This window comes from Vibrio sp. Y58_MX_L22 (assembly GCF_024181865.1).
GTDB lineage: Bacteria > Pseudomonadota > Gammaproteobacteria > Enterobacterales > Vibrionaceae > Vibrio > Vibrio alginolyticus.
In genome coordinates this window covers 1-54,451 of the sequence record NZ_JAMZAN010000015.1, presented here as the reverse complement: position 1 = coordinate 54,451, position 54,451 = coordinate 1, and the positions used below count along the sequence as shown (strand labels likewise).

The window sequence follows — 54,451 nt, the reverse complement described above, 5'->3', positions numbered from 1 at the left end:
CTTGGCGACCATAGCGTTTTGGACCCACCTGACTTCCATGCCGAACTCAGAAGTGAAACGAAATAGCGCCGATGGTAGTGTGGGGCTTCCCCATGTGAGAGTAGGACATCGCCAGGCTTTAAACATCGTTATTTGCATAGACAAGTAACAACATCATCAGTGTACTAATCTGTTGATGACAATTTGTGGAGAGATGGCTGAGTGGTTGAAAGCACCGGTCTTGAAAACCGGCATACGTTAATAGCGTATCTAGGGTTCAAATCCCTATCTCTCCGCCACTATTAAGAAGCCTCGCTAGAAATAGCGAGGCTTTTTTCATTTCCGCACATCTTTATTACTCTATCTGTGCTTGCCAAAAATCAATTCCATATGCGATCTACTTTTGGACTAAGTAATATCGGTATCGGTATCGGTATCGGTATTGGTATTGGTTGTGACGTTTTGATTTTTGCTAAGAAGTGCAGTTGCCTCTAAAGCTGTTCATCCTCACACTACATGCTGTCCAGATAAGGTTGTTGGAGATGCTTTGTTAAGGTGTTGAACCATATATTGCCTTATTGTTCTCTTAAAGCACTACCATTGCTTCTCTAGCCCCTTTTACGGGATAGACCGAACAAATAAGCATACTCAAATAGTCACTGTTTCACTGATGTATCTTTTTGTTTTACTCAGTCTAGCGACGCGCGTGCTCTATTGCCTAAATCTAGCTACGTCTTAAAACCATACTTCTACAGGCTAAAGTTACGTATTCCTGCATCTTTTAAAATTGTTTTGGATTCTGCTGGAATGACAGGATCAGAGTGGTCAAAAGAGAAGAGGAAAGTGAAACGATAGTGAGTTGCTAGGAAGTTGAGAACTACTTGGGAGCCAATGAATTGGATAAACATATTGATGACTAAGGACTAAAGGGTTAATAGCAGGCAATAAAAAAGCCGACAGGTAAGCTGTCGGCTTGGTTAGGTCATCTTAAGTTAGTCATTCTGGACGAGCGTGAGAGCTTTACGAGAGACTTCGTGAGCAGCTTTGGTTAGATTTTGCTTCTCTAGTGTGTCTGCTAGGAATGCATAGTCAGAGACGTCAGAGCGAAGCTTTAAGGCGATCTCAAAGTGGTCTTGGGCTTCTTGCCACTTCTCTTGACGGAAATAGAAGTGCGCTAATGCGCTATGGGCAGCGGCGTTATCCGGTTCTTTCTTCACTACTCCCTCTAAGAAGACCACGACAGGGTGGGTATCTGGCAGATTTAGATCTGGCAGTAGTTGATAAAGCTCTGGGGCTGGTTGTTTTTTTAATGCTTCTTTTAGCACGGTAAAGGCTTCTGCATCAGCTTTTCGTGTGATGAGTTCTCGAGCAAAACAGGCAACGAGGTGTGTGTCTTGTTTCACTTTACGTGAGAGGCTATTCCAATGGGAGATTAGCCCTTCGCTACCCTGTTGCTGCGCTACTTCATGGAGTAAGCCGCACTGCGCCTTTTGAATCAGCTCTGCATGTTCTTCGTCCGAGATGAGTTTTGCTTTGGTTAGTTGTGGCAAGAGGTCAATAAGAGGTTGCCACAACTTTAGCTGCATGTACGTTGTTTTCAGCAAGTTCAATACAATAGAGTTACTCGCATACTGACTTTTTAACGATTGCAAGGTATCGAAAGCGGACTCGAACTCGTTGTCGCGGATAAATTGTTTCGCTCGAGTCAGCTCTACTGCGAGATGGGCGTTCTCTTGTTGGCTCGCTAGCTCTAGATAGTGATCTCGTTTTGCTTTATCACCTTGACCTTGTGCGGCTTCAGAGGCAACTAAGTAGCAAAGCAGCGGCATATCGTGATGATTTGCCCAGCGAGTTACTTTTTTCTCAGCACCTTTCCAGTCACCTTCTAGAAGTTTAATAATGCCTTCATTGGTGTATCGGCGGGAATGGCGCATTTTGCGAACACTGAAGTAGTTCCATGTTGTAGAACTAGCATAAACTAACTTCTTAATCAGGTACTCAAGCAGAAAAAGACCTGCGAGTGCTGCGATAACGAAAACCACTAATGTCGTTACGCTCATCTCGATCGTTTTCTCGGCAATGGAGATGAGTACATAGCCTTGCTGACCAGAAAACTGGGTGCCAACAAATAGTCCTGCGCCTAGTACAACAAATAGGAAAATAAGACGAAACATTACTTATCCTCCATGCCTGTCATCGTTGTGACTTCACGACGTAGGCGTTCACGGATGACATCTGATAGTTGAGACTGACTTTGCAGTTTTGTTGGGTATTCCACTTGAATATTTTGCTGACTTAGCAGGTTAACCGTTTTGTTGAACTCTTTAACGGAATTATCGTCTTGGTTGAAGAAAGCTAATGCCCATTTGTCGGCTGTTTTTAGAGATGTGGTGTAAATTTCACCTTGTTCTTGGTACACCGCTTTTATTGCCGTTTCCAATTTGGCTTTGATGTTTTCTTTCAGGTAAAAGTGTTGCTCAGGAGAAAGCAGTGGAATGACGTTACCATCGCGCGTGCGGAAGGTAATGAAGTTTTCTGAAAAGTCCTTCAAAGAGGTCATTAAGTTATCTTGCCAGTTTGCGATATCTTCAGACACTTCAGTGTTTTCTACGGCTTCAGCTTCAGGTAGCAGTGCATTGGCGAGAGGGAGCTTGTCTACTTGCTGTTGCAGGGCAGTTAAGCGTAGTACCAATCCATCACGGTCAATTAGCGGGATAGTGCGAAGTTTGGTGATATCGTTTGCCATTGCTTTACGTAGTTTGACGAGACTAGGGTCATTCAGCGCTGCAATGCGTTGGTCTGCACTTTCCATCAGTTGAGTCGCGCTTTCTACATCGTGCTCTAAGAACAATTTACGGCCGGCTAATTTGACGAGGTAATCGGCTTCCGCCAATAGCCAGTCGTTTGGTCGACGACCTTTCACATCGGCAACGGCGAGCTGTAAGCTTTCAATGCTCTTCTGTTGCTGTCCAAGTACCACTTCCGCTTTGTGTGTCACGGTTGTTGCTTTCTCGATGGTTTCTTCTTGTACCCGGCTGAGCTCTTGCTTCATGGAAGCTTGAGTGCTTTCTAGCTGACTTTTTAGTTGGGCGATCTGCGCTTGGTAATCGGCTTGCTGTTGATGCAGCTTGTACGCGAGGCCACCGCCAAAAATAATCGATAAGATGATAGCGACCGTGCCTAGTTTGACACCGCGTTTACCTTGTTTTTCTTCAAACTCGACTTTGGTTGGCTCTGCTGTTTTTGGGGGCTCGGCCGCTTGTGGTTGCTCTTTTTTAAGGTCCGCATCCTGCTGCGATGTGGTTTTTTCGACTAGCGGTGCCGATGAGGTTTCTTCGGAAAGGTTTTTATCGTTATTTTTTTGGTCGTTATTTTTACTTGTCATGCCTATATCCTGTGTAGCTAGGGCTGGAGAGCCGCCAGTAATTCTTGGTTGGATGCGCTTCCCGTGCATCTCACGCGAGTGAACCCCCTTTGAATTGCGATGTCAGCGATACGCTGACTGGGGATATACAACTCTTGTTGATTAAGCCAAGTCAATTGCTCCGACGTCAATTGGCTGCACAAATAATCCAGTTGTTCACCACTGGTGACAATAATCTGGTTAATTTGTAGGTTTTTCCATAGTGAGATACAGCTTACTGGATCGAATGGGATGAATTCTCTCTTGTAAGTCTCACTATAGTGAACTTTTGCGCCACGCCTCACCAATGCATCTTTGATCAGCTCTCTTCCGCCGTTACCACGAAGGATAAGAACTTGTTGTTGTGCTACATTGTTGAGCTCTGGCAGTCGCAATAAGTGTTCACTATCACTGACTTGGGGATAGTGTACTTTCTGTTGGGTACATTTGCTTAAATAGTGTGCTGTTTTTTGACCAACGGCAAGGTAAATAGCTTGTTTCGGCCATGACATCCCGTTGCTGGCTAAGATTTGCTGTGCACATTGCACTGCATGTCGACTAACAGCGATAACAATTTGAGCTTGATGTAGATGTTTAGAGAGGTGCGTGTCCGTGAGATCGGCGACAATGTCGATCAGAGGATGGTGATATGCGGAAATGCCGTGCCTTTCGAGCAGAGAGCAAAGCGCGTTGCCTTGCTCTCCCGGCCGAGTGACCAACACTGCCATGGTTATTCGTGATCTGCGTACAGCTTAGTTAGGATTTCACGAGCGCCGTTATCTAGCAGTTCATTGGCTAGCTGCACTCCTAATGCTTCGCCATCTTTACGATGGCCACGAATTTCACCACGCACAATTTCGCTGCCATCTGGTTCGCCAACTAATGCGCGTAGCCAAATGTTGTCGCCGTCTAGCAGGGCATAGCTGCCGATAGGTACCTGACAGCCGCCTTCTAGCGTAAGGTTCATTGCGCGCTCACACAAAACGCGGTCAACGGTGTCTTGGTGGTTAAGTGGCTCAAGCAGCTTAAGCAGTCTTTCATCGTCAAGGCGGCACTCAATACCGACAGCACCTTGGCCTACCGCTGGTAGTGATTGCTCTGGTTCGATAAAGCTACGAATGCGCTCTTCAAGCTTCAATCGTTTGAGGCCAGCCGCAGCAAGAATGATTGCATCATACTCACCCGCATCTAACTTACCAAGGCGAGTGCCCACATTACCGCGAAGCTCTTTGATGATGATGTCCGGACGATATTCTTTCAGTTGGCATTGACGGCGCAAACTGCAAGTACCAACCACGGCACCTTGAGGGAGCTCATCAATGTGGCTATAGGTATTAGAGACGAAGGCATCACGAGGATCTTCACGCTCACAAATGGTCACGAGGCCAAGGCCTTCTGGGAAATCGACGGGTACGTCTTTCATTGAGTGAACGGCGAGGTCTGCACGTCCTTCTAGCATCGCGACTTCAAGCTCTTTTACGAACAAGCCTTTGCCGCCAACTTTTGCTAGTGGTGTATCTAAAATCACGTCACCTTTGGTCACCATGGTTACTAACTCGACTTCCAAGCCTGGGTGAGCGGCTTGAAGGGCGTCTTTAACAAAGTAAGCTTGCCATAAAGCAAGAGGGCTTTTTCGAGTTGCAATGCGAATCGGTGTGGATTGTGTCATGATCTTCTCAATGCTGTTTGGATTTGGGTTTATCCTACCATTCTCATCAAGAAATGCTTACTGTTAGTTCGTTATCTCTGAAGGCTATGAATGGAATTACATGACGTTATGAAAATAGTGTGACTGGATTCTCAATTAGACTAAGGACTATTATTAGTAATAGGTAATAAGAGCGACACTACCGCGCGATTAATTTTGTGACTAAAGTATGGTTTTGTATCCAGAGTGATACGCGGGCGTGAAGCTTTACCCGCACCAATAAAAGTGTTAAATTGATCACGTTTTTAAGCCATTTTGGTTTAAAACGTCAGCAGATTTTCGTGATTGTTCAACCAAGGAATTCCCCTTGCAGGCTTACACCCAAAAAATCATCCAGCGACTAGATAATTTGAATCAGCAGCGAGTTGATCGCGCGCTGGCGCTTATGGATTCGCAAAGCCAGCAAGTCTTCCATTTGATTCCTGCCTTGTTGAACTACAACCATCCTGTAATTCCTGGCTATTATGATGCCGATGTCCCGTTTGGTGTACATGGGCTTGAACTAAATAGCATTCAGCAACAATTCATAGATGATATTCAACTTGCCATTGGTCAGCCGCTCAAGACGGTAGAAAAGCCCGCTATATTGGGTTTGTACACCATGGGCAGTACCTCCTCGATTGGTCAAAGTACTTCCAGTGATTTGGATATTTGGGTGTGTATCTCACCAGAGATGGATTGTGACGAACGCGAGTTATTGACCAATAAATGCTTACTCATCACGGATTGGGCACAAAGCAAAGGCGTGGAAGCGAACTTTTTCTTAATGGATAAAGAGCGCTTTAGAAGCAATCATTCTGAGGAGATGACAGGTGATAACTGTGGTTCATCTCAGCACTTACTTTTGCTAGATGAATTCTATCGTAGTGCGGTGCGTATTGCCGGACAGCGTTTGTTATGGCAAATCGTGCCGCCAGAAATGGAAGAGTGTTACGACGAGTACGTTTCTCAACTGTGCAGTGATGGTTACATCGACTGTAGTGAGTGGATCGACTTTGGTAAATTGAACTGCATTCCTGCTGAAGAATACTTCGGCTCGAACTTGTGGCAGTTATACAAAAGCATCGACTCTCCCTACAAATCGGTATTAAAAGCCATCTTGCTAGAAGCTTACTCGTGGGAATACCCGCATACTCAATTGTTAAGTATCGACACTAAGCGTCGCTTCTTTGCCCATGAGCCTGATCTCTATGGCATGGATGCGTACTACTTAATGTTGGAAAAAGTAACCCGTTACTTAGAGCGAATTCAAGACGATACACGTTTGGATTTGGTGCGTCGCTGTTTCTATCTCAAAACCCATGAAAAATTATCTCGTGAGCCGAATGTTGGCTCAGTAGCTTGGCGCCGTGAAGCGCTGAGCGATATGATTGCAAAATGGAATTGGGATGCAAGTGTCGTTGCAGAGCTCGATGACCGCCGTAATTGGAAGGTTGAACAAGTGAAGGTGGTACATCATGCATTACTGGATGCGTTGATGCAAAGCTACCGTAACTTGATTCAATTTGCGCGTCGTAACGACATCACTTCTGCTATCAGTCCGCAAGACATCAGTATTTTGGCCCGTAAACTCTACGCTGCTTTTGAAGTATTGCCGGGCAAAGTAACGTTACTAAACCCACAGATTTCACCTGATCTGCACGAGCCTGACTTGAGCTTTATCGAAGTGAAAAAAGGGGGAGTGAACAAGTCTGGTTGGTACCTCTATAAACAACCGCTTATTGCGCACCGCATTTTGGGGCAACCATATCTAGAGCATCATGAATACTTGAGTAAGTTGGTTGCTTGGGCATTCTTCAATGGCTTGATCACTGAATCGACTCGTTTACATGCCGTGGTACGTGAAGCGCAGCTAGATATTGATAAGTTTTACCAAATGGTGAGTGACTTACGAAATACTTTTGCGTTGCGTAAGCGTCGTCCATCTATGCAGGCGCTAGCGAGTCCTTGTGAAATAAGCCAGCTTGCGATGTTCATCAACTTCGAAAATGATCCGACGTCTGAACTTTCTGGTCGTTCGTTGAAAGTGGATGTTAAGAACACCGATATTTTTAGCTTTGGTCCAGAACATAAAAATTTAGTCGGCAGTGTTGACCTTGTTTACCGTAACTCTTGGCATGAAGTGCGTACGCTGCATTTCAAAGGGGAAACGGCGATGCTGGATGCACTGAAAACCATTTTGGGCAAAATGCACCAAGATGCGTTGCCACCAGAATCAGTGGATGTGTTCTGCTATGCGAAGAACATGCGTGGTGTGATGCGTAATATGGTTTACCAGCTTTTAGCTGAATGTATCGACTTACGCTTGAAACCAGTAGAGCAAGAGAAACGCCGCCGCTTTAAAGCGATGCGTCTTGGTAACCAGACTTATGGGTTGTTCTTTGAACGTCGTGGTGTGTCGGTGCAGAAGCTAGAAAATTCCATCGATTTCTACCGCAGCATTTCTACTAACAAACTCAAAGGCTCGCCGCTGTTAATGCTCGATCGTGAGCAAGAATATCAAATGCCGGAGGCGGTGGATGGGTTTGCCAGTGAAGGTCTGGTGCAGTTCTTCTTTGAAGATAACGAAGATGGCTTCAATATTTATGTGTTGGATGAGTCAAATCAAGTAGAAGTGTATCACCAATTTAGTGGCTCCAAAGATGAAATGATTTCGTCTGTAAACAGCTTCTACACGTCGGTAAAAGACGATAGTCGCGTCGCGTCGAAGTTTATTAACTTTAACCTGCCTCAGTACTATCAAATTATTCACCCTGAAGAGGGGAATGCGTATATCATTCCTTACCGTAATGACGGTTGTTCACCGAGTCGCCCGACCAAAACTGTGAACGCGTAATTAAACCCGTATCAATAAACAAAAAGAGCACTTCGGTGCTCTTTTTGTTTTGGTGACGATTGACCAGAATTATGCCCAATCAATGGCTTCGCCTGCGTGCTTTTCACATTCTTGCTTCACCATTTCAAATAGCTCCATACCCGTTTTTGAGCAGGTCCATTTACCTTCAATAAGTTTGAAGTGGAAACCACCAGATTTGGACGCTAGCCAGATCTCATGCATCGGCTCTTGGCGATTAATGATGATTTGGCTGCGGTCTTCAAATTCCAATGTCATTACGTTGCCAGTGACTTCGTAATCAATGTCTGCGCCTGAATCATCGATGGATTCTTCGATGATTTGCATCTGCGCATCCACCAGTTGATGAAATTCAGTATCGTTCATCCGTCTATCCTATTGCTTTTCCTGAGTGTGGTGCGATTATAGGGGGCATTGATTCAATAATCACGATATGCGAAATGAAAAAATTAGTTACTGTGTTGTTTGTGATGGTTGCCGCGACCTTAGCGGGGTGTGGTCAGTCTGGCTCACTATACATTCCAGATGACACTCAACAGAATGAGCAATCACAATAAATAACCGCACCTTAGGGTGAAATTAGGGTTCAGCAGTCGAATAAAATAAGGGAAGCGAATTTTGGATTACTTCAACTATCAGGATGATGGCCAGCTTTGGGCCGAAGACGTCCCACTTCAAGCTCTTGCAGAGCAATATGGCACTCCTCTTTACGTATATTCTCGAGCCACGCTAGAGCGCCATTGGAAGGCGTTTGATAGTGCTGTGGGTCAGCATCCTCACCTGGTTTGCTACGCGGTGAAAGCCAACTCAAACTTAGGCGTATTGAACACGCTAGCGCGTTTGGGATCGGGTTTTGACATTGTGTCGGGTGGTGAACTTGAGCGTGTGATTGCCGCAGGCGGTGATCCGAAAAAAGTCGTTTTCTCTGGTGTTGGTAAAACACCGGCAGAGATGAAGCGCGCTCTTGAGCTAGGTATCAAATGTTTCAACGTTGAATCTGAGCCAGAGCTAGAACGTTTGAACAAGGTTGCGGGTGAGCTTGGTGTGATTGCGCCAATTTCTCTGCGTATCAATCCAGATGTCGACGCGAAAACACACCCTTACATTTCGACTGGTCTTCGCGACAATAAATTCGGCATTGCGTTTGATCGTGCGCCAGATGTTTATAAATTCGCGCAAAGCCTGCCGAACTTGAATGTGCAAGGCATCGACTGCCACATTGGTTCTCAGCTGACCAATATAGACCCATTTATCGACGCGACAGACCGTTTATTGGCCCTGATTGATGATTTAAAAGCACAAGGCATTAACATTCGTCACCTTGATGTCGGCGGCGGTTTGGGTGTGGTCTATCGTGATGAATTACCACCTCAGCCTTCTGATTACGCCAAAGCGTTACTAGGCCGTCTTGAAAATCACCAAGACTTGGAGCTGATCTTTGAGCCAGGCCGTGCAATTGCTGCGAACGCAGGTATCTTGCTAACGCGTGTTGAGTTTTTAAAACATACTGAGCATAAAAACTTTGCGATTATCGACGCTGCAATGAACGACTTGATGCGTCCTGCGCTATACCAAGCATGGCAAGATATTGTGCCAGTTTCACCGCGAAAGGGTGAAGCTCAGACTTACGACTTGGTTGGTCCTATTTGTGAAACCGGCGACTTCTTGGGTAAAGATCGCGCACTCGTTTTGCAAGAAGGTGATCTACTCGCGGTTCGTTCAGCAGGTGCCTATGGTTTTGTGATGTCTTCGAACTACAATACTCGTACCCGAGCGGCAGAAGTGATGGTGGACGGTAAACAAAGCCACTTAGTTCGCCAGCGTGAGGAGCTGACCAGTTTGTGGCAGCTGGAACAGATTCTACCGGAGTAACACACAACAAATGCATTTCCACTTTTCCAAAATGCACGGTTTGGGCAACGACTTCATGGTCGTCGACTGTATTACCCAGAACGTGTTTTTCTCGCAAGACCTGATCCGCCGCTTGGCGGATCGTCATACTGGCGTTGGTTTTGACCAATTGCTTGTGGTAGAGGCCCCTTACGACCCTGAAACCGACTTCCATTATCGGATTTTTAATGCCGATGGTAGTGAAGTTGAACAGTGTGGTAACGGTGCACGCTGTTTTGCCCGCTTTGTTCGCTTGAAGGGGCTGACCAATAAATACAGCATCAGCGTGAGCACCAAGAAAGGAAAGATGATTCTCAACATCGAAGATGATGGGGAAGTGACGGTCAACATGGGCGTGCCAGAGTTTGAACCGAACAAAATCCCTTTCAAAGCGAAGCAAAAAGAGAAAACTTACATCATGCGAGCAGGCGACAATACCTTGTTTTGTGGTGCTGTGAGCATGGGTAACCCGCACGTAGTGACCGTGGTCGACGATGTGGATACGGCAGAAGTGGAAACTCTCGGTCCGCTGCTTGAGTCGCATGAGCGTTTCCCAGAGCGCGTCAACGCTGGCTTTATGCAGGTGATGAGTCGTGACCATATTCGTCTTCGAGTTTACGAGCGAGGCGCAGGAGAGACACAAGCTTGTGGTAGTGGTGCATGCGCGGCAGTCGCGGTTGGGATTCTGCAGGGCTTGTTGGATGAAAACGTTAAGGTTTCTCTACCTGGTGGTGAATTGCGAATTGCATGGCAAGGTCCTGGCAAGCCGTTGTTTATGACCGGACCTACAACGCATGTATTTGATGGTCAATTGTCTTGCTAGTTGAAGAAAAAGGAAACGGTTTGTCTCAAGTAGAAGCAGATGCCTTAACGGCTGAAGTAGTGGCCGAGTACCTCAAAGATCATCCAGACTTTTTTGTGCAACGTCCGGAGCTTGTGGATCGTTTATCTTTCCCACACTCAGACTTGGGCGCGGTATCTTTGGTGCACATCCAAATGAATCGCCAACGTCAGCGCATTGAAGAGTTAGAGGAAGAGATCACCACACTAATGTCTCTTGCGGCGAACAATGATCGGACCTTTTACGAATTTATGGATTTGCAGGGGCAGATTCTAAAGTGTGGTGACTTTAAACAAGTCATTCATTCTATCGAAGCGAAAGCCAAAGCACTGGGCTTACGTGCGTTTGTTCGATTGTTTAGTCAATGCGACGCATCGATTCAATTGAGTAAGGAAAGTTATCAACGCTTTGCGACCACTCACTTAAATGGCAAAGATGCGTACTTAGGACGTCTTCGCAAAGTAGATCGTGAAGCTTTGTTTGGCAACATGGAAGTGCCGGAAATGGGTTCCTATGTGGTACTGCCGCTCGTGAAACAGCAAACACTGGGCGTGCTTGCTTTTTCTAGTGAAGATGGCGGCCATTTTCAGCCAGATATGGATACCTTGTTTTTGCGTCACCTATCATTAGTAGTGGCACATCTCGCTCAAACACTGGTATGGCAAAGTTACGATGACGACAACTCCCAACACTCCTCTGCCAAATAGTCTGCAAAAGCCTCTTGAGCGCTTCTATGAATTCTTACGAAGCGAAAAGGGGCTTAGCCTACATACTCAGCGCAATTACAAACAGCAGCTAGAAACAATGGCGCAGCACTTAGCTGAAATGGGGCTCAAAGATTGGTCTCAAGTGGATGCTGGTTGGGTGCGCCAATTAGCAGGTAAGGGCATGCGAGAAGGCATGAAAGCCAGCAGTTTGGCAACGCGCCTCTCATCGCTGCGTAGCTTTTTCGATTTCCTTATTCTGCGTGGCGAGATGTCGGCTAACCCAGCCAAAGGGGTTTCAGCACCTCGCAAAAAACGCCCGTTGCCCAAAAACCTCGATGTTGACGAAGTGAGCCAATTACTTGAAGTCAACGAGGACGACCCGCTGGCTGTGCGCGATCGCGCCATGATGGAGCTGATGTATGGCGCCGGCTTACGTTTGGCTGAACTGGTGGGTGTGGATGTACGTGACGTACAACTGCGTAGTGGTGAGCTTCGTGTTATTGGTAAAGGCGATAAAGAACGTAAAGTGCCGTTCTCTGGGATGGCAACCGAGTGGGTCGGGAAGTGGTTACGCGTTCGTGGTGATTTAGCCGCTCCAGGTGAGCCCGCCTTGTTTGTATCTAAGCTTGGAACGCGTATTTCGCATCGTAGCGTGCAAAAGCGCATGGCTGAATGGGGGCAGAAACAGTCTGTCGCAAGCCATATTAGTCCGCATAAATTGCGTCACTCATTTGCGACACATATGCTCGAATCAAGCAATAACTTACGTGCGGTGCAGGAGCTTTTAGGGCACGAGAACATTTCGACGACCCAAATCTACACGCACTTGGATTTCCAACATTTGGCGCAAGCCTACGACCAAGCCCACCCACGCGCACGCAAAAAGAACGGGGAGTGAGCCGAAGTATGAAATTTTATCGCCGTATCGAGCCTATTAAGGCAATGACCTTTGACCTAGATGATACCCTCTATGACAACTATCCTGTGATCGTTCGCATGGAGCGTGAGTTGCTATCTTGGCTCAAGCACCATCATCCAGCGGTTGCTCATATGAACAAAGCGGATTGGTTTGCTCTCAAACAGCGAGTTGTGCAGCAACAACCCGAGCTGAAGAGCGATGTCACTTTATGGCGTTTAGTGCAACTTCAGCAAGCCTTCTCCCAAGTAGGCTACGACGAAGACGCAGCACATGCCGCCGCGAAAGCCGCAGTAGACGTTGCGTTGGACTGGCGTAACCGTTTTGAAGTGCCGCAGCAAAGCCTCGATGTACTGGAGGAACTCGCGCAGCACATCCCGTTGGTAGCAATCACCAACGGTAATGTGGATTTAGACCGCATCGGTCTTACGCCTTATTTCCAACAGGTACTTAAAGCAGGACCAGATGGATTGGCGAAACCCGCAACCGATATGTTTACTAAAGCGAAGCGATTCTTGGATATTCCTGCGGAGAATATTCTGCATGTCGGTGATCATCTAACCACGGATGTGCATGGTGCAAAGTTGGCTGGTTTTGCAGCCTGTTGGTTTAATGATATGAATAAAAATGTCATTAACCATTCAAAAACACGTACTTTACCTGATATTGAAATCAATAGTTTGCAGCCGTTACTCACACTTTTTTAATTGCTTTCGCATTAATCCATTCTAATCTCATTTTGTGTCTAGAAAAGCAGCGCAAAGCCACGTAAATTATTCTCTATTAAATAAAAATAGTAACGCCACACGTCGTGGTGAAGATAGTGTTACGGCAGTGGTAGGTCCATGCGAGCTTTTTCAAAACTGGTTCACGATGTCAGTCAACTGAATGACTTTTTAGTCACTTTTCCGACTTCCTCAGATAAACAATATTTAGTACAAATATTGTCGACGCAATCGCGCGAAATTACGACCACACTTGCAGACGCCGTTTTGTCGTCGCTGCCGAATGCTCATGTTATGGGGCATAGTACGCGTAATGTGATTCTGGAAGGGGAGATATTTACCTCTGGTTGCCTAGTGAGTGTGATTGAATTTGAGCAAACCACCCTGACTTCTGCGGTACAAACATACTCTTACTCCCCTGACATTGATGGCGGGGAGCTCAAGCGCTCTCTTCTAATGCAGCATAATTCACAGGTGATCCTCAGCTTTGCTGTGCAAATTGAACGACGTGACTATCCCTTGTTTCAAACCTTCGCCAGTGAAGAAGTCGTGATTTCTGGAGGGTTGGCGCAGAGTATTGACGATGGCTGCTGGGTGCTATATCAAAACCGAGTTTACGATAACGCTGTGGTTGCCGTAGCTTTGCACAGTGATACTTTGAAGCTATGGACTGATGCGTATTCGGAATGGAACCCGATTGGCATGCCACACAAAGTCACTCATGCAAAAGGAACGCGCTTGTATTGTTTAGGTGAGAAGAAAGCGCTGGAAGTATACAAGCGTTACTTGGCGGATGGCCATGACGTGACGCTGAGTCAACTGCTCAGCTTTCCTTTGTATCGAGAAAGCTTAGGGCGAAAGGAAGTTTGTACGGTAACGGAGCTACACGCTGATGGCAGTATGAGCTTCGACAGGCCCTGGTGTCTTGGTGACGAAGTGCAATTTTGCTATAACCATCCCTCGTTAACGCTCGAGCAAGTGCGGCATGGTGTGGTTGAGTTAGCCATGCACCAACCTGAAGTCGTGATGATTTTTAACTGCGCGTCACGGTTAGACTTTATTGACAGCAGCGACGAAGTCCAAGCCTTCAAAGATATTGCGACGACGTTTGGTAGTTACTGTATGGGGGAACTGCATGGTGGTATTGGTCAGCCCGAAATTCTTCATCACAGCCTGACGTATTTAGCGATGCGAGAGGGAGACGAAGTGCAAACATTGAACTTGCCTAAGTCGCCCGTTAGCTCCTCTATTTCACCGCTGTTTAGCTTGATTCGAAATGCGATCGGCGATCTCAACCATATGAACGCGCATATGGGATATCAACTCGATCGCCAAACGCGCAAGTTACAAGAAAGCTATCGACGCGACAGTCGCACGGGATTACAAAACCGGGTCGCATTGCAAGAGCGGCTGAGTAACATCGATTTGGATGAGCATTTGTTGACTCTAAAGCTACTTAACTTTAGTCATATCAACGAAAAATACGGCTACCGAGTGGGAGATCAATTACTCAAAGATCTCTCAATGCATTTTACGAATCGATTACGAAAGCGTTTCGGCATGCCAACGGCTTTGCAGCTTTATAGTATTGGGGTTGGTGAGTGGGCGTTCATATTTAAAGCTGATCAAAGCAGCGAGACCATCAAACAGCACTTTACGCGTTTTGCTGACGCGGTAGAACAAACTAATTTTGAGCCAATTGGCCTACGTGAAATAGATTATCTTTCTATCTCGCTATGCGGCGGCTTAGTGAGTCGTCGAGACTTTCCATCCGCTTCAGTGGATGAGCTCTTACTCAAAGGCATCGAAGCGAGGCGCTCTGGTGTACGCAGTAATACCCATATCTGTAATGCGAAAGATATTGAAGTCAGTGAGGATGTGCGTAAAGAGCAACTTGGATGGCTAAGTTGCGTCAGTAGAGCCATTCTCAAACAGAATATCATCACTTATAGCCAACCTATTGTGCATGCGGGTAGCCACAAATTGGCAAGCCAAGAATGTTTGGTTCGTATTCTGGAAGCCGATGGAACGGTGATTGCGCCAGGGCGTTTTCTGCCAATTATCTCTGATACGCATCTTTACACTCGACTAAGTCGGCACATGATTCATTCTACGTTGCATTATATGCGAGATAAGCAAGGTGACTTTTCTATAAACTTATCGCCGCAAGATTTGCTCAGTGATAAAACTTTAATGCTTTTAGAGCATGAAATTAGCCAGCTAAATGACCCAAGGCGAATTGGTTTAGAAGTGCTGGAATCTGAGCAGATCAAAGACTACGGCCGAATGATAGAAGTGTGCAGTCATTTTAGAAGCTTAGGGGCGCGTATCATTGTTGATGACTTTGGGTCCGGCTATTCGAATATCGATGAAATCCTAAAGTTGGAGCCAGAAGTCATAAAGCTCGATGGCAGCTTGATTCGTGATATTGATAAAGACTTAAAACAGCGCAAGATCGCTTCCCAGTTGGTGCGTTTGTGCCAGGTGTTTAACGCGGAGACGGTGGCGGAGTTTGTCCACAATCAGGAGGTGTGTACCATTGCACAAGACATGGGGGTGGATTATTTGCAGGGTTACTATCTTGGCGAGCCGACTCGACTGTTTTAATGATGTTTCACGTGAAACTTCTTGTCGTAAAAAACGCAGCGTAGGCTGCGTTTTTTGTTTGGTTCTTCTACTGAGCTTAATAGTTAACGCTTAAGAGCGTGTCCACTCTTTTCAGCTTGGAACAGAGCGAGGTAATGGGCAAAAAAGCGCTGCATTTGTTGTTGGTTGTTTTGTTCTCCAAGTTGCCCGAGCAAATGTGCAGCGACTTCAAACGTACACAAATTACCTTGTTGTTGGTTGCGTCGCAGCTGATATTGTGAGTCCGCCGACGCAGACAATCCCATAGTAGGGATACCTTCTAACCAACGGCTCTTATTGATCATCTTGCGCGCCTCTTGCCAGGTGGCATCTAAAATAATAAACAGCGGAGTTTTGGTTTGTTGCTGGCTTTGGAGTACCACATGTTCGAGTGTGATACTTTCTTCACAGGGGAAGAGCAACACCGGATACCGCGATGGATCAGCTAATAGAGTGAGCAATTCTGCTGGTGGCTGTTTGCGATCCCAGATTACTCGCTCAATGCTGAGTTGGCACTGCTCTAGTAGCTGGCCGGTATTAGTATCACGCTTCAGTTCATTCGGATGCATTAACAGCAGGATGTTGTGCTCACTGTTAAGTTTCGGCATTAGCGAGCACATACAATTGAATTGAAAACCGCAGGTTGGACACGGTTGTGACATTACAGACGAACTCCTTCTCGCACCGGGCTTATCCCATCAGAGAACAGACGCACGCCACTGACTTGGTTCGGCGTTGCCGTTGGCGCCATGCTTGGGTTGAGTGGGTAGCTAACCCCAGTGTATTGCATCACGTGTTGAGCCGCTTTAGCTCCGCCACCGCTGACATTAAAAATCAGATCTCGCCAACCATGAGAGGTTTGTTGGCCGAGCATAATCGGGCTTTGCACTAGTGTAATGCGGCTATTAAATCGCCATTCCTTTTCGTGATGTTCAAATATCAGCAATGTACAGCCTCCGGAACCACACCAATCCAACTGTACCAATAGCTCTTCGTTACCATCGCTGTTGAGGTCGTAAGTTAGCCAACGGTATTGGTTATTGTTGGGGGTGGTTTGATGGATAAAGAAGTAGTTGCGCACCGCGGCATCTACTTTTGAATCAAACTCTGCACTAGAAGGGACGTCAGCACTACCGATGGGGTTGTTGGTGCGTTTTTCGGTTGGTTGCATGATGCCTTCATCACGAACGGTGGCAGGATAAAGGACTAAACCACCATCGGCGATTGGGTATACTAAGTTACCGACTTTTTCTTTGGTCGCTTTGAGCTGATTGCCTTCTCGAGTAAACAGTCGCTCTGACATTAGCCTTTGCTGTTGATGATGCGTCATGACTACTTGAACCTGAGACGGACTTAACTGTTGCCAGTAACCACGCTCGATTAATGGTGCTTGTCCATTGGCGTAACGATATTTTGTTGTGGCGCTGTGGTCTGGGTTTAAGGTCATTTGTACTTCAAAGCCTTGTGATTGGGTTGAGGTCGCGACATAGGTATTAGCCCAGCCAAGCGTTGCATCGACGTTTGCAGCCATACCACAACCTTGATACGTCTCGCCATCATGTTTTAGTGTTGCTTTCCAGCCATACAAAGAATCGCTCATTGTGTCTGAGCAGAGGTTTTCTGTTAAGCGAAGCTCACCACCTTGCAGTTGATAAGTGCGCTGGCGAGGTTGAAGCTGACTGCTGTTAATCGCTAATTTTGTGGTTTGTTTGCCGATTTGCTGGAATGTTAGTCCATTAGCCTCAAAGCTTGCCGACCAAGAAGGCTCATTACCAAACACGCGAGTTGGTTTGTTTGGTTGCTGACAACGGTTTGGGTTTTCCGTTGTGAGGAAGTTCACTTGTTCCACGACAAAGTTAGCATCGAAATCAGCAGAAAACCCATCGATGCCCGGTGGGTTGAGGTGGCCGATAACCTCGCCATACATAGTCTGGTAAGGCTCGTTATTTAACTGAATTGCTCGTTGCATTTGCTGTGGTGATAGTTGCAACCAATATTGCTTGTCGCTGCCACAAGGCATGATGTATTGGCTCTCGTGACCGACGATCACTTTTCCGCGTAGCATAAAAGTTTGAGGTTGAATGGTTTCAGGCTTATCTAAGGTTGCTGGTGGAGAGGTTGGGTCAGCAGCACCAGATTGTGGCGGCTGTGAACTACATGCTTGCAGAACCAGCAGGGTGGCAAGCGCCACTGGGTTTTTCAAAGCCTTCATGTTATATCTTCCTCATTATTGTTACTCAATCGGCATCGGATGGCATTATGGCATATTGGTTATTTAAAACTGAACCAGATACCTTTTCTATTGACACGCTTCGAACCCAAAAGGTTTCATGTTGGGAGGGAGTTCGTAATTATCAGGCGCGCAATATGATGCGTGACCAAGTGAAGCTGGGCGATTTAGTCCTGATTTACCACTCTTCTTGTAAACATGTTGGCGTGGCAGGTATTGCTAAAGTTGTGAGAGAAGCCTATCCCGATCATTTCCAATTCGATCCCGAAAGCGATTATTACGATCCAAAGTCAGACCCAGACAACCCGCGTTGGATTATGGCGGATGTCGAGTTTGTACGTAAAACGGCGCGAGTGATTCCGTTGTCGGTGATGAAAGCGATGCCAGAACTTGAGAACATGCCGTTGGTGAAACGTGGAAATCGCTTGTCGATTATGCCCGTGACAGAAGAAGAATGGGACGCGATTCTTGGCAAAGAGAAGCTGCCAAGTCAGCGATAAAAGAAAGGGCTGCGAATGTGCAGCCCTTCATTATTTGGAGTATTGAAGCTTACAGCAAGTGTTCTTGTAGGTAGTGTGCAACCGCATCTTCCGCATTGCTGCCAATCACTTCATTATTTGGTAGAGCTTTCATCACTTTTTCGTGTGATGTACCCATAACTAGCCCTTTACCTGCCATCGACAGCATTTCTACGTCATTCATGCCATCACCAAATGCTACGCAGTTTTCTGACGTGAGGTCGAGTTTTTTCGCTACCGCTTCAAGAGCATGGCCTTTAGACACGCCAGCGCTCATTACTTCCAAACACCAAGGCGTTGAAAATGCGATGTTCAGCTTATCACCAAACTGCTCACGTAGTTTGTTTTCAAATACGACCAAACGTTCGTGGTCTTCTCCTGGATGAGTAAAGAAAACTTTCGCAATACCGTCAGTTGGAGCTTGGTCTTCATCAAATAAGACGTAAGTGAATTCATCGTGGAAGTCACGTAACGTTTCATCATCCTTGTTCATCAACCAGCTATCATTTTGATACATGTGAATAAGTATTTCTTGATCATGTTTGATCGTGTCGATCACGCCTTGTACCAGTTCCGCAGGGACATTCTCGCTGTACATTAGCTGATCTTCCTGGTCATGCACTCGGGCACCATTCGACGTGATCATATAAGCTGGAATGCCAACTTGGCGACGGATGCTCGCAACGTCTACGTGGTGACGGCCGGTTGCAAAGACAAAGGTATAACCCTTTTCATGCAGCGCTTTTAGCGTCTCTTTTGAGTAAGCACTGAGCTGATGGTTAGGTGCGAGTAACGTGCCATCCAGATCAGAGGCAACGATTTTGGTGATCTCTTTGCAAGGTAGCGATGTGCTCATGAAGTCCTCGTAAACGGTTTGGATAGTGTGGAACAGGTGAATTGCAAACGGAGTACAGCAGACTGACTAGATCGTACTGCTCCGAATGCGGGGGAACTTGGGCTCATAGCACTATGCGGTTAAACACAGTGTCAAAGTAGCCAAGTTCAAGCAGTGTACGCCAAAATGAGGATGAAAAAGAGGGTAAATCGATGTGTAGACATTTCCTCTTTAATCTTAGTCGTGAAATGGTCGCCTAGAGTTCTTATTGTGCTTGTTCGTTTGATGGTGATTTAGGGTCATTCATAAAGCGGAAAATCGCATCGAGCGCTTGATTACGATACTTGTCGGTCTCGAACAAGATTTCATGCTGTGCGCCTTCGATAGAAAGCAGCTCCGCGTGCGGGTTGGTTTTCCGCAATTTATCAATAAAACGCTTTTGCGCGAGGTTGCTAACAATCCGATCGTTTCCGGCTTGGATTAGGATTACTGGTATTTTGACTTGGCGAGTTAATAAAAAGCACTGCTTGGCGGCCATGAGCCCTTGCCAAACCCAGCGAGTGCTTGGCCCACCGACTTGCAGTTCCGGTTTTTCCGTATATAGGTTTCGGAACCATTGGTAGCGGCCGTAACTTTGGCTAAGTGGGTTATCTTCAAAGGGCTTAGGGAAGTAGGCCTGATGTCCTGGTGCGTAGCGTGGCAAAGTCGATACCGCTGACATAATTTGTGTGACCGGAATCGCTATTGGTGAAAGGTACCATGGCAGGTTAATGCCAAACATGGGCGCACTTAGAATCAAACCAGTAAAAGGGTGTTCTGGGTGAGTTTGCAGGTAACGTGTGGCGATCGCGCCGCCCATAGAGTGCGCGATGATGAAGCATTGTTGATATTCGCTAAGGTCGTGTTTTTTTACGACGATGTCCATATCATCAATATAATCAGTAAAGTCATAGACGTGACCCATATCTGAGTCAGATAATAAACGATCTGATAAACCTTGTCCGCGGTGGTCAAAGGAATAGACATCGAAACCTTGGCGGTAGAGATCGTAAAACAGCTCTTGGTATTTCCAGGAAGACTCAATGCGTCCATTTACGATGAGCACTGCTTTTTTATGCTCTGGGTTGGTTAGCTTGCACCAGTAAATGTTCTTTTTCTCAGTCCCTTTAACAAAGCCCTCTTGGCGAGTTTGCCAAAGTGCTGCGATCGGACCACCAATTGCTTGCTCAAATAATGTCTCTTGAGTATAAGTCAAAGGTGAATGGTTAGTCGCCATTAGTTGATTACCTGAAGATACGTTGTTTACGCGATGTATCATCGAAGAATTAGTGAGGAAATGCAATGGATACCCATGTCTGGTTAGCTTATGTAGTAACAGCAATCGTTTTTAGTTTGGCTCCGGGCTCTGGCACGGTGAACTCAATCAGTAATGGTTTGAGTTACGGTACCCGTAAATCACTGGGTGCCATTATTGGCTTACAAATTGGTTTAGTTATCCACATCACGCTGGTGGGGGCGGGTATTGGTGCGCTTGTCGCGCAGTCAGCAACCGCATTTTCTGTCATTAAATGGGTTGGTGCCGCTTATCTGGTTTGGCTGGGGGTTCAGAAATGGCGCGACACATCAAGCTTAGTCGCAGCTGAAAACCACAACGAGATGTCAGGCACGGCGCTGTTGTACAAGGCAGTGTTGATTAACCTCACCAACCCTAAATCGATTGTTTTTCTGGTGGCGTTGTTCCCGCAGTTTATTGACCCGGCAAAAGACCAAATCACGCAACTGTTGGTGCTTGGCGTCACTACGGTCGTGATTGATGCGTGTGTAATGTTGGGTTACACGAGCTTGGCAGCACAAATGGGACGCTTTATTCGCTCCGATAAAATCATGGGAAAAATAAACAAAGTATTCGGTTCAATGTTCATGGGTTGTGGTGCATTATTAGCAGCTGCAAAGTCATAAGCCATTTATAGGTCCTTCTTTAGCATGAATACAACGTATGTCGCTCGCCAGCCGATCTTTAACCGAAAAAGACAGACGCTGGGTTATGAATTGTTGTTTCGAGACGGGGAGAGTAACGCATACCCTTCACATATTGATTCAAATCGAGCGACATACCGACTGATCGTCGAAAACTTCCTATCACTGGGTACTAACCCAGTGATTGCCTCTTCAAGATGCTTTATTAACTTTCCTCATCAAAGCTTGGTGCGACGTTTGCCGCGCAGTTTGCCGAAAAACAAAATTGTCATCGAAGTGTTGGAAACGTGCCAACCTACGGATGAGCTTCTTGATGCGATTCGTGAGTTTTATCGAGAAGGTTACTTGATCGCTTTGGATGACTTCACCCTAACACCAGAATGGCGTCGTTTTTTGCCATATGTGCATATTGTGAAGCTCGACATTATGGCGATGGGGCTCGAAAAGGCCTGTGAACTGGTCAAAACACACCTTGCCAAACGCGTCAAATACCACTTTTTAGCAGAACGTGTTGAAACCGCAGAAGAGTTTGAGCAAGCGAAAGCGGCTGGCTTTAAATTTTTCCAAGGTTATTTTTTTAGCAAGCCACTCGTCTCGCAGACTAAATACGTCAGTCCTGAGCAAGTGTTGGCATTGCAACTGTTTCGTGAAGTTTGTGCTCCTGAGCCTGACTTTACTCGTATCGAGTCCATCATTACGCAAGATGTCGCGTTGTCATATAAATTATTGCGTTTTGTAAATACGCAAGCGCCGAATTTGGCTGTCGAAATCAGCTCTTTTCGTCAGGCATTGATTTATCTTGGCCAGGATAACCTTAAGCAGTTTGTCTCTTTGGTTGTGGCATCGTATATCTCCAGTAACAAGCCTCGAGAGCTGTATCACCTTTCATTGCAACGAGCTCAATTTTGCCAATTGATGTCGCGCTATCAGCCATTCTCTCACCTCAACGAGCAAGGTTTCATGGTTGGTTTGCTGTCGATTCTAGATGCGCTGCTGGATCTTTCGGTGGAATCTTTAGTTAGGCAGTTACCGCTTAGTCATTCAGTACAACAAGCGCTATTACATCGCAAAGGGGTTTATGGTGCACTTATTTCCCTCGAAGAGTGCTACGAGCGTGCCGATTGGTCAGGGGTTGAAAAAATCACGATGCAATTGGGGTTGCCTTTAGAGGAAGTGAAGCTCTCCTTAGGTGAAGCGGCTCGCTGGAGTCAAAGCATCGCGACTGCATAATTTCTTGTCTTATCTTTTATCTCTTTGAATCTCTCTCTTTACAATCAAGCTGTTCGTTAGATGTGAAACTTTTATGACGATGGACGGTTTCCTCTTGACGATATATCTTAATTAAATAAACATATACGCATATCCATATATAGGTATGTTCATTATGCTTCCACATCAGTTTTTTAAGCTGTTATCCGATGAAACACGCGTACGTTGTTTAATGCTCGTGGCCCGTGAAGGTGAAACTTGCGTTGGCGATTTGGCGTTTGCTCTACAAGAGAGCCAGCCGAAAGTTTCTCGTCATCTTGCTCAGTTACGATCCAGTGGCATCTTGGTGGATAAACGCCAAGGGCAATGGGTGTATTACGAGTTATCACAGCAATTACCAGGTTGGATGCGAAAGTTAATTGAAGACTTAGTGGCATCAAACTGTTTGAAGCAGGAATACCAAGACGACATCACACGCTTACACGATAAAAGTCGTGAGGCTTGCTGTTAACAGCGAATAGAGATTCAAGGTAGAAGATTAGAGGGTAAAACTATGACAATTAAAGTAGGAATTAATGGCTTTGGCCGAATTGGTCGCTTAGCGCTGCGAGCGGCATTTGATTGGCCAGAATTGGAGTTTGTGTTAATCAACGATGTCGCAGGTGACGCCGCTACGCTTGGTCACTTATTAGAATTCGATTCAGTGCAAGGTCGTTGGCATCATGGAGTTCAGGTCGAAGGCAGTGAGCTCGTCATCAACGGCAAGCGTGTCGCCACGACTCAACAACGCGATATCGATGCGGTGAACTGGTCTGATTGTGATGTTGTGATTGAAGCGACAGGCGTACATCGCAAAACATCATTCCTGAATAAATACCTAGAGCAAGGCGTGAAACGTGTCGTGGTAAGCGCACCTGTGAAAGAAGAAGGTATCGCGAACATTGTGGTGGGCGTGAACGACCATATTTTCGACCCTGAAAAACATCGTATCGTGACAGCGGCTTCGTGTACGACTAACTGTATCGCACCTGTGGTTAAAGTCATTCATGAGAAATTGGGTATCGAACAATCTTCTTTTACGACCATTCACGACCTGACGAATACGCAAACTATTTTGGATGCGCCACACAAAGATCTACGCCGTGCAAGAGCATGCGGCATGAGCCTTATCCCAACTACGACGGGTAGCGCGAAGGCGATTGTCGAAATTTTCCCAGAATTAAAAGACAAAATTAATGGTCATGCGGTTCGCGTACCTCTAGCAAACGCATCGTTAACAGACATCATTTTTGATGTGAAGCGTGATACCACGGCAGAAGAAGTGAATGCACTGTTAAAAGAAGCATCTGAAGGTGATTTGAAAGGCATCCTTGGCTTCGAAGAGCGTCCTTTAGTTTCTATCGATTATAAAGGCGACCAACGTTCAACCATCGTTGATGCGCAATCAACCATGGTTGTGGGTTCTCGTATGGTTAAGATTTACGCTTGGTACGATAACGAAATGGGTTATGCAACGCGCACAGCAGAGCTGGTTCGTAACGTTGGTTTGGCTTAAAAGGGGGTCACAATGTCTCATCCTACATGGCAATTAGATTTGGACTCCGGTGCTTTAATCTTAACACCGTGCCCAGGAACGAAAGGTGTCGATTTGCATGCGTCGTTAGAACAGTTGAAAGAGCAGGGTGTTCAAGCGGTCGTTACTGCATTAGATGATAGTGAATTAGCTGCGAAGAATGTCTCTGCATTGGGTGAAGCCACTCAGCAACTGGGAATGAAATGGTTCCAGATCGAGATTGAAGACGACTGCGCACCAAATGAAGAGTTTGCGACGAAGTGGCAACAAGCCAGTCCGGAACTGCACGCGATTCTTGCTCAAGGTGGCAAAGTTGCGATGCATTGCATGGGTGGTTCGGGGCGCACAGGTTTGTTCGCTGCTCACCTACTCCTAGAAAAGGAATGGCAGTTAGAAGATATCGTGCGAGAAGTGCAGGCATTGCGCCCTGGTGCATTTACAAAACCTGTGCAAGTTGAGTACATCGAACGCGTGGCTCAAGACGCTTGATCAGCTTAAATAGCTTTTGGTTCATTATGATCCAAAAGCTAAATTCGAGCTTCTTCAGGATACGACTGTTTACAAAAAAAGCCATTAATATTAACTAATGCATTGTTTTTAAGTTGTATTTTGCTTTTTATTGATGTTGGGGCATTTTTTGAAAATCACAGCAACATTGTATTGGTCAATGTTGCTGTACAGGTTAGGAAGTATTTAGAACATGATGATCTAAATGCTTCTATCGCTGTACATATGAGGTCAATATGATTTCTCAATTAAACAAAAGTATTCGTCAGTACATGTTAGTGACGTTTAACTATTGGAACTTTACGGTGACCGATGGCGCACTGCGTATGCTGGTGGTGCTCTATTTTCATGACTTAGGTTATTCCACGTTAGCTATTGCCTCACTGTTCCTTTTCTATGAATTTTTTGGTGTGGTAACAAACCTAGTTGGTGGTTGGCTGGGCGCAAGGTTAGGCCTTAATAAAACCATGAACATTGGTTTAGCGATGCAAGTGTTTGCGTTGTTGATGCTCGCAGTACCAAATGCATGGCTGACCATTCCTTGGGTGATGGCAGCGCAAGCTCTGTCGGGGATTGCCAAAGATCTGAACAAAATGAGTGCTAAGAGCGCGATTAAAACGCTAGTACCAGACGAGCAGCAAGGGGCGCTCTACAAATGGGTAGCGATTTTGACTGGCTCGAAGAATGCACTCAAAGGAGCGGGCTTTTTTGTTGGTGGCTTGCTGCTGTCTTGGGTGGGTTTTCAAAACTCGATGTTTATTATGGCGGGTGTACTTACATTAGTGTTTATTTGCAGCATGATCTGGCTAGAAGCGGACATGGGTAAAGCAAAGAGTAAACCTAAGTTTCGCCAAATATTCTCCAAGTCTGAATCGATAAACATTTTATCCGCAGCTCGCATGTTCTTGTTTGGGGCGCGTGATGTGTGGTTTGTGGTCGCTCTGCCTATTTATCTTGGTAGCGTGTTTGGCTGGGATCACTTGTGGGTTGGTAGCTTTCTCGCAGCGTGGGTTATTGCTTATGGGTTTGTGCAAGGCTTTGCGCCGCGTATTACTGGCAAAGCGCAAGGTCGTGTGCCTGATGGTAGTGCAGCATTGGTGTGGGCAGGAATCCTAGCGTTAATTACGGCTGGTATTGCTTATGGTGTGCAAATCGGTTGGCAGCCTGAATTGGTGATTGTGGTAGGTTTGATGATTTTTGGCGCTGTGTTTGCCATTAACTCTTCGCTGCACTCGTACTTGATAGTGAGCTACGCTAAAGGCGATGGCGTCTCGTTGGATGTCGGTTTTTACTACATGGCCAATGCGATGGGACGTTTGATTGGCACGGTATTATCGGGTTGGATCTACCAAGAGGCTGGTCTTGCGGCGTGCTTATGGGTTTCTTTTGCTTTCTTGGCACTGACGACGCTGATTTCAATTAAGTTGCCAAAAGCTGATGTTGCTACTGCGTAACTACCCCCAGTATCGCTATCTGTAGATGGTATAAATGGCTCCAAATCGGAGCCATTTTTGTTTCTTATGCGCCGTTTGCTGTAATCAGATTGTTTCGGTTTGGCATCGAGAGTGAATACTGATGCTTGGTTTTTGGTTCTCGTTAAGTGATTAGAGTGGTGATGAAATCCCCGTTGTAGGTCATTGTTGAGTTAAAAATAAGCAAAAACAGATTGTTAACTATTTCACTGGTTGAGATTTACCCTATGCTATAAACGATAAGCGACTCAAAGTAGGGAAAGGTATGAGAGAAAGGGTTCTGTTTTTTGATTTATTGCGCTGCTTCGCAGCGGTAGCAGTGATCGCCATTCACGTCTTGGCACCGTATCGAAATGAGTTAGGAGTGATTCCATTTGACCAATGGCTGACAGCGGTAGGCGTGAATAGCGTAACCCGCTGGGCAGTGCCAGTTTTTATTTTGATCACCGGAGCGCTAATGCTCAGTGACACTCGACCATTTGACGGTAAGTATTATATCAAAAGGCGTTTGGGCAAAGTTTTAGTTCCATTTCTTATTTGGTCGATGTTTTATGCATACCTTTCAGGCTGGACTTCTCAAGGCTTTGATTTTGAAACCGTAAAAGAGGTATTAAGCAATAGCCCATTCCACGCAACGTATTACCATCTCGGCTTTTTCTATTACTTTATACCACTGTATTTTGTGATTCCGCTGTTTCAATGGATGGTACGCAACGTGGATGACAACGTCTTGTATACCTATCTCGCATTTTGGCTTTTCACCAGCACTCTGTTCTTGTTCAAGATTGATGGCCCTTGGAGTAATCAGATGTGGCTTTATATGGGTTACCTTCCACTGGGGTATGTTTTATTTCAAAAGGTACCTTTGAATCGCTCTATGGTGACCTTATTTGTTGGGCTAGGACTCGTGGCGTTGGCAGTGACCTTTACGATGGTTGTGACAAATAGCTTAGAGGCGGAGAAGTATACGGTTGGGCGCTGGCTCTCTTATAAAACACTGAATGTGATTCTAGCAGCTTCGATGATTTTTATGATCGGGCGTTACTTTGGTGAAGGCTTATCACCAAAAGTACAAAAAGTGGTAAGTGTGATCAGTCAGCACAGCTTAGGGATTTACTTACTTCATCCTATTTTCTTATGGCCGATGAAAGAGTTCGGTTGGTACACAGGACATCCTGCGTGGGTGATTCCAGTCTGGATCGTTCTAAGTGGAGCTGGAGCCTTGGCGATGAGCTATCTCTTTTCTCGTTCTGCCAAGACTCGTTGGTTACTGCCTTAACGTTTGATAGCGAAGTGAAGGAACTTGTTGCCGCGATAGGTCAGTGTTCCCTTATCTCCAGGATTGAGTGCATGGTAGTAATGCACTCCAATTTGGAATTCACGCTTTGGACCGATAGAACCACGTTGAACGTAAATCCAATACTCTTGATCGTCTTGACCTGGTGGTGCGTTTGGTATGTCTATCGCTTGTTTATCTAAAACCGTTACCTGCGCGCTTTGCTCTGGAGCGTCTTCGCCCACATAGTGCTTACTATAAAAACGGAAAAACACCCACGCGCCCAAGGCAATAAGGGCGAATAGGGCGACAATAAGTGAGATTGGCATATTAACCTCCAATGTTTTATCGGGTCCCATTCTACAGAACTCGCTGACGAAACGATGAGTTGAGGTAACTTATTCATAATCTAATGAAAGGGATATGGAGATTATTCGGCGCACTTCACGATTTATCTTAATGATGCACGATGAAATCGTCGCTTCATCTGCAAGCGAAGTCACTAAAGCTGAACGAAGCGGCTTTCACTTGTTAGGCTATATGAGCTCAAGGGCACAAATTGAAAGTAAAATTGCACTTAACGGCTCGAAAAAGCTCTAAATTTATAGAAGAATAAAAATAATGAACATAGGAAGGGTCTGGTAAGGAGGGTTACGATGTCAGATATTGAAAAAGTAGTCATGCGTACCCGAACGATCGAAAAACTTTTGCGTACTCAGTACCATGCAGAAGGGAAAGGGTTGCACCAACTTATTAATAGTTGTGAAGAACGTTTACCGCATGACGTGATAGCAAAGCTTCGATTCATCGCGACAGTGCGTAATAAAGTGGTGCACGAAGACGATTACAAGCTGGATGATCGTAAAGGCTTTATGGCGGCATGTGATGCTTGTGAAAAAGAGCTGACACCAAGAAGCTCTCGCTTTATTTGGCGTACAGCAATTTTGCTAATGACGTTGATTACGCTGGCCGCTCTTGGTTTCTACTATATGCACTGGGATATTTTGTCTAAGCACATTCAGTAGAGCAATACAGATAAATAAAAAAGGACGCATTTGCGTCCTTTTTTATTTTAAATCATTTGGTTAGTACATCATTGGCAGTGTCATTAAACCCACAACCACTGCAATCATAACCAGCCCTTGTTTTTGAGAAGATGAAATCATAACACTACCCCTTAATCTTTGATGAACTCGATGAATTTAATATAGCACTGTTTTTGGGGTTTGATCAACATATGCTCGTTAATCTTTTCAAAAACCACACTTAACTTGTCTGGTTTTACGTGATTCTGACTAATGAAACTATGTTTTTTGTCCTGTATTTAAAGTGTTCACATTGTTTTTTTTTTATCCTTTCTTGTTTTAAGTATTTGATTTTATAATGTTAAATGGTTTGTGGTGTTGGCTTTGTAATTGTTTTTTGTTTCGAATGGTATGTTGGGTGTTTATTTTGTCTGTATTTCTCAAAAATTGAGAAAATTAAAAAATGTGCTATGAGGTTGCATCGTCAAATCGAAAGCATGGAGTGAGATTTTCTTACCTTATGAGAAAATATGGGCTTCAAAAGTGTTTAGTGATTTTATGGTTTATGAAGTCCGCACTTTTATCTGTTATTGAAATTATGATTTTATTTATCATTGACTTACTTTTCTTGTCTGATGTTTTTTTTACTGAATTAAGGTCAGTTTTCTTAGTTTTTACCCCTAATCATCAGTAGTTCCTCCTCTCTTAGAGCGCTACTAAGACTATTTTCTATTTTGTGTCTGTTATTTATTCTTGTTGCCTGCATTACATACATCCTGGTGGTTTAATCGTCAGTTTGTAAAATGGCGGCTTACCTGGAGCACTTATCTGTTTTTCAGTTAAATAGTTTTAGAAAGCGCTGGTTATTGTGTCGTGTGATTTGATGGGTTCGGCTGATGAGCAAAGCTTGGCCCCAATGTTTAGTGGCATCATTCAGCCTCATCGGCTTTATTATTACGTAGGCTGAGGGTTACAAAATGTTTCGAATCGCTAGCGAGATCCAACTTTCGTAGATTGTGTCTTTACATCAAAACTGGTCTACCTAGACTAGCGGCGAGTTTAAGTAAAAGGTGTATACTGCATGTGGAGTTGGCTGGCGATAGGGCTATCAGGTGTGTATTCCGTGTTGGGAGCAAAGCAAGCTAACCCGACACAATCCCTCGTGTTTAAAATCTTTACTCTGCTACTTCTTCTTGTGTTGGTGTTAACTCAAGGTGCATCCGCAACATATACCTACTGGATTGCGGGTGGGCTTATTGTGTCTATGGTGGCAGATACGCTGCACTCGTTTAAAACTCGTAAGCTAATCTATTTTACGGCTTATCTGGTTGCCCAGGTATGCTACAGCAAGTCATTTTGGGTGCAGCTTAATGGTGAGATTGTCTGGTGGCTGTTGGCCCTGCTGCTTGCAGCGAGTATCGTAGCGTTCTTTTTGTTGCTACCTCAACTCGACTCTCTGGTATTCCCCGTTGTGATCATGGGGATGATGCTGGTTCAACTTGCTTGGGCTGCCGGTGAAGTTTGGTTACAAGTGCCGAGTTACGCCAATGCTATCGGCTTTAGCGGAACCTTAGTTCTGATCTATTCGGCGCTGGCATACGCGATACACGGTTATCGAAAACCGATGAAACACGCCTATTTGTGGGTGAGTGGCAGTTACTTTTTTGCTCATGCCCTCATTGTTGCCTCAATCATTTACTAATTTAAGTCAAAGCAGCTCTTGAGGATTTCAGTAAACTGAACGCATTGTTCTTAATAACTGGAGTCAATAATGAGTGAAATCCATGCTCACGAGCTGCTAAACCTACTTAGAGAAACGCCAATGGATCGCGAAGCCCTCACGCAGCACTTTGGCGCTAGCGTTCGCTTTCACACCTGTAAACTGAATGATCTAGACTTAGATGCATTACTAGCATTTTTGCTCAAGCGTGACAAAATTCGTGAGCTTGAAGGTAAGTTTGTGGTCAATATGGCGCGAGTTTGTAATCACTAAAACGGCGGCTAAGATCGAGGGTGAATATGGTGTTTTCGCCCTCAGTCATATACTCATGTTGTCAGTTTGCTATACACTGGCCGCCATTTTTTAGGTGAGGCCAGAATATGGACATTCTTTCTGCAGCGACCATGCTGTTTCTAATCATGGACCCTCTCGGTAACTTGCCGATTGTGTTGTCTATTCTCAAACATATCGATCCCAAGCGTCGTCGTAAGGTATTGATTCGTGAACTACTGTTTGCCTTACTGATTTTGATGCTGTTTCTGTTTGCAGGACAAAGCATCTTAAGTTTTTTGCATGTCCAGCCAGAAACGCTCAGCATTTCTGGTGGCATTATTCTCTTCATTATTGCGATTAAGATGATTTTCCCGAGTGCTGGCAGCATCACTGGACTGGCAGCAGGCGAGGAGCCCTTTATTGTTCCGATGGCCATTCCTATGATCGCAGGCCCTTCAGTGATTGCAGCCTTGCTTTTACTGTCTTCGCAACATCCAGAGAAAATGTTGGAAATGTCAGCATCAGTCGTAATTGCGTGGGGCGCAACATTTTTTATACTGATGTTTTATGGCTTCTTTAATCGCTTGTTGGGTGAACGTGGCTTGAAGGCGGTAGAACGCTTAATGGGCTTGTTACTGGTGATGATCTCCACTCAAATGTTCTTGGATGGTGTAAAAAGTTACATTGGGTGACGAACGAAACGCAGAAAAAAAGCCGCTCACAAGAGCGGCTTTTTCGTATCTGAGCGATTACATCATGTGTTTACGACGAATATCGAGTAGGGCAAAAATACCAAAAATCAGGATTGAATATTTTTCCCAACTGCTCATTTTTATTTTGTCGCCAAATGCACCAATGAAGATGGCCATTTGTAAACCGTGCATGATGAACAAAAAAGCGGTCATGATGTATAGCGCAATCGCGGCATTGCCGGGAAAGGGCATAAAAATATTTAGGATTAATACTAACCAAACAAAGGCGATAGCCGCTTTGGCCAGCATAATTAGTGCTTTCATTTAAGTATCCTTTTAAATCGAGGCGTTATGCGGAGGTACGTTCGTACAGACGATAGCTCACTTGGCCTGCTGTTTTTTCTCGATGTAATTGCCAGTTTTCTGGTAAGTCGGCAATATTGAGTTCTTTTTCTGTTTCAATATAAATCATCGCATCTTCCGCGAGCCAGCCATTTTGTTCTAGCAGAGCCACGGTCTCATCCAATAGACCTTTGCGAAACGGTGGGTCAATAAACACCACATGGTGAGCAGAACCCGGTTGCTTCAAAAAACTCAGTGCGTCGGTATTTACCACTTGGATGTTGTTCGCGTTAAGAGAGGCAACATTCTTTTGTAACTGTTGGAAAGCTTGTGGGTTTAGCTCAACCATGGTCACTTGCTCTGCTTGGCGCGAAGCTGACTCAAATCCCAAGCCGCCAGAGCCAGCAAACAAGTCGAGACATTTTGCCTGTGGTACATCTTGAGCTAACCAGTTAAACAGCGTTTCTTTGACGCGATCTGTCGTGGGGCGTAAGCCTTCAGCATCGTGTACAGGAAGTTTTCTGCCTCTCCATAAGCCACTAATAATGCGAACAAAGCCCGTTGTTGGCTTTTTTTGTGATGAGTTTTGCTGGCGACGTCTTACCATAGATTTTTTGACCGCTAATAAAGTGATACTATATCTAATCGCCCAAGCAATGAGCTTGGAGCTTGGATACAGCCCAGAATATTCAAGATGACAGAGTGTAACACTAATAAGATTAGAATTACCTAATCGGAAAGTTTTCAGAACTTTGTCATTAGCCTTTTTTAGACAGATAATAATCTTGTCAAAAAAGAGTCATTAATAGATAAAAGAACAATCTAGGATAGCCCCAGATGACGGAAAAAAAGAAGCGCGGATTACTTTCGTGGCTAGGTTTTGGTGACGAAGAACAAAGCCCAAAACCAAAAACTGAAGAAACAGTAAAAGAAGAAGCAGTGGAAGCGCCTTCTGAAGAGCAGCAAACCGAAGCGGTTGCTGAGCAAGCGGAAGCTACGCTAGAACTTGAAGAAGAAGCGAAACAATCAGAGACTGCCCCAGCAGAAGCAGAAGCAGAAGCAGAAGCAGAAGCAGAGGATCCAGAAGTCGTATCGGCCGCGCCTCGTGTTCAAGAACAAGAAAAGCCAACAGAAAGCTTTTTTGCTCGTCTTAAACGCAGCCTAAGCCGAACAAAAGCAAATATTGGTGCTGGCTTCTTCGGTCTGTTCAGCGGTAAGAAAATCGATGAAGACTTATTTGAAGAGCTAGAAGAGCAACTGCTTATTGCTGATGTGGGCATGAATACCACAACAAAAATTATCAACAACCTGACAGAAAAAGCCACACGTGGCGATCTGAAAGACGGCGAAGCCCTTTATGGTTTGTTGAAAGAAGAAATGGCTGAGATTCTTTCTAAAGTCGAACAGCCACTAGAAATCGATAGCAACAAAACGCCTTACGTCATCTTGATGGTGGGTGTAAATGGCGTGGGTAAAACCACGACCATCGGTAAGCTAGCGAAGCAGTTCCAAACTCAAGGCAAAAAAGTGATGCTTGCAGCGGGAGATACTTTCCGTGCCGCAGCGGTTGAGCAGCTACAAGTGTGGGGTGAACGTAATAATGTTCCTGTGATTGCTCAACATACTGGCGCAGACAGTGCCTCTGTTATCTATGATGCGATTGAAGCGGCAAAAGCACGTGGTGTGGATGTGGTGATTGCTGATACAGCAGGTCGTCTACAGAACAAAGCGAACCTAATGGAAGAGCTGCGTAAGATTGTACGTGTGATGAAGAAAATTGATGACTCTGCACCACATGAGATCATGCTAACGCTTGATGCAGGTACAGGACAAAATGCCATTAGCCAAGCGAAACTTTTCAGTGATGTTGCCCCTCTAACCGGGATTACTTTGACTAAGCTGGATGGTACAGCCAAGGGCGGCGTAATTTTCGCTATTGCTGATCAGTTCGGTATTCCAATTCGTTACATTGGTGTGGGTGAAGGTATCGAAGACTTGCGTCCATTTGAAACTCAAGAGTTTATTGACGCACTGTTTAGTCGTGAAGAATAAAAAGAGTTAGAGGAAATCAACGGTGATCAAATTTCAGCAAGTAAGCAAAGCTTACCGAGGTGGTCGACAAGCACTGCAAAAAGTCGATTTTCACCTGAGGCGCGGTGAAATGGCGTTTTTAGGCGGACATTCCGGGGCTGGTAAAAGTACCTTGCTGAAATTGATCTGCGCGATAGAGCGACCAACCGATGGCAAAATCCATTTTAATGGCCACGACATCACGCGTATTCCAAGCAAAGACATCCCTTTTTTGCGCCGCAATATTGGGATTGTTTTTCAAGATCATCGCCTATTGATGGATCGCAGTGTGTACGACAATGTCGCTCTGCCAATGCGTATCGAATCGATTTCTGAAAACGAAATCAAACGCCGTGTTTCTGCGGCGTTAGATAAAACGGGCTTACTCGATAAAGCTCGTTGTCTACCTAGTCAACTTTCTGGTGGTGAACAACAGCGCGTCGGTATTGCCCGTGCTGTGGTTAATCGACCAACGTTGCTGGTGGCTGATGAGCCTACGGGTAACCTTGACCCAGAATTATCCAACCGTGTGTTGCGTCTATTCGAAGAATTTAACCGTGCGGGCGTGACTATCCTACTTGCCACGCACGATGTGGGGTTAGTAAACACTCGCCCACAGTATCGTCATTTTGAATTGAACCAAGGCTTCCTAAGTGAGGTAGAAGACTATGGCAGGTAACAAGCACTCCCAAAAGAAGGGGAAAGGCCGCAGTGCCAAGCGTGCGAATACCGATGGTTTTTTCTCTGTCCATGCAAAACAAGCTAAATCCTCTTTTAGCGCCTTATGGCAACGACCACTAGGCAACATTCTGACCCTAGCGGTCATCTCCATGGCACTTGCCATGCCAGCTTGTTTGTATCTATTGGGGAAAAACGTTGCGGGGGCAGCGGAAGATGTCGCTTCTCCTTCACAAGTTAGTGCTTACTTAGTTGAAGGCATGCCGGATGCACGAGTGATGGTTCTCAAAGATCAAATTGAAACTTGGCCTTTGGTAAAAGAGGTAGAATATATTTCACCGCAACAAGGTCTATCTGATTTAAGCCAATATGCAGGGTTCGACCAAGCTATCAGCCTTTTAAGTGGCTATGCGCTACCTGGTGTGTTGGTGATTACGCCAGATTCGGAGCTAAAAAGTGATATTCAGTCATTAGCCAAAGACGTTCGAGAGCAACAAGATGTGACCGACGTGAGACTTGACGAAGACTGGCTGGCGCGTCTTGATGCCATCAAAACTCTCGCGAGTATTATTGTCATTACCCTGACAGTGCTGATGCTCGGTGCGGTATTTTTAATCGTTGGCAATACATTGCGATTTAATGTGCTGGCGAATAAAGAAGAGATTCAAACCATGAAACTGATCGGTGCGACGGACAGTTTTATTCTGCGCCCTTACTTGTACACAGGTATGTGGTTTGGCGTGTTAGGTGCCACTATTGCGTGGTTGGTAACGGCTTTAGTGACCATTGTCATGAATAGTGCGGTGGAAGACCTTGCTGCGTTGTACGATAGCCAGTTCCGCCTGATTGGTCTAAGTTGGGATGAATCTTTGTTATTAATCATCATTGGGAGTCTTTTGGGATGTATTGCGGCGCGTTTTTCTGCGCAACGACATTTAAAAGAAATTGAACCAGTTTAAGTGATGGCGGTCTTATTACTTGGATTTCATTAGCACTAGCTAATTTTGAACCCTTGCTTAGACCAAATGTTTATGGATAATTGCTTCCCCTTCTTGAAACTTGTTCATTTTGAGTTCAAGATATCGAAGCTAAATTGCAATGTAATGCTCCAGATCAGAGATTGATGAGGAATTGAATGACAAAAGAAGCGTATCCGATGGCTCTAGTCACGCAAGATAGCCTTGATAGCTATATTCGCTCAGTAAACAGCTACCCAATGCTGACTGCAGACGAAGAGCGTGAGCTGGCAGAACGATTACACTATAAAGGTGAGATTGAGGCTGCAAAAGGTCTAATTCTTTCGCACCTACGATTCGTTGTTCACGTTGCTCGTGGTTACTCTGGCTACGGTTTGCCGATGGCGGATCTTGTGCAAGAGGGTAACATCGGTCTAATGAAAGCCGTTAAGCGTTTTAACCCAGAAGTAGGGGTTCGCTTGGTTTCTTTTGCTGTCCACTGGATCAAAGCAGAGATCCACGAATACGTGCTACGTAACTGGCGTATCGTGAAAATTGCGACCACTAAAGCGCAACGTAAATTGTTCTTCAACCTGCGTAAGTCGAAAAAGCGCTTGGGTTGGTTTAACAACGGTGAAGTGGAAACCGTTGCGCGCGAGTTAGGTGTTGAGCCTTCTGAAGTTCGCGAGATGGAATCACGCTTAGCGGCGGTGGATTCAACCTTTGATATGCCAACTGATGAAGACGACAGTTCAAACGCTTACACAGCGCCGATGCTATACCTAGAAGACAAATCGTCTGATGTGGCCGACAACATTGAAGCCGCCAACTGGGAAATGCACACCAACAATCGCTTGGGTCATGCATTAGCGAGTTTGGATGAGCGTAGTCAGCGCATCGTGCGTTCTCGTTGGTTAGATGATGAGAAAGCAACATTGCAAGACTTAGCTGATGAGTTCGGTGTTTCTGCCGAGCGTATTCGCCAGCTAGAAAAAAATGCAATGAAGAAACTAAAATTGGCTGTGGGTGAATTTTAATTTCCACTGCTAATTGAAAGTAAGATTTTCATAGAAAGCCGAGATCATGTGATCTCGGCTTTTTTATTGTCGATCGAAAATCGATAGCGTTTGCGATCCGGATTTTATGTGCTACCTGTGTATAACTCTGTGAAGTAATTATTTATCAACTGTTCGAAACCCGGACAAAATAAGGGATTCAAGCACTTTTCCATCTGGGGATAGTTATAGATATACACACAGTTAGATCAGGATCATCACTACATATTGTGGATCAAAAGATCCAAATACACTTTATCAACGCAATTCACAGCTTTATCCACAAATGGTTGGAATGTGTACACTTTTGAAAACCCTGATTATCCATGTGTCTAAGTTTGCCGTTGGATAGGTTACAATAGCGGCAGTATACCCAAGCAGCTTCAAATATGGATTTTATGCTGTACCACGGGTGCTGATTAGTACGTTAGGTTCGAGGTTGCTTGGGTATATTAATAAGACAATGAGAAAGTAAATGGATCAGTTTAAGCATATCGATGTACAAGGTGCGCAAGCGCTGCTCGAGCAGGGTGATGCGAAGCTTGTAGATATCCGTGACCCTCAATCGTTTGCCGTTGCGCATGCGGAGTCCGCGTATCACTTAACTAACGATACGATCGTTGCGTTTATGGATGAAGTGGAGTTCGAACAACCTATTCTAGTGATGTGTTACCACGGCATTAGTAGCCAAGGTGCGGCGCAATATTTGGTTAACCAAGGCTTTGAACAGGTGTACAGTGTAGATGGTGGCTTTGAAGCCTGGCATCGAGCAGAACTACCGATAGTGAGAAGTTAATGAAGAGATTGGTAACGTTAAATAATCCACGTATGGCGCAAGCCTTTATTGATTATATGGCCTCTCGCCAAATTGACATCGAAATGATGCCAGAAGGGGATGGGCAATTTGCGCTGTGGCTGACTGATAGCCAGCATGAAATAGAAGCGGAAGCCGAACTTAAGCTGTTCCTTGCTAACCCGTCTGATTCAAAATACAGCGCCGCCTCGTGGGACGTTGCCGATACTCGTAAGAGCACATTTCATTATTCCAGCCCGAGTATCATAAGCATGGTCAAAGCGAAAGCTGGCCCCATGACTTTGCTGATCATGACAGTCTGTATCATCATCTACTTGTTACAAATGTTTGGCTTTGGCAATGGCGTGTTTAAGTTGTTGCACTTCCCGGCTTTTGAGGGGCAACAATGGCAAGTGTGGCGATGGCTAAGTCATGCGTTACTGCACTTTTCAGTAACTCACATCGTGTTTAACTTACTATGGTGGTGGCAGTTGGGGGGCGACATCGAACGTCGTCTCGGTTCCGGTAAGCTATTGCAACTCTTTGTGGTGTCGGCAGCGTTTTCAGGGGCAGGCCAGTTCTATGTTGAAGGGGCTAACTTCGGCGGCTTGTCTGGCGTGGTCTATGCACTGCTTGGTTATTTGTGGATACTGGGTTACCGCTTGCCACATTTAGGCCTTACGTTACCCAAGCCAATTATCGTCTTTATGTTGGTATGGTTAGTTCTTGGTTTTGTGCAGCCATTTATGGCGATTGCAAACACCGCTCACTTAGTTGGGCTACTGTCGGGGATGGCGATTGCGCTGTTTGATTCAGGCAAGATGAAATACCAACAGCAAGCCTAAAGCAGATGAAATGAAAAGACCGCTCAAGAGCGGTCTTTTTTTATGTTCAAAACGGATTTGGGTTTATTGATAAAGGTATTTTGTAAACAACAAATCGGCAATGATGGTTTTACCTGTTTCAGGCAAAAGCGTTTCGTTGAGGGTCGTCACTAAGGTTTTGCGCAGATCTTCTCGGCCAGACAGGGACTTAATCGTATCTTCTGTTTGCTTACCCAATAATTCAATCACTGCATCGCGAATCAAAGGTTGGTGATGCTCAACAACTGATAAATCTTGTTGACTCATTACCATGATGTCGATGCGCACTTGCACATAACCTAACTTTTTGCCTTTGGTGTAAAAGTTAGTAGTGAGGTCAGGCTCTAGGGTAAAGTATGCCAACTTAGGTCCAGCTTCTTCCGTTTCAGCCCAACTTGGTGCGGCGAATAGTATGGTTAACGCAAAAATAATTTGGGCTATATAACGTTTGTACATATTTCTAACTTTTCTTTCTCTGGATCGCGATATTCGAATCGCTTCAGTCTTGATACAATGGGCCGTCTATAACAAATAACGGAACTTACGGTTACATACATTACTATGGACGGTAAGTTGTTGCTTTATTGTACGCATAAAGCCTCCAATTGAATACTAGTATGAATCAGCCAACATCACTCTATCTTGCTTCTTTATTGGAAGTAGAGTGGCAAAACCCCGAAGAATTCGAATTTCCAAATGAATTTGCCAAGCACTGGCTTGAAGAGCAAGGGTCTTTGTCACGTCGTTTAAAACAGCACTGCCAAGCGTTAACGGTAGAATTGCTACAAAATCAGATCGTCACTGCGGCGACGTTAAAACAGGACGAAAGCCAGTTATTGTCCGAACAAGATTGCTTACTGAGAGAGGTAATTTTGTGTGGTGACAATGATAACTGGGTTATCGGACGGACATTAATTCCTCGCTCAACCTTAGTTGATCAGCAGTATGATTTGGCTCAACAAGGGGATATCCCACTAGGACTAACTGTGTTTAGCGCAGACAACGTTGAGCGAGACTCTTTGCAAATGGGATGGGTAGCCGTACCAGAAGGACATTTGTTAGCGCGACGCTCAAGGTTGTGGATGAATCACAAACCGATGCTGGTCGCCGAGTTATTCTTATCTAATTCACCAGTTTACGCTAAGGAGACAGTGTAAATGTCCGCAGAAAAAGCCAAAGCATATTGGCAACTGATGCGCATGGATCGCCCGATTGGTTCACTGTTACTGATGTGGCCAACGATTTGGGCGCTAATTATCTCAGCCCAAGGGATGCCGAGTTGGGATGTATTTATCGTGTTTGTATTGGGTGTATTCCTAATGCGTAGCGCGGGGTGCGTGATTAATGATTTTGCTGACCGCAAAGTCGACGGCCATGTAAAACGTACCAAACAACGCCCACTGCCATCAGGGAAAGTGACAGCAAAAGAAGCGATTGGATTATTTTTGGTTTTGGGTATCAGCTCGTTTTTGTTAGTGCTGACCATGAACCCGCTGACGATTCAGCTATCCTTCGCTGGCATTGTGTTGGCGTTCATCTATCCATTTATGAAGCGTTACACTCATATTCCGCAGCTATTTTTAGGCTTGGCTTTTAGCTGGGCGATTCCAATGGCGTGGGCTGCACAAACTGGGGAATTACCATTGATTGTTTGGTTTTTGTTCCTCATTAATGCTTTGTGGACCATTGCGTACGACACTCAATATGCGATGGTAGACCGAGATGATGATCTAAAGATTGGCATTAAATCGACGGCAATTCTGTTTGGTCGTCATGACAAGCTTATTATTGGTGTGTTGCAACTGATTACACTCGCGATGTTGGTTTGGTTAGGGCAGTTCTACCAATTGGGACAAAGTTACTACTGGACCCTTTTGATTGTAGCGTCGTTGTTTGTTTATCAGCAGCACTTAATTCGTCACCGTGAGCGTGAGTTGTGCTTTAAGGCTTTCCTTAACAACAATTATGTTGGCATGGTGATAGCGATAGGGTTACTGGTCGCATTTTGGTAAGCGAAGAAATAGAAAAAGGCATCCGATTGGATGCCTTTTTTCTTATTGGAAGAAGGTAAAACGGTTACGACCGAAGTTGGTGAATACTCTCTTCGATCGTCAGTTTCACTTCTGGATAAAGCAGAGTGAACAGTAGCCGTGCAAATTGCTGCGTTTTCTTCGTGTCACAGTCACCTTCGTTATCGAGGTATTTTTGCTGTTTGAGCGTATTGAACATCGCGGTAAACACACCTTTATCGAAGAATTCTGGCGCATTAATACCGTGCAAACGCCCTAGGCGCTGAGCAATATCTTGGCTCTTCTGCTCTAGGTCCGATTTACCGAGTTCAGGGTAAGCAACAAGCAAGTTCATCGCGATAGAGTAGCGTTGCAGCGTTTCAGTTATCGTTCGACCTAACAGAACCAAAGGCTGGTTGTTCGATTGATTGATTTCCAGCTTATCACCATCAAGACTAATCATTTTCTGATCGGCAAATTCATGCAGTGTTTTAACGACCAATTCATCCAACTCGTCTTCTTGGTAACTTAAGAACAGCTCTTTCTTCAAGAATGGGTAGATTTGCGCGACATTCGCTTGAATCTTGGCTACCGAAAGGTTGCGCTGACGAATGAGCATTTGGGCAATTAATGACGGCAGAGCGAACAAGTGAATGATGTTGTTGCGATAGTAAGTCATCAGGATCGATTGGCTACGGTCCAGCGAAATGATGTCACCCATGCTATCGGTTTCAATCACGAACTTATCAAGCGAAATTGCATGATCGACCAACTCCTCAGCACTTTCGGTAGGGATAGTGGAGGTGCTTGAGTACGGATTATTTTTGAGTAGCTTTAAGTAACACTCGATCTGATTGATCAGCGAGTCACGAGAAAGTGCACGTTGACGAGAAGCAAGCAGTGCGGTTGCACACAAGGTCAACGCGTTTGCTGCCGCCGCATCATTGATGTGCGTCATCATCTTATTAGCAAGGTCGTTGACCACAGGATTCATCCATTGTGGTTTGTTACCACCCATGCTGTCGATGTCTTTCGTCCACTCAGGAGCATGCTCGTTCAAGTATTGGTTGAGCTGAATTGGCTCACCGAAGTTCACATAGCCCAAACCAAAGTTACGCAGTTTACGCAGAGTACGCAGTACAAGCCCTGCGTTTTCTTTCTCTTTGCGTTTGCCACGCAGCTCTTTCGCGTAAGTGCCCACTTCCATTACGTGCTCGTAGCCGATGTAGACCGGCACTAGCGTTACTGGGCGGTTTAAACCACGTAGCATTGCTTGGATGGTCATAGCTAGCATACCCGTTTTCGCTTGCAGTAAGCGACCTGTACGTGAACGACCACCCTCACTGAAGTACTCGACTGAATAGCCTTTGGCAAACAGCTCAGCTAGATACTCACGGAAAATGGTTGAGTACAGTTTGTTGCCTTTAAAACTACGACGAATAAAGAACGCCCCACCACGACGGAAAAGCGGACCGGCCGGGAAGAAGTTCAAGTTAATGCCTGCCGCAATGTGCGGAGGCACCATGCCTTCATGGTATAAAACATAAGACAACAGCAGGTAGTCCATGTGACTACGGTGACACGGAACGTACACAATTTCGTGGCCGTCTTGCGCTAAACGACGCACAGTCGAGGCGTTATTGATGTGCAAACCTTGGTATAGTTTTGTCCATAACCAACTCAGGATGCGGTCGCCGTTTTTCACCAGACTATAGGAGAAGTCGGCAGCGATTTCATCCATGATGTCGTGGGCTTCTTTACGTGCCTTATCAATCGAGATGTTTTTGCTCTTGGCTTCGTCAGCAATCGCCAGTTCAATAGCTGGAGATTTTAGTAAACGAGCAAACAACACTTGGCGTTGTGGCAGGTTTGGGCCTGATGCAGCCAGTTTCTGGCGTGAGAAGTGGATACGCGCCACGCGAGCCAGTTTGTGCGCAATTGCGCTGTCGGTACCGTGAGAGTCTGCCATATAACGCAGAGATACCACGGGACTAAAGCGAACTAAGCAGTCGCGTCCCGCCGCCATTACTGCTTTGGCTTTTTGCGGACCATTCATCGGTTGAAGGTAAGGCTTTTGGTTCTCTTCTTTACCTGGCTTACGACCCCAAAGCACGGTTGCAGGGATCATTTGAACATCCAACTCACTATCCAGCTTGTGCAGTTCCAGTAAGTCAGTGAACAGAGAAACAGAATCGGTTGGGACATCATTATCGTTGTTCATCACAGTTGGACGCGCAGCGATAAAGACGAAACGGTTCAGCGTTTTGCCATTGATTTCCAGCGGGCTGAGCGGGTCGGGTAGACCAAGGCTCATGGCTTGTTTTTGCAGTGTCAGCAAATCCACGTTCGAGCGGAACGGCAGGGCATATACAATCGGTTTAGTTAGGTCGATGTTCAGATCTTCAATCGGGTTCGACGGGATTGTGGTGCCCTTTACCAGTACCGATAAAGGTAGTTTTAGTAATGAACGTGAAAATGATTGTCCAGAAGACATAAAGTTCACAGCCTCAATAGGTATTCAAACAGGCCTAACCTTATTTCAGTTTCCGCTTTGCATGTCTTCTCTATAAAAAGAGATGAGTAGGGCAATAGAAATAAGCCTAGGCGATAAAATTTAAGCGCTGCAAGGATACCAGAAACTGGTCAAACCTTTTAATTTTATTGGCTGTAAATTAGTCGAACCCCTAAGTTATTGCTTTGACTTGATTAACTGAAAAGTCGGTGTTTTAAACGAATAAAGAATGAACTTAATCGGTAAGCTGAAAGCTCTCCACAAATAAATTAAAAAACAACCAATTGGGTTTTCATTTGAGCATTTACTGGATATACTCACAGTTAACTGTATAAAAAGACAGGTGAGACATGAAGCCGTTAACGCCACGCCAACAACAAGTCTTCGATTTGATTAAAAGTAAAATCGATGACACCGGAATGCCACCAACTCGTGCAGAGATTGCGCGTGAGCTTGGCTTCCGCTCTGCGAATGCCGCAGAGGAACACCTAAAAGCGCTTGCTCGTAAGCAAGCAATTGAAATTATTCCAGGCGCTTCTCGTGGGATTCGTATCCTGCTTGAAGACGCAGCCAATGATGAGCAGGGTTTGCCATTGATTGGTCAAGTTGCAGCGGGTGAGCCAATCTTGGCTCAAGAGCACGTAGAGGCGCACTACCAAGTCGATCCTGCGATGTTCAAACCGCAAGCGGATTTCTTACTTCGTGTAAATGGCGAGAGTATGAAAGACATCGGGATTATGGATGGCGATCTGCTCGCGGTGCATAAAACCCAAGACGTGAGAGACGGTCAAGTTGTCGTTGCGCGTGTTGATGATGATGTGACTGTGAAGCGTTTGGAGCGCAAAGGCTCAACCATATTACTGCATGCTGAGAATGAAGAGTTTGCCCCAATCCAAGTGGACTTAACGTCTCAGCACCTTACGATTGAAGGCTTAGCCGTTGGTATTATTCGTAATACCGATTGGATGTAAGTGTATTTAAGCAGCCCAGTTGATCTGGGCTGTTTTGTCTTTTCTCTTCTTTTCTCTTTTTCTACTTCCTCCAAAAGCTTGCTCATCATCTTGACCTTGTTTGTTTTGGCCAATTTATAAGCTTGATAATGTAATTGATATTCATTATCATCTTTATTAATGTCTATGTTTTCTCTCTGGCGCAGGAAATGCCCATGTCTCAGTCTAAACATCAAGTTCCTAACCATCTATTGAAGCCACTGTTATTGCGTAGCCGTGAAAGCATGGTCGACAATGGCTTGGTGTACGATCCGATAGCTGCTAAAGCGTGTTTGAGCTGTAAGATGGCGCCGGATTGTTTAAGTGGTGATATTGCGCAGAAGCAATTGCTGCACGTGACGCTGACTCAGCTTTGTGACCAGCAGGTTAGTCACTTCTTACAGCAGTATCCCGATGCTTGGATAATCAATGTCGGAGCGGGGCTGGATACCCGCTTTTATCGTTTGGATAATGGACGCTGCCATTGGATAGAGCTGGATGTGACGGAAAATTTGGTATGGCGTCAGCGCTTGTTCCACAAAAATGAACGCTATGAACATCGCTGTGGCAGTGTGGATGAAATGTCGTGGCTAGAGACGTTAGCCATTCCAGAGCAAGCACCAGTACTCATTTTATGTGAAATGGCACTGCTCGATTGCACAGAGCGCCAAGTCGCGAAATTTATTCAAACCTTGGGTCGACATTTTGTCTCTGCTGAACTGTGTATGGTGCTGGCAGGAGATTTAACGGAAACCAAGTGGGGGCAAAAGCTTGGCTCTGATCGTTATGCTCATGGCTTTGAAGCGCCTGCAGCACAGATATTGCAATGGTTACCATGGGCACAATGGGTGAAAGCTTTCTCGCCATTCGATAGATTCTGTTCTCGTTGGAAAGCTTGGCAGCGTTGGCTTAATAAGATTCCAATGTTGAAGCATCGCCTCACGCCAGTCCTCGTTCACATCAAGTGGTAATTGGCTAGTCGTTAAGCGCTCAGGTACACTCGTCGATCTTACTGATGAGGTGCCTGTGACAAATTCAATCTTCTCTCCTTTATCTAACCCAAAAGTTCATCGCCAAGTTTTAGCTTTAGCGATACCTATGGTGCTGTCGAATATTACTGTTCCATTGCTCGGTTTGGTCGATGCTGCGGTGATTGGTCATCTAGACCACGCTTGGTATTTGGGTGGTGTTGCGTTGGGCAGCACCATGATCAGCGTGACGTTTTGGCTGCTTGGTTTTTTGCGTATGTCGACTACTGGGTTGGCGGCGCAGTCCTATGGCGGTGAAGACCGAAAGCAACTTGCCTTGGTGTTTATGCAAGGCTCACTTATGGCGCTGCTGTTTGCGTTAGTCTTCCTTATTGCCCATACCCCGATAGCTGATTTGATCTTTGGTTGGAGTGACGCCAGCGCAGAGGTAAAACACTACGGTATGCAATATTTCTCTATCCGTGTGTGGAGTGCCCCCGCTGCGCTAATGAACTTTGTGTTGTTGGGGTGGCTGCTCGGGACGCAAAATTCCAAAGCACCAATGTGGATGGTGATCATCACCAACGTGACTAATATCGCCCTCGATTTGTTGTTTGTGATTGGTTTGGGGTGGAAAGTAGAAGGCGCTGCGCTGGCATCGGTGATTGCTGACTACTCAGGCATGGGTTTTGGTCTCATGTGTGTTTGGAAAACCTGGCGAGAGAGGCAATTACCATCACCTCAAAAGTTGCTAACCAGCACTCAACACGGTTTAGGGCGCTTCGTGAAATTGAATCGTGATATTTTCTTACGCTCTTTGTGTCTGCAAGCGGCTTTTAGCTTTATGACGTTCCAAGGCGCGAGCTTTGGTGATGAGGTTGTCGCTGCAAATGCGGTTCTGATGAGCTTCCTGATGATTATCTCGTATGGCATGGATGGCTTTGCTTACGCAATGGAGGCCATGGTCGGGAAGGCGATTGGTGCCAAAGATAGGCAACAATTGAGTGCATCGCTTGTCGGCACTTTCTTTTGGAGTTTGGTTATTTGCTTAGGACTGACCGCGCTCTTTGGTTTGGCGGGATCGCAGTTGATCGCCATGATCACTTCAATTGAGGCGGTACAAAAGCAAGCAGCGGTGTATCTACCTTGGCTGGTGGTGATGCCACTTGCGTCGATGTGGTGCTTTCTATTGGATGGCATTTTTGTCGGTGCAACCAAAGGCAAAGACATGCGCAATAGTATGTTTGTCGCGACCAGCAGCTTCTTCGTTGTCTTTTACTTATTCGCCGAGTGGGAAAATCACGCGCTGTGGTTTGCAATGACGAGCTTTATGTTGATGCGGGGTATTGGTTTAGGGGTTATCTTTCTCTACCAATGGCACAAGGATACCTTCCTAGCACAATGTTGATATAAAAACAGCAGGTCCAAGCCTGCTGTTTTTCTGTCTGCTATCAAGAAGCATCGATTAGAACAAGCGGTTCAAACCATTCAACGCAGCGACACGATACGCTTCGGCCATTGTTGGATAGTTGAAGGTGGTATTGACGAAATACTCGATGGTATTCGCTGAGCCTTTTTGCTCCATAATGGCTTGACCGATGTGGATAATTTCCGCGGCACGTTCGCCAAAACAGTGAATCCCTAAAATTTCTTTGGTTTCACGATGGAACAATATCTTCAAGCTACCGATGTCTTTTCCTGCGATCTGTGCACGAGCTAGATGCTTGAACGAAGAGCGTCCTACTTCATACGGTACTTTCGCAGCTGTTAGCTCTTGCTCGGTTTTACCCACAGAGCTAATCTCTGGGATGGTGTAGATACCCGTTGGAATATCATCAATCAGGTAGTTTTCTGCCTGACCTTTCGTAATGGCTTGTGCGACAAATCGCCCTTGGTCATAAGCGGCGCTTGCAAGGCTAGGGTAACCGATGACATCGCCTACAGCGTAAATGTGTTCGATATCGGTTTGGTAGTTACGGTTTACTTTTAGTTGTCCGCGAGAGTCCGCTTCCAGACCCACTGCACCCAAATTCAACTTATCGGTGTTACCTGTTCGACCATTCGCATACAACAAGCAGTCTGCCTTCATCTTCTTGCCAGATTGTAGGTGAATAATCACGCCATCTTCTGTGCCTTCGATTTTTTCATAGGTCTCATCATTACGAATTACCACACCGCTGTTCCAGAAGTGGTAAGACAGCGCATCTGACACTTCGTTATCCAAAAACTCCAACAAGCGGTCTCGGGTATTGATAAGGTCGGTTTTCACTCCAAGTCCGCGGAAGATAGAAGCGTATTCACAACCGATAACGCCCGCACCGTAAATGATGATATGGCGAGGGTCGTGTTTCAGGCTCAAAATGGAATCACTGTCGTAGATGCGCTCATGCAAGAAATCTACGTCGTTAGGCTGATACGGACGAGAACCCGTCGCGATGACAAACTTATCTGCAGAATAGATTTCTTCTGTACCGTCGCTTTGCATCACTGCAATTGAGTAGTTATCGATAAATCGCGCGGTTCCGAACAAAAGTGTGCATGAGTTACGGTCATAAAAGCCCTGACGAAGTCGAGTTTGCTTATCAATGACCGATTTAGCATGACCTAAAATGTCAGAAAATGTTGCATGAACGCTGGTGTTGTTTCGACAAAATAGCGGGTTGCTATTAAATTCGATGATGCGGCTAACGGCATGACGCAGTGCTTTTGATGGAATGGTACCCCAGTGAGTACAACCGCCGCCGACACTGCTTTCTTTCTCGACAATGGCAACATTCAGTCCCGCTTTGGTTAATCCCATTGCAGCCCCTTCTCCGCCAGGGCCACTACCGATTACGATCACGTCATAGTGATTAACATGCGCCATGATGCCTTCCTTGTTATATTTGCTTAACATTGCTTTAGCGCGATTTTAACTCATTTACTCTATTGGTACACGTCATGCCTGTTAGAGAGTGGAAGTGATCACGCAGAATCGACCAAAAGGGTGATTTGGTATGTTGTATGTCTATAAATTGCATCTAGAACATTGCAATTAGATGCATGCCAATAGTAACGTTCTCGGCGCTCAGAGCGAGCGAAGCAACATATCTTTCTCCGTAGGAGCAAATTGCGTTATATTGAGGCTCTTGTACCCTACAGAAAAAGAGCAAGTTAAGAATGAAATCGATGGGAATCCGCGCACAGCAAAAAGAGAAGACACGTCGATCATTGATCGATGCGGCATTTAGTCAATTAAGTGCGGATCGCAGCTTTTCCAGCCTTAGCTTGCGAGAAGTCGCCCGAGAGGCAGGGATTGCACCGACTTCTTTTTACCGCCACTTCAAAGATATGGATGAGCTAGGCTTAACTATGGTCGATGAAGGCGGTTTGCTACTACGTCAACTGATGCGTCAGGCGCGTCAACGTATTGTGAAAGAAGGTAGCGTAATTCGTACCTCGGTCGAAACCTTTATGGAATTCATTGAAAGTAGTCCGAACGTTTTTCGTTTGTTGTTGCGTGAGCGCTCCGGCACTTCTGCTGAATTTCGTACCGCTGTTGCTCGAGAAATCCAGCATTTTGCGGCAGAATTAACCGAGTATTTAATGAGCACCGGCGTGACCAGAGAAGAGGCGTATACTCAAGCAGAAGCGTCTGTGACTTTGGTTTTCAGTTCGGGGGCTGAAGCTTTAGATTTAGATCGACGTGAGCGCGATGAACTCGCCGAGCGATTGATCATGCAATTGCGAATGATAGCCAAAGGGGCCTATTGGTATCGCAAAGAACGTGAACGTAACCGATTAAAAGGCGGGATAGAATAATGTCGAATGGAAATAAATCTGAAAAGAAAACGCTGATTTTGGCACTGGTTGCAGGTATGTGTGGTGATGCTTTGTTGTCATGGTTGACCATGAGTGAAGTGTCTTTTTCAATCTTCCCATTGATTGCACTCGTACTGGCTGTACAAGCTCTTTACCAAGAGTACCTAAATAATCCGGTATCAGAAGATATCCCATTAGTTGGCTTGGCGTGTTTCTTCGTAGGTGCGTTTGGTCACTCTGCGTTTATTAAAGCGCAATACCCAGAAGCAGGCTCAAACTTCTTCGCGATCATGGTTTCAATGATCTTACTCGCATGGATTGGTAAGAAGCTAGGTTTTGTCAGCAAGAAGACTTCTGCGGAATAAGCAAACGAATCAAATTAAAAAAAGCGAGCCATTGAGCTCGCTTTTTTTGTCTGAAGCTGGTGGACTAAGCTTTACGTTCCAATAGCACGCCAGCTTCCATGTGGTGGGTATAAGGGAATTGGTCAAACAGAGCAAAACGCGTCACGTTGTGTGTTTCGCATAGAATGTCCAAGTTCTCTTTTAGAGTCTCAGGGTTACAAGAGATGTACATGATGCGCTCGTAACCTTGCACCATTTTACAAGTATCGACATCCATCCCAGCACGTGGTGGATCGACAAAAATCGTGTTGCAGTTGTAGCTCTTCAGATCCACACCTGCATCTTGTAGACGACGGAATTCACGCTTACCTTCGATCGCTTGAGTAAATTCCTCTGCCGATAGACGTAAGATTTGTACGTTATCAATCTTATTGGCGGCGATGTTGTACTGTGCAGATACCACAGATGGCTTCGCTAGCTCAGTTGCCAGTACGCGGTCGAAATTCTGTGCCAACGCCAGCGAGAAGTTACCGTTACCACAGTAAAGTTCTAGTAGGTCACCAGTGCTTTCTTGGGTACAGTCGACAGCCCATTCCAGCATCTTCTCTGCGACTTTGCCGTTCGGCTGAGTGAAGCTGTTCTCTACTTGTTGGTAGATGTAGCTTTGACCATTTACATCGAGCTTCTCGATCACGTAGTCGCGGTCTAGGACAATCTTCATCTTACGAGCACGACCAATGATGTTTAGATTGAAGCCTTCATCATTTAAACGCTGTTTAAGGGCTTTCGCGTTTTCAATCCACTCTTCATCAAGTTGGCGATGGTAAAGGAGTGAAACCAGAATCTCACCACTTAGTGTCGATAGGAAATCCACCTGGAACAGTTTACGACGTAGTGAGTCGTTGTCTTTCATCGCTTCAACCAATAGCGGCATCAGGTCGTTGATCAGACGGCTTGCTGCAGGGAATTGGTCAACACGGTACTTCTCACGAGTTTCTTGGTTGAACATGATGTAGTAAAGATCTTCGCCTTCATGCCAAACACGGAACTCAGCACGCATGCGGTAGTGCTGCTCTGGTGATTCAAACACTTCCAGTTCTGGCATGTTGTATGGCGCGAACATATCCGTGAGACGTTCGACTTTTTCAGCCAGTTGTTCTTGGTAGCGTTGTGGGTTTACATCAAGAGTAGCCATGATCTTACCTTTTATGGTGCATTCAATTTAAGAGCGCAGATTTTATTCAATCTCAATAGGATGTCCAGTTTTGTACTGGAATTGATTTAAAGATAGTGCGTACAGGCAGAGTAGAAAGCAAAATCAATCAAAACGTTACAACTTCTAAGGGCAATATTGGCTGGACAAATAATCAATAGCTGAATAATATTTGCCTCAAGTTGGTGCTATCTAGCAATCTAGATGGCTGAAATGGGAATCTGGTGTGAATCCAGAACTGACGCGCAGCGGTAAAAGAGAACGAACGCTCATCAGACACTGCATTAGTTTATGTGGGAAGTCGAGCAAGTAGGCGGTACACCCGTGCTCTTGAGTCCGAATACCTGCCAACAACTGAGCCACAGCACTGGACTGTCATGATGACAGGGCTCGGAAGGAATTACGCGATTTAGGACAATACAATGAGAAAATCCGCTCTGGCGATAACTTTGGCATCGCTGCTTTCACCTGTCTCTTATCTACAGGCCCAAGAAACCTCCACTGACGAAACCATCGTTGTTACTGCAAACCGTTTTGAGCAAGCCGAAAGCCGTACGTTGGCAGATGTCGAAGTAGTTACTCGACAAGACATCGATCGCATTCAAGCGAAAACCCTACCAGATGTATTGCGTCGCCTTACGGGGATTCAAGTTTCACAAAATGGTGGTCGTGGTCAGTTAGCGTCTTTATTTGTTCGTGGAACCAGTTCCGACCAAGTTTTAGTACTGGTTGATGGCGTACGTTTTGCACGAGCAGCGAAGGGCGCTGTGGACTTTAACCAAATCCCACTTACTTACGTTCAACGTATTGAGTACGTACGTGGTGCGCGTGCGTCACTTTATGGCTCAGAAGCGATTGGTGGCGTGATCAATATCATCACCATTGCGCGTGCTGACGAAGAAGGAACGAAGTTAAGTGCGGGTTTAGGTAGTTTAGATTATCAAGAATTGAGTGTGGCATCTGGTATTAAAGTCACAGAGAGCGGCCAGCTAAATATCGCGCTTGGTAGTGAAAGTGATGATGGTTATAACGTTCGTCCTGTACCGGGAGTTAATGACGGTGATCGCCATGGCTTTGATACAAAGAATGGTCTGCTAGGTTACGTGCATAACTTCAATGACCAGTGGTCTGCATTTGGTAACCTACGTGCTTACGAAAATGTTTATCAATATGACAGCAGCTACGGCAGTCGCGGTTACTACGAAGCAGAAAAAGATGATCTTTCTGTCACTCTGGGCGGTAAGTATCAGTCTGATAATGTGATGTCAGAACTACAAGTAACGGCACAGAAACAGAAGTCTTGGAACTATGAGCAAGCAAAAGGCAAACACTCAGGTACTGAAGATGAACTTGAGCAGCAAAATGTCCAGTGGACCAACAGTTACTTGCTAAACAACAATACGACGTTGGCTGGTGGTATTGATTGGCGCAACGAGTCTTATAAAGACAAGAGTGCGAATAAAACGTTTGATCGTACCAATGGCGCTCTGTTTGGTATGGCAACCACCAGTATTGATAAAGCAATGCTTGAGGGCAGTGCTCGCCTTGATGATAACGAAGAATACGGTAGTGAGTTCACTTACAGCTTAGCGGTTGGTTACCAGTTTGTGCCAGAGTTTGGGGTTAAAGCTTCTTTTGGTACTGCGTTTAAGGCTCCAAACCTATATCAACAGTATGACCCAACATACGGTGAGAAAGATCTTAAGCCGGAAGAGTCAGATGCTTGGGAGCTAGCATTCAGCGGTGATGTCCAAGGCGTTTTTTGGTCCGTAACGGGTTATGACTATAAAATCACGAATCTTATCGATTACCATCCAACCACATACAAATATTTGAATGTCGATGGTGAAACACATATCCAAGGTGTGGAGCTTGTTGCTGAGTTTGATACAGGGATTGTGCAGCACCAGTTGAGTGCAGATTACAAAGATGCTGAAGACGATAAAGGGCATCAGTTGCAGCGCCGCGCTAAAGAAATGTATAAGTGGAATGCTTTAGTGAGCTTCGATAAAGTGGATTGGTCGGTTAGCTATCAGTACGTCGGTAAGCGTCCAGATGTGGATTACAGCACTTGGCCTTCACAAGATATCACGCTTTCTTCTTACTCGTTGGTTGATACGGCAGTGACTTACTATCCGAATGAGTCGACCTCTATTAGCGCTCGTATCGATAATCTACTTGATGAAGAGTATGAGATGGCAAAAGGTTACCCCGCTGCAGAGCGAGCGTACTATATCAACGTTGGCTACGAATTCTAATCGTGAATGAGCACAAACCGCCTTCGGGCGGTTTTTAATATTTTGTGGTGGAAAATCGAATGAAGAAACCCAAGCGAGTGGTGATCAGTTGGTCCAGTGGTAAAGATTCGACATTAACGCTTGAGCGCCTTAACGAGAATCCAAATTATCAAGTTGTCGGTTTGTACACGACTTACGTAGGGAAAGAAGTCCCTTTCCAAGCAACTCCGCTTGAAGTCGTACAAATGCAAGCAGACTTACTTGCGCTTCCGCTCATTACTATCGAGCTACCTGAAATCTTTCCAAGTAACGACATTTATCAATCGACCATCGTTAATGTATTACAAAGTAGTGGTCTGAACATAGAAGCTGTCGCATTTGGTGATATGTTTTGTAATGGCATTGCCGATTACCGACGCAGCTATATTGAACCTGTTGGCTGGGAATGCGTCTTTCCTCTATTAGGGGACAGCAGCGAAAAACTAGCGATGGAAATCATAGAGCGTGGTATTCAAACTATGTTAATCACCATCGACGGAAGAGTTCTCCCTCCAGAATGGTGTGGTCGCTGGTATGACAAAGCCCTAATAGAGTCATTACCAAGTCAAATTGATCCCTGTGGGGAAAATGGTGAATTTCACACATTGGTCACGTCTTCGCCATCTTTTCAAGGACATATCGAGTTGACGAAGCGAGATGTAGAATCTGGAGATAGATTCAGCCATCAAAGATACCATGCTAAAGCATTGCCAAAACAAATCTACGCAGTATGATCGCAACGTTTCTGTTCTTTAGGTAAGGCTCGTGCGAGTAGCAAGTAAGAAAAAAGTCCTAGTTTTTGACTCCGGTGTTGGTGGCCTTTCTGTATTCCAAGAGATACATCGCCTATTGCCCCAGCTAGACTACTTATACTTATTCGATAATCAGGCTTACCCTTATGGTGAACTCGATCAGGCTGTACTCATTTCACGAGTTAACCAACTGGTCTCTTCATTAGTCGAAGAACACCAAGTCGACATTGTCGTCATTGCTTGCAACACGGCGAGCACCATAGTGCTTCCTTCCTTACGCGAAAATTTATCGATTCCCGTTGTTGGTGTTGTCCCTGCGATTAAACCCGCATCGCTTTTAGCATCAAAAGGGGTAGGGCTGATCGCCACTCCGGCGACAGTAACACGCCAATATACTCACGAGTTAATACGGGACTTTGCGCAAGGCAAACCAGTTGAGCTGGTGGGATCAACTCGCTTGGTAGATATGGCCGAAGAGAAGTTGCGAGGCAACAGCGTTTCTCTCGACGAACTGACAAATATCCTGCTTCCCCTTCGCGATAAAGTCGATGTTGCGGTGCTCGGTTGTACTCACTTCCCTTTAATCAAAGAGGAGATTCATCAAGCTTTGGGTGGGGACGTTACTTTAATTGATTCAGGCGCAGCGATTGCACGTCGAGTAAAAGCATTGCTATTAAGTGATGAAATTGAGGATACAGAAGAGGGAAGTAAGTCGATTTATGCCAGTGCAACTCCTTGGCAGGAAGATGCACTGAACATTTGTTTAAAGAAGCTAGGTTTTAATCCTGTTCAGGTTTACCACCATCCGGATGTTTAGGATCGTTCGCAATTCTCACTTTTAGCGTTCTCTCCATATATTCCTTTTCATTAAGTTTAGCGATAGCTGGCTTGGCATCTGCCGCAGCCATCACTACAAAACCAAACCCTCTTCTTTTTCCAGTACGCTTATCTTTCATTAATCGTACCGCATAGACCTGTCCATATTCAGCAAACAAATCGCGAACATGACTCTCATTGGCCTTATAAGGAAGGTTGCCGACATACAGCGTTTTAGTTGAAGGATCAGGATCCGAAGATTGAAGAACAGGTGTTTTGCTAGAAAATGAAAAAAGAAAAGCAGTAGCGATAACACCAATGAGGAAGCTCAAGGCTGGTGGGATGATGAATTGAGAGAAGATGATTCCCCCAACGATGGCCAGCCCAACACATAAAATCAGATTTTTTTTAGACGTCATTTTAATTACTACACATAGTGATAAAGAGATCGATTGTCCATTAACAGAATAGACACATGAATCTTACGTATATGGTTGGTGTTTTTCCAACCAATTGCTGTGATATGTCTCAAATGTGACGAAGAAATATGCAAATATCGCACTTTTGGATAATTTGTGACCGGTTGGTTTTTTATTTGCAAAAAACGCTTGTACTAATTTCTCAACTCCCTATACTGCGCATCCACCGACACGGAGTGAGACGAAAGTCACACAGCGAGTCGGAATTGAGAGAAAAGAAATTTGAAAAAAATGCTTGACTCTCTCACGGTGTGAAGTAAGATACGCACCCCTAACGACGAGCAACTAAGTTGCTGAAAATGTTAGAAAAGCTCTTTAAAAATAAGAACCTATCAATCTGTGTGGGCACTCGTTGATGATAATCCAATTCGATACCTCGGTATCAAATTAGGTTTCAATGAAACGAAGTGACCATTGAATCGAAAGATTCAGCACAGTCAATTCAAACATTACTTATGTAATGTTCAGTATTCATTGAGCCGAACAAAATCTTAAATTGAAGAGTTTGATCATGGCTCAGATTGAACGCTGGCGGCAGGCCTAACACATGCAAGTCGAGCGGAAACGAGTTATCTGAACC

The 54,451-nt window shown here is 45.3% G+C and carries 52 protein-coding genes, 1 tRNA gene, 2 rRNA genes, 1 pseudogene and 1 riboswitch; of the genes and pseudogenes, 39 read left to right on the top strand and 17 right to left on the bottom strand.

The window, feature by feature from the left end:
- Together rrf and NL626_RS21585 are read left to right on the top strand one after the other, a co-directional pair.
- A 5S ribosomal RNA gene (rrf, locus tag NL626_RS21590) occupies window positions 1-117 on the top strand.
- 70 nt (window positions 118-187) lie between these two features.
- Window positions 188-278, top strand: a tRNA-Ser gene (locus tag NL626_RS21585).
- 693 nt (window positions 279-971) lie between these two features.
- Here the strand turns inward: NL626_RS21585 and NL626_RS21580 are convergent.
- The 4 genes from NL626_RS21580 to hemC are packed head-to-tail and all read right to left on the bottom strand — an operon-like array spanning window position 972 to window position 5,051.
- The gene (locus NL626_RS21580) at window positions 972-2,153 is read right to left on the bottom strand and encodes a heme biosynthesis protein HemY (protein WP_005383375.1); all 1,182 of its coding nucleotides are present in this window, start codon (window positions 2,151-2,153) and stop codon (window positions 972-974) included.
- Window positions 2,153-3,364, bottom strand: coding sequence for a uroporphyrinogen-III C-methyltransferase (locus NL626_RS21575; RefSeq protein WP_005378751.1), 1,212 nt, complete (start codon window positions 3,362-3,364; stop codon window positions 2,153-2,155). Before NL626_RS21575 ends, NL626_RS21580 begins: the two co-directional genes overlap by 1 nt.
- A 17-nt stretch (window positions 3,365-3,381) precedes the next feature.
- Window positions 3,382-4,110, bottom strand: a complete 729-nt coding sequence (locus NL626_RS21570) for a uroporphyrinogen-III synthase (protein ID WP_005383386.1) — start codon at window positions 4,108-4,110, stop codon at window positions 3,382-3,384.
- A 2-nt stretch (window positions 4,111-4,112) separates the two neighbouring features.
- A complete protein-coding gene (gene hemC, locus NL626_RS21565; protein WP_033907277.1) occupies window positions 4,113-5,051 on the bottom strand; it encodes a hydroxymethylbilane synthase in 939 nt (312 codons plus the stop codon).
- Window positions 5,052-5,397: 346 nt separating this feature from the next.
- Between hemC and NL626_RS21560 the strand changes: the two genes are divergently transcribed.
- Window positions 5,398-7,926, top strand: a complete 2,529-nt coding sequence (locus NL626_RS21560) for a class I adenylate cyclase (RefSeq protein WP_053350817.1) — start codon at window positions 5,398-5,400, stop codon at window positions 7,924-7,926.
- Window positions 7,927-7,995: 69 nt separating this feature from the next.
- Here NL626_RS21560 and cyaY read toward each other — a convergent pair whose 3' ends face one another.
- The gene (gene cyaY, locus NL626_RS21555) at window positions 7,996-8,310 is read right to left on the bottom strand and encodes an iron donor protein CyaY (protein WP_005383391.1); all 315 of its coding nucleotides are present in this window, start codon (window positions 8,308-8,310) and stop codon (window positions 7,996-7,998) included.
- Here cyaY and NL626_RS21550 point away from each other — a divergent pair.
- The 7 genes and pseudogenes from NL626_RS21550 (at window position 8,290) to NL626_RS21520 (ending at window position 15,630) form a co-directional block, all read left to right on the top strand.
- Window positions 8,290-8,501, top strand: a pseudogene (locus tag NL626_RS21550) (lipoprotein). The gene cyaY and the pseudogene NL626_RS21550 sit on opposite strands and share 21 nt — an antisense overlap.
- 61 nt (window positions 8,502-8,562) lie before the next feature.
- The gene (lysA, locus tag NL626_RS21545; RefSeq protein WP_005378745.1) at window positions 8,563-9,816 is read left to right on the top strand and encodes a diaminopimelate decarboxylase; all 1,254 of its coding nucleotides are present in this window, start codon (window positions 8,563-8,565) and stop codon (window positions 9,814-9,816) included.
- A 10-nt stretch (window positions 9,817-9,826) separates the two neighbouring features.
- The gene (gene dapF, locus NL626_RS21540) at window positions 9,827-10,657 is read left to right on the top strand and encodes a diaminopimelate epimerase (protein ID WP_005378744.1); all 831 of its coding nucleotides are present in this window, start codon (window positions 9,827-9,829) and stop codon (window positions 10,655-10,657) included.
- Window positions 10,651-11,382 (top strand): DUF484 family protein, encoded by a 732-nt coding sequence (locus NL626_RS21535; RefSeq protein WP_005378743.1) that lies wholly within the window; start codon window positions 10,651-10,653, stop codon window positions 11,380-11,382. The genes dapF and NL626_RS21535 overlap by 7 nt, the downstream gene beginning before the upstream one ends.
- Window positions 11,348-12,280, top strand: a complete 933-nt coding sequence (xerC, locus tag NL626_RS21530; protein ID WP_005378742.1) for a tyrosine recombinase XerC — start codon at window positions 11,348-11,350, stop codon at window positions 12,278-12,280. The genes NL626_RS21535 and xerC overlap by 35 nt, the downstream gene beginning before the upstream one ends.
- Before the next feature lie 8 nt (window positions 12,281-12,288).
- Window positions 12,289-13,005: a 5-amino-6-(5-phospho-D-ribitylamino)uracil phosphatase YigB gene (gene yigB, locus NL626_RS21525; RefSeq protein WP_053350826.1), complete on the top strand. Its 717-nt coding sequence runs from the start codon at window positions 12,289-12,291 to the stop codon at window positions 13,003-13,005.
- Window positions 13,006-13,143: 138 nt separating this feature from the next.
- On the top strand, window positions 13,144-15,630 hold the full coding sequence (locus tag NL626_RS21520) for an EAL domain-containing protein (protein WP_053350820.1): 2,487 nt from the start codon (window positions 13,144-13,146) through the stop codon (window positions 15,628-15,630).
- A gap of 83 nt (window positions 15,631-15,713) precedes the next feature.
- Here NL626_RS21520 and NL626_RS21515 read toward each other — a convergent pair whose 3' ends face one another.
- Window positions 15,714-16,310: a tRNA-uridine aminocarboxypropyltransferase gene (locus tag NL626_RS21515; protein ID WP_031780839.1), complete on the bottom strand. Its 597-nt coding sequence runs from the start codon at window positions 16,308-16,310 to the stop codon at window positions 15,714-15,716.
- Window positions 16,310-17,860, bottom strand: coding sequence for a COG3650 family protein (locus NL626_RS21510; RefSeq protein ID WP_005383642.1), 1,551 nt, complete (start codon window positions 17,858-17,860; stop codon window positions 16,310-16,312). The genes NL626_RS21515 and NL626_RS21510 overlap by 1 nt, the downstream gene beginning before the upstream one ends.
- Before the next feature lie 47 nt (window positions 17,861-17,907).
- On the opposite strand from NL626_RS21510, the gene NL626_RS21505 reads away from it, so the two are divergent.
- The gene (locus NL626_RS21505) at window positions 17,908-18,378 is read left to right on the top strand and encodes an EVE domain-containing protein (protein WP_005383640.1); all 471 of its coding nucleotides are present in this window, start codon (window positions 17,908-17,910) and stop codon (window positions 18,376-18,378) included.
- Window positions 18,379-18,427: 49 nt separating this feature from the next.
- Here the strand turns inward: NL626_RS21505 and NL626_RS21500 are convergent, their stop codons facing one another.
- On the bottom strand, window positions 18,428-19,252 hold the full coding sequence (locus tag NL626_RS21500; RefSeq protein ID WP_253657715.1) for a Cof-type HAD-IIB family hydrolase: 825 nt from the start codon (window positions 19,250-19,252) through the stop codon (window positions 18,428-18,430).
- Window positions 19,253-19,496: 244 nt separating this feature from the next.
- Complete coding sequence (locus tag NL626_RS21495; RefSeq protein ID WP_005378733.1) at window positions 19,497-20,507, bottom strand: alpha/beta fold hydrolase; 1,011 nt, start codon at window positions 20,505-20,507, stop codon at window positions 19,497-19,499.
- 65 nt (window positions 20,508-20,572) lie between these two features.
- On the opposite strand from NL626_RS21495, the gene rhtB reads away from it, so the two are divergent.
- The 7 genes from rhtB to NL626_RS21460 all read left to right on the top strand — a co-directional run bounded on the left by rhtB (window position 20,573) and on the right by NL626_RS21460 (window position 27,248).
- A complete protein-coding gene (rhtB, locus tag NL626_RS21490; protein ID WP_158157016.1) occupies window positions 20,573-21,190 on the top strand; it encodes a homoserine/homoserine lactone efflux protein in 618 nt (205 codons plus the stop codon).
- Window positions 21,191-21,214: 24 nt separating this feature from the next.
- Complete coding sequence (locus NL626_RS21485) at window positions 21,215-22,438, top strand: EAL and HDOD domain-containing protein (protein ID WP_005378731.1); 1,224 nt, start codon at window positions 21,215-21,217, stop codon at window positions 22,436-22,438.
- Between the two features lie 154 nt (window positions 22,439-22,592).
- Complete coding sequence (locus NL626_RS21480; RefSeq protein ID WP_005378730.1) at window positions 22,593-22,928, top strand: metalloregulator ArsR/SmtB family transcription factor; 336 nt, start codon at window positions 22,593-22,595, stop codon at window positions 22,926-22,928.
- A gap of 42 nt (window positions 22,929-22,970) precedes the next feature.
- Window positions 22,971-23,972: an ArsJ-associated glyceraldehyde-3-phosphate dehydrogenase gene (locus NL626_RS21475; protein ID WP_005383630.1), complete on the top strand. Its 1,002-nt coding sequence runs from the start codon at window positions 22,971-22,973 to the stop codon at window positions 23,970-23,972.
- Between the two features lie 12 nt (window positions 23,973-23,984).
- Window positions 23,985-24,479 (top strand): cyclin-dependent kinase inhibitor 3 family protein, encoded by a 495-nt coding sequence (locus NL626_RS21470; protein ID WP_005383629.1) that lies wholly within the window; start codon window positions 23,985-23,987, stop codon window positions 24,477-24,479.
- Window positions 24,480-24,733: 254 nt separating this feature from the next.
- Window positions 24,734-25,951, top strand: coding sequence for an organoarsenical effux MFS transporter ArsJ (gene arsJ, locus NL626_RS21465; RefSeq protein ID WP_253657714.1), 1,218 nt, complete (start codon window positions 24,734-24,736; stop codon window positions 25,949-25,951).
- A 283-nt stretch (window positions 25,952-26,234) separates the two neighbouring features.
- Window positions 26,235-27,248 carry an acyltransferase gene (locus tag NL626_RS21460; protein ID WP_017636080.1) on the top strand — a complete coding sequence of 338 codons (1,014 nt, stop codon included), beginning with the start codon at window positions 26,235-26,237 and terminating at the stop codon, window positions 27,246-27,248.
- Here NL626_RS21460 and NL626_RS21455 read toward each other — a convergent pair.
- Entirely contained in the window at window positions 27,245-27,574 is a 330-nt protein-coding gene (locus NL626_RS21455) for a DUF2500 domain-containing protein (RefSeq protein WP_005389668.1), read from the bottom strand. The genes NL626_RS21460 and NL626_RS21455 overlap by 4 nt on opposite strands.
- Before the next feature lie 327 nt (window positions 27,575-27,901).
- Between NL626_RS21455 and NL626_RS21450 the strand changes: the two genes are divergently transcribed.
- The 4 genes from NL626_RS21450 to NL626_RS21435 all read left to right on the top strand — a co-directional run bounded on the left by NL626_RS21450 (window position 27,902) and on the right by NL626_RS21435 (window position 30,955).
- On the top strand, window positions 27,902-28,270 hold the full coding sequence (locus NL626_RS21450) for a hypothetical protein (RefSeq protein ID WP_005378717.1): 369 nt from the start codon (window positions 27,902-27,904) through the stop codon (window positions 28,268-28,270).
- Window positions 28,271-29,351: 1,081 nt separating this feature from the next.
- A complete protein-coding gene (locus NL626_RS21445) occupies window positions 29,352-29,972 on the top strand; it encodes a lysoplasmalogenase (RefSeq protein ID WP_005389670.1) in 621 nt (206 codons plus the stop codon).
- 69 nt (window positions 29,973-30,041) lie between these two features.
- Window positions 30,042-30,263: a YecH family metal-binding protein gene (locus NL626_RS21440; RefSeq protein ID WP_005378711.1), complete on the top strand. Its 222-nt coding sequence runs from the start codon at window positions 30,042-30,044 to the stop codon at window positions 30,261-30,263.
- Window positions 30,264-30,370: 107 nt separating this feature from the next.
- Window positions 30,371-30,955: a YhgN family NAAT transporter gene (locus NL626_RS21435; protein WP_005389671.1), complete on the top strand. Its 585-nt coding sequence runs from the start codon at window positions 30,371-30,373 to the stop codon at window positions 30,953-30,955.
- Between the two features lie 57 nt (window positions 30,956-31,012).
- Here NL626_RS21435 and NL626_RS21430 read toward each other — a convergent pair whose 3' ends face one another.
- Together NL626_RS21430 and rsmD are read right to left on the bottom strand one after the other, a co-directional pair.
- A complete protein-coding gene (locus NL626_RS21430; RefSeq protein WP_005378704.1) occupies window positions 31,013-31,279 on the bottom strand; it encodes a DUF1145 domain-containing protein in 267 nt (88 codons plus the stop codon).
- 25 nt (window positions 31,280-31,304) lie between these two features.
- Window positions 31,305-31,904: a 16S rRNA (guanine(966)-N(2))-methyltransferase RsmD gene (gene rsmD, locus NL626_RS21425; protein WP_005378702.1), complete on the bottom strand. Its 600-nt coding sequence runs from the start codon at window positions 31,902-31,904 to the stop codon at window positions 31,305-31,307.
- Between the two features lie 230 nt (window positions 31,905-32,134).
- Here rsmD and ftsY point away from each other — a divergent pair, with 230 nt between their 5' ends.
- The 6 genes from ftsY to glpG all read left to right on the top strand — a co-directional run bounded on the left by ftsY (window position 32,135) and on the right by glpG (window position 37,694).
- On the top strand, window positions 32,135-33,349 hold the full coding sequence (gene ftsY, locus NL626_RS21420) for a signal recognition particle-docking protein FtsY (RefSeq protein WP_253657713.1): 1,215 nt from the start codon (window positions 32,135-32,137) through the stop codon (window positions 33,347-33,349).
- A gap of 22 nt (window positions 33,350-33,371) precedes the next feature.
- A complete protein-coding gene (ftsE, locus tag NL626_RS21415) occupies window positions 33,372-34,046 on the top strand; it encodes a cell division ATP-binding protein FtsE (RefSeq protein WP_005393800.1) in 675 nt (224 codons plus the stop codon).
- Window positions 34,036-35,004, top strand: coding sequence for a permease-like cell division protein FtsX (ftsX, locus tag NL626_RS21410; protein ID WP_005378695.1), 969 nt, complete (start codon window positions 34,036-34,038; stop codon window positions 35,002-35,004). Before ftsE ends, ftsX begins: the two co-directional genes overlap by 11 nt.
- A 176-nt stretch (window positions 35,005-35,180) precedes the next feature.
- The gene (rpoH, locus tag NL626_RS21405; protein WP_005378693.1) at window positions 35,181-36,038 is read left to right on the top strand and encodes an RNA polymerase sigma factor RpoH; all 858 of its coding nucleotides are present in this window, start codon (window positions 35,181-35,183) and stop codon (window positions 36,036-36,038) included.
- A gap of 493 nt (window positions 36,039-36,531) precedes the next feature.
- Window positions 36,532-36,852, top strand: coding sequence for a thiosulfate sulfurtransferase GlpE (gene glpE / locus NL626_RS21400; RefSeq protein WP_005378691.1), 321 nt, complete (start codon window positions 36,532-36,534; stop codon window positions 36,850-36,852).
- Window positions 36,852-37,694, top strand: coding sequence for a rhomboid family intramembrane serine protease GlpG (gene glpG, locus NL626_RS21395; RefSeq protein ID WP_047103977.1), 843 nt, complete (start codon window positions 36,852-36,854; stop codon window positions 37,692-37,694). The genes glpE and glpG overlap by 1 nt, the downstream gene beginning before the upstream one ends.
- 63 nt (window positions 37,695-37,757) lie before the next feature.
- Here the strand turns inward: glpG and NL626_RS21390 are convergent, their stop codons facing one another.
- Window positions 37,758-38,168 (bottom strand): flagellar basal body-associated protein FliL, encoded by a 411-nt coding sequence (locus NL626_RS21390; RefSeq protein ID WP_005378687.1) that lies wholly within the window; start codon window positions 38,166-38,168, stop codon window positions 37,758-37,760.
- Window positions 38,169-38,329: 161 nt separating this feature from the next.
- Between NL626_RS21390 and NL626_RS21385 the strand changes: the two genes are divergently transcribed.
- Window positions 38,330-38,869: a chorismate lyase gene (locus tag NL626_RS21385; RefSeq protein WP_170894169.1), complete on the top strand. Its 540-nt coding sequence runs from the start codon at window positions 38,330-38,332 to the stop codon at window positions 38,867-38,869.
- The gene (gene ubiA, locus NL626_RS21380) at window positions 38,870-39,724 is read left to right on the top strand and encodes a 4-hydroxybenzoate octaprenyltransferase (protein WP_137282439.1); all 855 of its coding nucleotides are present in this window, start codon (window positions 38,870-38,872) and stop codon (window positions 39,722-39,724) included. It begins immediately after the preceding gene.
- Between the two features lie 64 nt (window positions 39,725-39,788).
- Here ubiA and plsB read toward each other — a convergent pair whose 3' ends face one another.
- Window positions 39,789-42,215 carry a glycerol-3-phosphate 1-O-acyltransferase PlsB gene (gene plsB / locus NL626_RS21375; protein WP_253657712.1) on the bottom strand — a complete coding sequence of 809 codons (2,427 nt, stop codon included), beginning with the start codon at window positions 42,213-42,215 and terminating at the stop codon, window positions 39,789-39,791.
- 368 nt (window positions 42,216-42,583) lie between these two features.
- Between plsB and lexA the strand changes: the two genes are divergently transcribed.
- The 3 genes from lexA (at window position 42,584) to dinF (ending at window position 45,598) form a co-directional block, all read left to right on the top strand.
- The gene (lexA, locus tag NL626_RS21370) at window positions 42,584-43,204 is read left to right on the top strand and encodes a transcriptional repressor LexA (protein WP_005378682.1); all 621 of its coding nucleotides are present in this window, start codon (window positions 42,584-42,586) and stop codon (window positions 43,202-43,204) included.
- A gap of 194 nt (window positions 43,205-43,398) precedes the next feature.
- A complete protein-coding gene (locus tag NL626_RS21365) occupies window positions 43,399-44,193 on the top strand; it encodes a class I SAM-dependent methyltransferase (protein WP_005378679.1) in 795 nt (264 codons plus the stop codon).
- 55 nt (window positions 44,194-44,248) lie between these two features.
- Entirely contained in the window at window positions 44,249-45,598 is a 1,350-nt protein-coding gene (dinF, locus tag NL626_RS21360) for an MATE family efflux transporter DinF (RefSeq protein WP_213874964.1), read from the top strand.
- 57 nt (window positions 45,599-45,655) lie between these two features.
- Here dinF and sthA read toward each other — a convergent pair whose 3' ends face one another.
- Window positions 45,656-47,086: a Si-specific NAD(P)(+) transhydrogenase gene (gene sthA, locus NL626_RS21355; RefSeq protein WP_005389689.1), complete on the bottom strand. Its 1,431-nt coding sequence runs from the start codon at window positions 47,084-47,086 to the stop codon at window positions 45,656-45,658.
- Between the two features lie 263 nt (window positions 47,087-47,349).
- Here sthA and fabR point away from each other — a divergent pair, with 263 nt between their 5' ends.
- Window positions 47,350-47,991 carry an HTH-type transcriptional repressor FabR gene (gene fabR / locus NL626_RS21350; protein ID WP_005378632.1) on the top strand — a complete coding sequence of 214 codons (642 nt, stop codon included), beginning with the start codon at window positions 47,350-47,352 and terminating at the stop codon, window positions 47,989-47,991.
- A complete protein-coding gene (locus NL626_RS21345) occupies window positions 47,991-48,356 on the top strand; it encodes a YijD family membrane protein (protein WP_005378634.1) in 366 nt (121 codons plus the stop codon). The genes fabR and NL626_RS21345 overlap by 1 nt, the downstream gene beginning before the upstream one ends.
- A 64-nt stretch (window positions 48,357-48,420) precedes the next feature.
- On the opposite strand, the gene trmA is transcribed toward NL626_RS21345, so the two are convergent.
- The gene (trmA, locus tag NL626_RS21340) at window positions 48,421-49,530 is read right to left on the bottom strand and encodes a tRNA (uridine(54)-C5)-methyltransferase TrmA (protein ID WP_033907263.1); all 1,110 of its coding nucleotides are present in this window, start codon (window positions 49,528-49,530) and stop codon (window positions 48,421-48,423) included.
- A 184-nt stretch (window positions 49,531-49,714) separates the two neighbouring features.
- A riboswitch (cobalamin riboswitch) is annotated at window positions 49,715-49,915 on the top strand.
- A 55-nt stretch (window positions 49,916-49,970) separates the two neighbouring features.
- On the opposite strand from trmA, the gene btuB reads away from it, so the two are divergent.
- The 3 genes from btuB to murI are packed head-to-tail and all read left to right on the top strand — an operon-like array spanning window position 49,971 to window position 53,393.
- Window positions 49,971-51,806 (top strand): TonB-dependent vitamin B12 receptor, encoded by a 1,836-nt coding sequence (gene btuB / locus NL626_RS21335; RefSeq protein ID WP_253657711.1) that lies wholly within the window; start codon window positions 49,971-49,973, stop codon window positions 51,804-51,806.
- 59 nt (window positions 51,807-51,865) lie between these two features.
- Window positions 51,866-52,558, top strand: a complete 693-nt coding sequence (locus NL626_RS21330) for an adenine nucleotide alpha hydrolase (RefSeq protein ID WP_167415512.1) — start codon at window positions 51,866-51,868, stop codon at window positions 52,556-52,558.
- A 31-nt stretch (window positions 52,559-52,589) separates the two neighbouring features.
- Window positions 52,590-53,393, top strand: coding sequence for a glutamate racemase (murI, locus tag NL626_RS21325; protein ID WP_005389694.1), 804 nt, complete (start codon window positions 52,590-52,592; stop codon window positions 53,391-53,393).
- Here murI and NL626_RS21320 read toward each other — a convergent pair.
- Window positions 53,356-53,811, bottom strand: coding sequence for an RNA-binding protein (locus NL626_RS21320; protein ID WP_017636066.1), 456 nt, complete (start codon window positions 53,809-53,811; stop codon window positions 53,356-53,358). The two genes, murI and NL626_RS21320, sit on opposite strands and share 38 nt — an antisense overlap.
- A gap of 553 nt (window positions 53,812-54,364) precedes the next feature.
- Here NL626_RS21320 and NL626_RS21315 point away from each other — a divergent pair.
- Window positions 54,365-54,451: ribosomal RNA gene (locus tag NL626_RS21315) — 16S ribosomal RNA — on the top strand; the annotation flags it as partial.

What these genes read in the sequence shown, in the direction of transcription:
- NL626_RS21580 (WP_005383375.1), bottom strand. Translation starts at nt 2,153, where the DNA reads ATGTTTCGTCTTATTTTCCTATTTGTTGTACTAGGCGCAGGACTATTT.
- NL626_RS21575 (WP_005378751.1), bottom strand. Translation starts at nt 3,364, where the DNA reads ATGACAAGTAAAAATAACGACCAAAAAAATAACGATAAAAACCTTTCC.
- NL626_RS21570 (WP_005383386.1), bottom strand. Translation starts at nt 4,110, where the DNA reads ATGGCAGTGTTGGTCACTCGGCCGGGAGAGCAAGGCAACGCGCTTTGC.
- hemC (WP_033907277.1), bottom strand. Translation starts at nt 5,051, where the DNA reads ATGACACAATCCACACCGATTCGCATTGCAACTCGAAAAAGCCCTCTT.
- cyaY (WP_005383391.1), bottom strand. Translation starts at nt 8,310, where the DNA reads ATGAACGATACTGAATTTCATCAACTGGTGGATGCGCAGATGCAAATC.
- dapF (WP_005378744.1), top strand. Translation starts at nt 9,827, where the DNA reads ATGCATTTCCACTTTTCCAAAATGCACGGTTTGGGCAACGACTTCATG.
- xerC (WP_005378742.1), top strand. Translation starts at nt 11,348, where the DNA reads ATGACGACAACTCCCAACACTCCTCTGCCAAATAGTCTGCAAAAGCCT.
- yigB (WP_053350826.1), top strand. Translation starts at nt 12,289, where the DNA reads ATGAAATTTTATCGCCGTATCGAGCCTATTAAGGCAATGACCTTTGAC.
- NL626_RS21520 (WP_053350820.1), top strand. Translation starts at nt 13,144, where the DNA reads ATGCGAGCTTTTTCAAAACTGGTTCACGATGTCAGTCAACTGAATGAC.
- NL626_RS21515 (WP_031780839.1), bottom strand. Translation starts at nt 16,310, where the DNA reads ATGTCACAACCGTGTCCAACCTGCGGTTTTCAATTCAATTGTATGTGC.
- NL626_RS21510 (WP_005383642.1), bottom strand. Translation starts at nt 17,860, where the DNA reads ATGAAGGCTTTGAAAAACCCAGTGGCGCTTGCCACCCTGCTGGTTCTG.
- NL626_RS21505 (WP_005383640.1), top strand. Translation starts at nt 17,908, where the DNA reads ATGGCATATTGGTTATTTAAAACTGAACCAGATACCTTTTCTATTGAC.
- NL626_RS21500 (WP_253657715.1), bottom strand. Translation starts at nt 19,252, where the DNA reads ATGAGCACATCGCTACCTTGCAAAGAGATCACCAAAATCGTTGCCTCT.
- NL626_RS21495 (WP_005378733.1), bottom strand. Translation starts at nt 20,507, where the DNA reads ATGGCGACTAACCATTCACCTTTGACTTATACTCAAGAGACATTATTT.
- rhtB (WP_158157016.1), top strand. Translation starts at nt 20,573, where the DNA reads ATGGATACCCATGTCTGGTTAGCTTATGTAGTAACAGCAATCGTTTTT.
- NL626_RS21485 (WP_005378731.1), top strand. Translation starts at nt 21,215, where the DNA reads ATGAATACAACGTATGTCGCTCGCCAGCCGATCTTTAACCGAAAAAGA.
- NL626_RS21480 (WP_005378730.1), top strand. Translation starts at nt 22,593, where the DNA reads ATGCTTCCACATCAGTTTTTTAAGCTGTTATCCGATGAAACACGCGTA.
- NL626_RS21475 (WP_005383630.1), top strand. Translation starts at nt 22,971, where the DNA reads ATGACAATTAAAGTAGGAATTAATGGCTTTGGCCGAATTGGTCGCTTA.
- NL626_RS21470 (WP_005383629.1), top strand. Translation starts at nt 23,985, where the DNA reads ATGTCTCATCCTACATGGCAATTAGATTTGGACTCCGGTGCTTTAATC.
- arsJ (WP_253657714.1), top strand. Translation starts at nt 24,734, where the DNA reads ATGATTTCTCAATTAAACAAAAGTATTCGTCAGTACATGTTAGTGACG.
- NL626_RS21460 (WP_017636080.1), top strand. Translation starts at nt 26,235, where the DNA reads ATGAGAGAAAGGGTTCTGTTTTTTGATTTATTGCGCTGCTTCGCAGCG.
- NL626_RS21455 (WP_005389668.1), bottom strand. Translation starts at nt 27,574, where the DNA reads ATGCCAATCTCACTTATTGTCGCCCTATTCGCCCTTATTGCCTTGGGC.
- NL626_RS21450 (WP_005378717.1), top strand. Translation starts at nt 27,902, where the DNA reads ATGTCAGATATTGAAAAAGTAGTCATGCGTACCCGAACGATCGAAAAA.
- NL626_RS21445 (WP_005389670.1), top strand. Translation starts at nt 29,352, where the DNA reads ATGTGGAGTTGGCTGGCGATAGGGCTATCAGGTGTGTATTCCGTGTTG.
- NL626_RS21440 (WP_005378711.1), top strand. Translation starts at nt 30,042, where the DNA reads ATGAGTGAAATCCATGCTCACGAGCTGCTAAACCTACTTAGAGAAACG.
- NL626_RS21435 (WP_005389671.1), top strand. Translation starts at nt 30,371, where the DNA reads ATGGACATTCTTTCTGCAGCGACCATGCTGTTTCTAATCATGGACCCT.
- NL626_RS21430 (WP_005378704.1), bottom strand. Translation starts at nt 31,279, where the DNA reads ATGAAAGCACTAATTATGCTGGCCAAAGCGGCTATCGCCTTTGTTTGG.
- rsmD (WP_005378702.1), bottom strand. Translation starts at nt 31,904, where the DNA reads ATGGTAAGACGTCGCCAGCAAAACTCATCACAAAAAAAGCCAACAACG.
- ftsY (WP_253657713.1), top strand. Translation starts at nt 32,135, where the DNA reads ATGACGGAAAAAAAGAAGCGCGGATTACTTTCGTGGCTAGGTTTTGGT.
- ftsX (WP_005378695.1), top strand. Translation starts at nt 34,036, where the DNA reads ATGGCAGGTAACAAGCACTCCCAAAAGAAGGGGAAAGGCCGCAGTGCC.
- rpoH (WP_005378693.1), top strand. Translation starts at nt 35,181, where the DNA reads ATGACAAAAGAAGCGTATCCGATGGCTCTAGTCACGCAAGATAGCCTT.
- glpE (WP_005378691.1), top strand. Translation starts at nt 36,532, where the DNA reads ATGGATCAGTTTAAGCATATCGATGTACAAGGTGCGCAAGCGCTGCTC.
- glpG (WP_047103977.1), top strand. Translation starts at nt 36,852, where the DNA reads ATGAAGAGATTGGTAACGTTAAATAATCCACGTATGGCGCAAGCCTTT.
- NL626_RS21390 (WP_005378687.1), bottom strand. Translation starts at nt 38,168, where the DNA reads ATGTACAAACGTTATATAGCCCAAATTATTTTTGCGTTAACCATACTA.
- NL626_RS21385 (WP_170894169.1), top strand. Translation starts at nt 38,330, where the DNA reads ATGAATCAGCCAACATCACTCTATCTTGCTTCTTTATTGGAAGTAGAG.
- ubiA (WP_137282439.1), top strand. Translation starts at nt 38,870, where the DNA reads ATGTCCGCAGAAAAAGCCAAAGCATATTGGCAACTGATGCGCATGGAT.
- plsB (WP_253657712.1), bottom strand. Translation starts at nt 42,215, where the DNA reads ATGTCTTCTGGACAATCATTTTCACGTTCATTACTAAAACTACCTTTA.
- lexA (WP_005378682.1), top strand. Translation starts at nt 42,584, where the DNA reads ATGAAGCCGTTAACGCCACGCCAACAACAAGTCTTCGATTTGATTAAA.
- NL626_RS21365 (WP_005378679.1), top strand. Translation starts at nt 43,399, where the DNA reads ATGTCTCAGTCTAAACATCAAGTTCCTAACCATCTATTGAAGCCACTG.
- sthA (WP_005389689.1), bottom strand. Translation starts at nt 47,086, where the DNA reads ATGTTAAGCAAATATAACAAGGAAGGCATCATGGCGCATGTTAATCAC.
- fabR (WP_005378632.1), top strand. Translation starts at nt 47,350, where the DNA reads ATGAAATCGATGGGAATCCGCGCACAGCAAAAAGAGAAGACACGTCGA.
- NL626_RS21345 (WP_005378634.1), top strand. Translation starts at nt 47,991, where the DNA reads ATGTCGAATGGAAATAAATCTGAAAAGAAAACGCTGATTTTGGCACTG.
- trmA (WP_033907263.1), bottom strand. Translation starts at nt 49,530, where the DNA reads ATGGCTACTCTTGATGTAAACCCACAACGCTACCAAGAACAACTGGCT.
- btuB (WP_253657711.1), top strand. Translation starts at nt 49,971, where the DNA reads ATGAGAAAATCCGCTCTGGCGATAACTTTGGCATCGCTGCTTTCACCT.
- NL626_RS21330 (WP_167415512.1), top strand. Translation starts at nt 51,866, where the DNA reads ATGAAGAAACCCAAGCGAGTGGTGATCAGTTGGTCCAGTGGTAAAGAT.
- NL626_RS21320 (WP_017636066.1), bottom strand. Translation starts at nt 53,811, where the DNA reads ATGACGTCTAAAAAAAATCTGATTTTATGTGTTGGGCTGGCCATCGTT.